Annotated in this window: 51 protein-coding genes (1 of these 51 running past the window's edge); 18 read left to right on the top strand and 33 right to left on the bottom strand. The window is 37.9% G+C overall.

From position 1 onward, the window contains the following. Positions 1–880: the 3' portion of a porphobilinogen synthase gene (gene hemB / locus ABH942_RS13470; protein ID WP_370032810.1), read on the top strand. 113 nt of this gene lie to the left of the window's left edge; only the last 880 of its 993 coding nucleotides appear in the window; its start codon lies beyond the left edge, outside the window; its stop codon occupies positions 878–880. Between the two features lie 64 nt (positions 881–944). Continuing rightward, positions 945–1,337: a c-type cytochrome gene (locus ABH942_RS13465; RefSeq protein ID WP_370032808.1), complete on the top strand. Its 393-nt coding sequence runs from the start codon at positions 945–947 to the stop codon at positions 1,335–1,337. Between the two features lie 48 nt (positions 1,338–1,385). On the opposite strand, the gene ABH942_RS13460 is transcribed toward ABH942_RS13465, so the two are convergent. Beyond that, positions 1,386–1,829 carry a DUF1573 domain-containing protein gene (locus ABH942_RS13460; RefSeq protein ID WP_370032806.1) on the bottom strand — a complete coding sequence of 148 codons (444 nt, stop codon included), beginning with the start codon at positions 1,827–1,829 and terminating at the stop codon, positions 1,386–1,388. Positions 1,830–2,012: 183 nt separating this feature from the next. Between ABH942_RS13460 and ABH942_RS13455 the strand changes: the two genes are divergently transcribed. The 5 genes from ABH942_RS13455 to ABH942_RS13435 all read left to right on the top strand — a co-directional run bounded on the left by ABH942_RS13455 (position 2,013) and on the right by ABH942_RS13435 (position 6,382). Then, entirely contained in the window at positions 2,013–3,272 is a 1,260-nt protein-coding gene (locus ABH942_RS13455) for a sensor histidine kinase (RefSeq protein WP_370032804.1), read from the top strand. Positions 3,273–3,277: 5 nt separating this feature from the next. Next, positions 3,278–3,961, top strand: coding sequence for a response regulator transcription factor (locus ABH942_RS13450; RefSeq protein ID WP_370032802.1), 684 nt, complete (start codon positions 3,278–3,280; stop codon positions 3,959–3,961). A 71-nt stretch (positions 3,962–4,032) separates the two neighbouring features. Beyond that, positions 4,033–4,506: a methylated-DNA--[protein]-cysteine S-methyltransferase gene (locus ABH942_RS13445; RefSeq protein ID WP_370032800.1), complete on the top strand. Its 474-nt coding sequence runs from the start codon at positions 4,033–4,035 to the stop codon at positions 4,504–4,506. 18 nt (positions 4,507–4,524) lie between these two features. Continuing rightward, positions 4,525–5,685 carry a serine hydrolase domain-containing protein gene (locus ABH942_RS13440; RefSeq protein WP_370032798.1) on the top strand — a complete coding sequence of 387 codons (1,161 nt, stop codon included), beginning with the start codon at positions 4,525–4,527 and terminating at the stop codon, positions 5,683–5,685. Further along, a complete protein-coding gene (locus tag ABH942_RS13435; RefSeq protein WP_370032796.1) occupies positions 5,669–6,382 on the top strand; it encodes a 3'-5' exonuclease in 714 nt (237 codons plus the stop codon). The genes ABH942_RS13440 and ABH942_RS13435 overlap by 17 nt, the downstream gene beginning before the upstream one ends. A 47-nt stretch (positions 6,383–6,429) precedes the next feature. Here the strand turns inward: ABH942_RS13435 and ABH942_RS13430 are convergent, their stop codons facing one another. Together ABH942_RS13430 and ABH942_RS13425 are read right to left on the bottom strand one after the other, a co-directional pair. After that, entirely contained in the window at positions 6,430–7,050 is a 621-nt protein-coding gene (locus tag ABH942_RS13430) for a hypothetical protein (RefSeq protein ID WP_370032794.1), read from the bottom strand. 193 nt (positions 7,051–7,243) lie between these two features. Then, positions 7,244–10,189: a S8 family serine peptidase gene (locus tag ABH942_RS13425; protein ID WP_370032792.1), complete on the bottom strand. Its 2,946-nt coding sequence runs from the start codon at positions 10,187–10,189 to the stop codon at positions 7,244–7,246. A 221-nt stretch (positions 10,190–10,410) separates the two neighbouring features. Here ABH942_RS13425 and ABH942_RS13420 point away from each other — a divergent pair, with 221 nt between their 5' ends. Both ABH942_RS13420 and ABH942_RS13415 read left to right on the top strand, forming a co-directional pair. Further along, complete coding sequence (locus ABH942_RS13420) at positions 10,411–12,102, top strand: ABC transporter ATP-binding protein (RefSeq protein ID WP_370032790.1); 1,692 nt, start codon at positions 10,411–10,413, stop codon at positions 12,100–12,102. Positions 12,103–12,110: 8 nt separating this feature from the next. Further along, a complete protein-coding gene (locus tag ABH942_RS13415; protein ID WP_370032788.1) occupies positions 12,111–12,848 on the top strand; it encodes a hypothetical protein in 738 nt (245 codons plus the stop codon). Positions 12,849–12,890: 42 nt separating this feature from the next. On the opposite strand, the gene ABH942_RS13410 is transcribed toward ABH942_RS13415, so the two are convergent. The 10 genes from ABH942_RS13410 to ABH942_RS13365 all read right to left on the bottom strand — a co-directional run bounded on the left by ABH942_RS13410 (position 12,891) and on the right by ABH942_RS13365 (position 24,563). Next, positions 12,891–13,550, bottom strand: a complete 660-nt coding sequence (locus ABH942_RS13410) for a 3-oxoacid CoA-transferase subunit B (protein ID WP_139999058.1) — start codon at positions 13,548–13,550, stop codon at positions 12,891–12,893. A 2-nt stretch (positions 13,551–13,552) separates the two neighbouring features. Then, positions 13,553–14,254: a CoA transferase subunit A gene (locus ABH942_RS13405; protein WP_139999060.1), complete on the bottom strand. Its 702-nt coding sequence runs from the start codon at positions 14,252–14,254 to the stop codon at positions 13,553–13,555. A 62-nt stretch (positions 14,255–14,316) separates the two neighbouring features. Beyond that, positions 14,317–16,632, bottom strand: coding sequence for a penicillin-binding protein 1A (locus tag ABH942_RS13400; protein WP_370032786.1), 2,316 nt, complete (start codon positions 16,630–16,632; stop codon positions 14,317–14,319). A 5-nt stretch (positions 16,633–16,637) separates the two neighbouring features. Further along, positions 16,638–17,123 carry a gliding motility lipoprotein GldH gene (locus tag ABH942_RS13395; protein WP_370032784.1) on the bottom strand — a complete coding sequence of 162 codons (486 nt, stop codon included), beginning with the start codon at positions 17,121–17,123 and terminating at the stop codon, positions 16,638–16,640. Next, positions 17,107–18,423, bottom strand: coding sequence for a stage 0 sporulation family protein (locus ABH942_RS13390; protein WP_370032782.1), 1,317 nt, complete (start codon positions 18,421–18,423; stop codon positions 17,107–17,109). Before ABH942_RS13390 ends, ABH942_RS13395 begins: the two co-directional genes overlap by 17 nt. A 179-nt stretch (positions 18,424–18,602) precedes the next feature. Then, on the bottom strand, positions 18,603–19,982 hold the full coding sequence (locus ABH942_RS13385; protein WP_370032780.1) for a rhodanese-related sulfurtransferase: 1,380 nt from the start codon (positions 19,980–19,982) through the stop codon (positions 18,603–18,605). Positions 19,983–20,165: 183 nt separating this feature from the next. Continuing rightward, entirely contained in the window at positions 20,166–20,576 is a 411-nt protein-coding gene (locus ABH942_RS13380) for a BrxA/BrxB family bacilliredoxin (RefSeq protein WP_370032778.1), read from the bottom strand. Between the two features lie 100 nt (positions 20,577–20,676). Next, on the bottom strand, positions 20,677–21,819 hold the full coding sequence (locus tag ABH942_RS13375) for a lycopene cyclase family protein (RefSeq protein WP_370032776.1): 1,143 nt from the start codon (positions 21,817–21,819) through the stop codon (positions 20,677–20,679). Between the two features lie 21 nt (positions 21,820–21,840). Next, a complete protein-coding gene (locus ABH942_RS13370; RefSeq protein ID WP_370032774.1) occupies positions 21,841–22,299 on the bottom strand; it encodes a thioredoxin family protein in 459 nt (152 codons plus the stop codon). Between the two features lie 2 nt (positions 22,300–22,301). Continuing rightward, entirely contained in the window at positions 22,302–24,563 is a 2,262-nt protein-coding gene (locus ABH942_RS13365; protein WP_370032772.1) for a TonB-dependent receptor domain-containing protein, read from the bottom strand. An 86-nt stretch (positions 24,564–24,649) separates the two neighbouring features. Between ABH942_RS13365 and ABH942_RS13360 the strand changes: the two genes are divergently transcribed. Both ABH942_RS13360 and ABH942_RS13355 read left to right on the top strand, forming a co-directional pair. Then, positions 24,650–26,521, top strand: coding sequence for an Nramp family divalent metal transporter (locus ABH942_RS13360; RefSeq protein WP_370032770.1), 1,872 nt, complete (start codon positions 24,650–24,652; stop codon positions 26,519–26,521). A gap of 28 nt (positions 26,522–26,549) precedes the next feature. After that, complete coding sequence (locus ABH942_RS13355) at positions 26,550–27,203, top strand: metal-dependent transcriptional regulator (RefSeq protein ID WP_370032768.1); 654 nt, start codon at positions 26,550–26,552, stop codon at positions 27,201–27,203. On the opposite strand, the gene ABH942_RS13350 is transcribed toward ABH942_RS13355, so the two are convergent. From ABH942_RS13350 to ABH942_RS13340, 3 genes are read right to left on the bottom strand one after another with little or no spacing between them, the layout of a single operon-like run. Beyond that, the gene (locus tag ABH942_RS13350; protein WP_370032766.1) at positions 27,200–27,325 is read right to left on the bottom strand and encodes a FeoB-associated Cys-rich membrane protein; all 126 of its coding nucleotides are present in this window, start codon (positions 27,323–27,325) and stop codon (positions 27,200–27,202) included. The genes ABH942_RS13355 and ABH942_RS13350 overlap by 4 nt on opposite strands. 58 nt (positions 27,326–27,383) lie before the next feature. Further along, the gene (gene feoB, locus ABH942_RS13345) at positions 27,384–29,621 is read right to left on the bottom strand and encodes a ferrous iron transport protein B (RefSeq protein WP_370032764.1); all 2,238 of its coding nucleotides are present in this window, start codon (positions 29,619–29,621) and stop codon (positions 27,384–27,386) included. Further along, positions 29,618–29,854 carry a FeoA family protein gene (locus tag ABH942_RS13340; RefSeq protein ID WP_139999084.1) on the bottom strand — a complete coding sequence of 79 codons (237 nt, stop codon included), beginning with the start codon at positions 29,852–29,854 and terminating at the stop codon, positions 29,618–29,620. The genes feoB and ABH942_RS13340 overlap by 4 nt, the downstream gene beginning before the upstream one ends. Before the next feature lie 226 nt (positions 29,855–30,080). Here ABH942_RS13340 and ABH942_RS13335 point away from each other — a divergent pair, with 226 nt between their 5' ends. Further along, positions 30,081–30,518 carry a YMGG-like glycine zipper-containing protein gene (locus tag ABH942_RS13335; RefSeq protein WP_370032762.1) on the top strand — a complete coding sequence of 146 codons (438 nt, stop codon included), beginning with the start codon at positions 30,081–30,083 and terminating at the stop codon, positions 30,516–30,518. A 43-nt stretch (positions 30,519–30,561) separates the two neighbouring features. Here ABH942_RS13335 and ABH942_RS13330 read toward each other — a convergent pair whose 3' ends face one another. After that, positions 30,562–31,236, bottom strand: a complete 675-nt coding sequence (locus tag ABH942_RS13330) for an SCO family protein (protein ID WP_370032760.1) — start codon at positions 31,234–31,236, stop codon at positions 30,562–30,564. Between the two features lie 120 nt (positions 31,237–31,356). Here ABH942_RS13330 and ABH942_RS13325 point away from each other — a divergent pair, with 120 nt between their 5' ends. Then, complete coding sequence (locus tag ABH942_RS13325; RefSeq protein WP_370032758.1) at positions 31,357–33,414, top strand: M13 family metallopeptidase; 2,058 nt, start codon at positions 31,357–31,359, stop codon at positions 33,412–33,414. 37 nt (positions 33,415–33,451) lie between these two features. Here ABH942_RS13325 and ABH942_RS13320 read toward each other — a convergent pair whose 3' ends face one another. The 5 genes from ABH942_RS13320 to ABH942_RS13300 form a co-directional block, all read right to left on the bottom strand. Further along, positions 33,452–34,069 carry a hypothetical protein gene (locus ABH942_RS13320; protein ID WP_370032756.1) on the bottom strand — a complete coding sequence of 206 codons (618 nt, stop codon included), beginning with the start codon at positions 34,067–34,069 and terminating at the stop codon, positions 33,452–33,454. Beyond that, the gene (locus ABH942_RS13315) at positions 34,066–34,869 is read right to left on the bottom strand and encodes an SDR family oxidoreductase (protein WP_370032754.1); all 804 of its coding nucleotides are present in this window, start codon (positions 34,867–34,869) and stop codon (positions 34,066–34,068) included. Before ABH942_RS13315 ends, ABH942_RS13320 begins: the two co-directional genes overlap by 4 nt. Continuing rightward, positions 34,856–37,243: a M28 family peptidase gene (locus ABH942_RS13310; protein ID WP_370032752.1), complete on the bottom strand. Its 2,388-nt coding sequence runs from the start codon at positions 37,241–37,243 to the stop codon at positions 34,856–34,858. Before ABH942_RS13310 ends, ABH942_RS13315 begins: the two co-directional genes overlap by 14 nt. A 10-nt stretch (positions 37,244–37,253) precedes the next feature. Then, positions 37,254–37,619, bottom strand: a complete 366-nt coding sequence (locus tag ABH942_RS13305; RefSeq protein ID WP_370032750.1) for a hypothetical protein — start codon at positions 37,617–37,619, stop codon at positions 37,254–37,256. A 119-nt stretch (positions 37,620–37,738) separates the two neighbouring features. Beyond that, the gene (locus ABH942_RS13300) at positions 37,739–39,265 is read right to left on the bottom strand and encodes a GNAT family N-acetyltransferase (RefSeq protein ID WP_370032748.1); all 1,527 of its coding nucleotides are present in this window, start codon (positions 39,263–39,265) and stop codon (positions 37,739–37,741) included. A gap of 166 nt (positions 39,266–39,431) precedes the next feature. On the opposite strand from ABH942_RS13300, the gene ABH942_RS13295 reads away from it, so the two are divergent. Then, positions 39,432–39,764 carry a single-stranded DNA-binding protein gene (locus tag ABH942_RS13295; RefSeq protein WP_370032746.1) on the top strand — a complete coding sequence of 111 codons (333 nt, stop codon included), beginning with the start codon at positions 39,432–39,434 and terminating at the stop codon, positions 39,762–39,764. A 117-nt stretch (positions 39,765–39,881) separates the two neighbouring features. Here ABH942_RS13295 and ABH942_RS13290 read toward each other — a convergent pair whose 3' ends face one another. From ABH942_RS13290 to metG, 5 genes are all read right to left on the bottom strand, one after another. After that, on the bottom strand, positions 39,882–40,784 hold the full coding sequence (locus tag ABH942_RS13290; RefSeq protein WP_370032744.1) for a histone deacetylase: 903 nt from the start codon (positions 40,782–40,784) through the stop codon (positions 39,882–39,884). A 9-nt stretch (positions 40,785–40,793) separates the two neighbouring features. Then, positions 40,794–42,197, bottom strand: coding sequence for a hypothetical protein (locus ABH942_RS13285; protein WP_370032742.1), 1,404 nt, complete (start codon positions 42,195–42,197; stop codon positions 40,794–40,796). 45 nt (positions 42,198–42,242) lie between these two features. Then, positions 42,243–42,872 (bottom strand): CatA-like O-acetyltransferase, encoded by a 630-nt coding sequence (locus tag ABH942_RS13280; RefSeq protein ID WP_370032740.1) that lies wholly within the window; start codon positions 42,870–42,872, stop codon positions 42,243–42,245. Positions 42,873–42,907: 35 nt separating this feature from the next. Then, positions 42,908–43,594 (bottom strand): HAD family hydrolase, encoded by a 687-nt coding sequence (locus ABH942_RS13275; RefSeq protein ID WP_370033075.1) that lies wholly within the window; start codon positions 43,592–43,594, stop codon positions 42,908–42,910. Positions 43,595–43,659: 65 nt separating this feature from the next. Next, positions 43,660–45,717, bottom strand: coding sequence for a methionine--tRNA ligase (metG, locus tag ABH942_RS13270; protein WP_370032738.1), 2,058 nt, complete (start codon positions 45,715–45,717; stop codon positions 43,660–43,662). Positions 45,718–45,959: 242 nt separating this feature from the next. Here metG and ABH942_RS13265 point away from each other — a divergent pair, with 242 nt between their 5' ends. The 3 genes from ABH942_RS13265 to ABH942_RS13255 all read left to right on the top strand — a co-directional run bounded on the left by ABH942_RS13265 (position 45,960) and on the right by ABH942_RS13255 (position 47,942). Then, positions 45,960–46,850 carry an LD-carboxypeptidase gene (locus ABH942_RS13265; RefSeq protein WP_370032736.1) on the top strand — a complete coding sequence of 297 codons (891 nt, stop codon included), beginning with the start codon at positions 45,960–45,962 and terminating at the stop codon, positions 46,848–46,850. A 3-nt stretch (positions 46,851–46,853) separates the two neighbouring features. Beyond that, on the top strand, positions 46,854–47,213 hold the full coding sequence (locus ABH942_RS13260) for a YraN family protein (protein WP_370032734.1): 360 nt from the start codon (positions 46,854–46,856) through the stop codon (positions 47,211–47,213). A 69-nt stretch (positions 47,214–47,282) separates the two neighbouring features. Further along, a complete protein-coding gene (locus ABH942_RS13255; RefSeq protein WP_056067355.1) occupies positions 47,283–47,942 on the top strand; it encodes an aspartate kinase in 660 nt (219 codons plus the stop codon). A 36-nt stretch (positions 47,943–47,978) separates the two neighbouring features. Here ABH942_RS13255 and mfd read toward each other — a convergent pair whose 3' ends face one another. Both mfd and ABH942_RS13245 read right to left on the bottom strand, forming a co-directional pair. Beyond that, complete coding sequence (mfd, locus tag ABH942_RS13250) at positions 47,979–51,290, bottom strand: transcription-repair coupling factor (RefSeq protein WP_370033073.1); 3,312 nt, start codon at positions 51,288–51,290, stop codon at positions 47,979–47,981. A gap of 48 nt (positions 51,291–51,338) precedes the next feature. Continuing rightward, a complete protein-coding gene (locus ABH942_RS13245) occupies positions 51,339–51,998 on the bottom strand; it encodes a hypothetical protein (protein ID WP_370032732.1) in 660 nt (219 codons plus the stop codon). Positions 51,999–52,269: 271 nt separating this feature from the next. Between ABH942_RS13245 and ABH942_RS13240 the strand changes: the two genes are divergently transcribed. Beyond that, positions 52,270–53,208: an L-threonine 3-dehydrogenase gene (locus ABH942_RS13240; RefSeq protein ID WP_370032731.1), complete on the top strand. Its 939-nt coding sequence runs from the start codon at positions 52,270–52,272 to the stop codon at positions 53,206–53,208. Between the two features lie 54 nt (positions 53,209–53,262). Here the strand turns inward: ABH942_RS13240 and ABH942_RS13235 are convergent, their stop codons facing one another. The 4 genes from ABH942_RS13235 to ABH942_RS13220 all read right to left on the bottom strand — a co-directional run. Further along, entirely contained in the window at positions 53,263–53,772 is a 510-nt protein-coding gene (locus ABH942_RS13235; RefSeq protein ID WP_370032729.1) for a nuclear transport factor 2 family protein, read from the bottom strand. 41 nt (positions 53,773–53,813) lie between these two features. Then, complete coding sequence (locus ABH942_RS13230) at positions 53,814–54,266, bottom strand: very short patch repair endonuclease (protein ID WP_370032727.1); 453 nt, start codon at positions 54,264–54,266, stop codon at positions 53,814–53,816. A gap of 145 nt (positions 54,267–54,411) precedes the next feature. After that, on the bottom strand, positions 54,412–55,356 hold the full coding sequence (locus ABH942_RS13225; protein WP_370032725.1) for a type IX secretion system membrane protein PorP/SprF: 945 nt from the start codon (positions 55,354–55,356) through the stop codon (positions 54,412–54,414). Positions 55,357–55,427: 71 nt separating this feature from the next. After that, positions 55,428–57,671 (bottom strand): T9SS type B sorting domain-containing protein (locus ABH942_RS13220; protein ID WP_370032723.1); only part of this gene is annotated, 2,244 nt, incomplete at its 5' end.

Genomic DNA, 57,671 nt, shown 5'->3' with positions numbered 1-57,671 from the left:
AGGAAAAGACTATAAAGTTGAAATTCCATCTATGCCGGGTATTTACCGTCGTTCGTTGGATTTGACGGTCAAAGAGGTAAAAGAACTTTGGGATTTGGGAATCAAGGCGGTCAATATTTATGTAAAAGTAGACGATAAGCTAAAGGACAATACAGGAAAAGAAGCCTGGAATAAAAACGGTCTGATGCAGGAAACCATCCGCGCTATCAAAGATGCTGTTCCGGGAATGATCGTAATGCCGGATGTGGCCCTTGATCCATATTCTATTTATGGACATGACGGGATTATCGAAAAAGGACAGGTAATCAATGATGCTACTGTCGATGCCTTGACGCTGATGAGTTTGAGTCATGCAGAAGCCGGAGCTGATTTTGTAGCGCCAAGCGATATGATGGACGGACGTGTGCTCGCCATACGTAAAGCCTTAGAAGAAAACGGACACCATAATGTTGGGATTATGAGTTATAGTGCCAAATATGCGTCCTCTTTTTATGGACCGTTTCGTGAAGCATTAGACAGCGCGCCTGTAGATAATATGGATGTTCCAAAAGATAAAAAGACCTATCAGATGGATTATGCAAACCGGATTGAAGCCATCAAAGAAGCCTTGCATGATGTGGAAGAAGGCGCTGATATTGTTATGGTCAAACCAGGAATTGCTTATCTTGATATTGTAAGAGAAGTAAAAAATGCGGTAAACGTTCCAGTTTCAGTATATCAGGTTTCCGGCGAATACGCTATGGTAAAAGCCGCTGCAGAAAGAGGATGGTTGGATCATGATAAAATCATGATTGAACAATTACACTGTATCAAAAGAGCAGGAGCAGATATTATTTCTACTTATTTTGCTAAAGAAGCAGCAATCATTTTGAATAAATAATTAAATTCAACCCAACCTCGCCAGGGTTTCAAACCCTGGCGAGGTTTAAGGTTTTATACTAAACATGAAAAATCTATTTTTTATCCTTCCGGCCTTATTCTTTATTTCCTGTCAAAAAGAAACAAAAAAAGAATCGCTTTATCCGGAGAAAACACTTTCTGCTGAAGAAAAACAGTTGGAATTGGGACGTGAAATTTTTGATGGAAAAGGAATGTGTTATTCTTGCCATAAGCCGGACCAGAAAGTGATAGGGCCTAGTATTGTTGAAATTGCGAAAATCTACAAGGAAAAGAATGGCGATATCAAATTATTCCTGAAAGAAAAGAGCGAGCCTATTGTCGACCCGAAGCAATATTCTGTGATGAAGACCAACTTTGCCATCACCAAGACATTTTCTGATGAAGAGCTGAAAGCTGTTGAAGCCTATTTTTATAGCCATTTGAAAAACGAAAAATAAAAAAAGCCATCTCTTGAGATGGCTTTCTTATTTTAGAATCGGTCACAATTATGATTGTGGCTCGATAACTTTTCCTTTGATAGTCAAAATCTTTGGAGTTTCAGTATCGTTAGTTGTTACTGTAACAGATTTTGAGAATGCACCTGGTGTAGCTGCATTGTAAGTAGCAGTAATGCTAGCAGTTTCTCCTGGTTTGATTGGAGTTTTTGTGTAATTTGTTGCTGTACAACCACAAGAAGCCTTTACATTCGTAATCAAAACAGTTTGTTTTGTAGTGTTTTTGAAAGTAAAATCAAAAGAAGCTGGTTTTCCTTTTTGGATATCTCCAAAATCGTGAACATCAGATGTCCAAGTTACGCCAGCTGCTGCTTTTGTAGCTTGTTTTGCAGGAGCAGCTTGCACTTTTGGAGCAGCAGCCGTTTGAGCAAATGAAGAAGCACTTAATAATAAAGCTCCAGCTAAAGCAAAAAATGATAATTTTAATGTTTTCATAAATCAGATAAATTTTAAATTAATTTAGATTTTCGTGATTGGTGTTTCAAATGAACAATACAAATGTATTTAGTTTTTTTAAGAAAGATGTTAAGCATTTCGCAACTCTTGTTAATGACTTGTTAATGGGTTGTTTTGCAGTCTAATTTATAGTAATATCGTGCTCTGTTTATACCTCATGTATTGAAATTCAACAAATTAAATATAATTATCTTCATTGGGCTTTTGGCAATCATAGGCGTTTTGTTTATGCAATTGCTGACCCTGTCACAAGCCTACGCGTTTGAGAAAAAAGAATTTAGCGAGAAGATCCATTTTGCCTTGCAGGATGTGGTCGCTAAAATTCATAAAGACAATAAGACAGAAGTCCCGATAACCAGTCAGATAAAAAAGATTACAGACGATTATTATATCGTAAATGTCGATGATGTTTTTGAAGCTTCAGTGCTGGAGTATTATCTAAAGACGGAATTTCAGAAAGTAAAGCTGAATATCGATTACGAATATGCCATCTACGATTGCAGTTCAGATGAAATGATGTATGGAAAATATGTTTCCTCATCAGACAAGAAAGCACCACGATGTGAAAAATGCTTTACCAAAAAGGAAGGACTTGTTTATTATTTTGCCATTCGTTTTCCACAGTTGAAATACAATTATATTACTTCACTCCAACAATATTGGGTGTATACTGGTGTGCTTGTTCTGGTCCTTGTAATATATGTTTATTCGGTATTGCTCCTGATCAAGCAGAAAAAATATACAGAACTCCAAACCGATTTTATCAATAACATGACGCATGAATTCAAGACGCCCATATCTTCAATTCTTATAGCGTCTAACTATGCCAAAAACCAGGAAGAGATTACCAAAAACCCAAAGCTTTCCAAGTACGTTCAGATTATAATCGAACAAAGCAATAAGCTCAACCAGCATATTGAAAAAATCCTGCATATTGCCAAAAGCGATTCACACATGTTGGAATTAGAAAAAACCACATTTAATATACTTGATGTGATAGGCTTGGCTAAAGAGACCATATTGCTTAAATATGGCAAGGAGATTTCGATTGAAATCCAAAGTGGAAAGACGGAATATCTAATCGTTGCAGATGAATTTCACTTTTCAAATGTCGTATACAATATTTTGGACAATGCTATAAAATACAACGACTCCGTTCCCAAAATACGTATTACGATTACAGAAACTCAAAAAGAAGTCCGACTTGAATTTATGGACAATGGGATTGGTATTGAAACTCCCGAATTAAATGCTATTTTTGATAAATTTTATCGTATTTCAAGTGCAAAACGAAACGAAGTAGGTGGCTTTGGATTAGGACTGTTCTACGTAAAGAAAATCTGCACCTTGCACCGATGGAAGATAAATGTTAAAAACAATCCGGATAACGGGATAACAGTAACAATCAGCATTCCGAAATAGTATATATGGCAAAAAGCAAAATTTTTTATGTAGAAGACGATGCTACATTGGCGTTTCTGACTATAGATTATTTAGAGCAGTTTTATGATATCACTCATTTTTCGGATGGAGCTGAAGCTGTAAAGAATTTTCATAAAGGCAATTACGACCTATGTATCCTGGATGTCATGCTTCCTAAAAAAGACGGTTTTGAAATTGCCCAGGAAATCAGAAATTCCAATATTGAAATACCTATACTTTTTCTTTCTGCAAAATCGTTAAAAGAAGATCGGATCAAAGGATTGAAACTAGGAGCCGATGATTTTTTAGTCAAGCCTTTTAGTCTTGAAGAATTAAGTCTCAAAATAGAAGTTTTCCTGAAAAGAAGTTCTAAAGCTCCAATCATTGTTCAGAAGAGCTATGAAATAGGACGCTTTCAGTTTTTCCCAAACGATTATTGCTTAACAAGAGATGCTGAAAAAGTCAACCTGACGGAACGCGAATCTGCCCTGCTGAAGCTATTTTTAGACAATAAGAATGAAATACTAAAACGCGAAAAAATCCTTACAGCCTTGTGGGGAGATGATGATTACTTTATGGGCAGAAGCCTCGATGTATTTATCTCGCGCCTTCGCAAAATTTTCAAAGAAGAAAATACGGTAAGGATTGAAAACATTCCAAGAATAGGCTTCAAGTTGGTAATGGAATAACAATCGGCTTTCACAGCTTATTTTAAATCCAAAAGTTTTTTTTCATAACTTTAGATTTTAAATAATCCTCCATGTTACAAGCCTACATCAATACGCCATTGGGCATTGCTGAAATTAGCGGTGATGAAAACGGAATATCCAGTATTTTGGCATTTGACGAAGGAAAGCCTGTTTCTGCAACGATTCCTTCAGAACTTCAAGATGCCGTAATCCAACTGCAAGATTATTTTGATGGGAAAAGAAAAGATTTTACTTTCAAAATGAACCCTTCGGGAACAGAATTCCAGAAAAAAGTATGGAATGGATTGCTCGAAATTCCTTTTGGAAAAACATTGTCTTATCAGGAATTCTCTATCCGATTAGGGGATGTCAAGGCGATACGTGCCGTAGCTTCTGCTAATGGTAGAAATCCGCTTTGGATTGTAGTTCCCTGTCACCGCGTTATTGGTTCTGATGGTTCACTAACAGGATATGCGGGAGGATTATGGAGAAAAAAATGGCTTTTGGATCATGAAAATCCTGTAAAGCAGCAAAGTTTATTCTAGAACCAATAACTAAATAGTATGAGATTTCTGAAAAAATTCCTTTTGTGGTTTGCGATCGTATTGGCAACAATTATCCTGTTGCTGTATATTTTTAATTTGGACTATCTCTTACGTGCCATTAGAATTACATATCTGAATGGAGAGAAGACTGCTTTTCTTGAAGATTATACTGAATTTCCAAATCGTGAAATTAAAAAAGGAGCAGGACAACCTTGGGCTGTTAGCAAAGAGTATAACAAGGCTAAACCAACTGATGTACTCGAAGAAACCAATAAAAAATTCGAGACAGTTGCTTTTTTAATTATCAAAAACGATAGTATTTGGTATGAAAGCTACTATGATGGTTACAATAAAGACAGCAAGTCCAATTCATTTTCTATGGCAAAAAGTATTGTCACGGCTGCTTTAGGAAAAGCAATTATGCAAGGGAAAATCAAAAGCCTGGATCAAAAAGTGACCGATTTTTTCCCTGAATTTGCAGGTAAATACGGTGATAAGATGACTGTAGGCGATTTGTCATCAATGTCATCAGGACTGGATTGGGACGAATCGTATTATAGCCCTTTTTCAATTACAACCCGAGCCTATTTTGACGATAATCTTACCGATTTGATGCTCGGGCTGAAAGTTACTGGTGAACCGGGTAAAGAATTCAAATATTTGAGCGGGAACACACAGCTATTGTCTATGGTAATAGAAAAGGCAACGGGCGAACATCTTGCAGATTATGTTTCGGAACATTTTTGGAAACCTTTGGGAGCAGAACACGAAGCGCTTTGGCAGATTGACCGTCCAGATGGAATCGAAAAAGCCTATTGCTGTATTGCCAGTAATGCCAGAGATTTTGCACGTTTCGGGAAACTATACAAACAACAAGGGAAATGGAACGGCAAGCAGATTCTGGATTCTGCCTTTGTAGAAAAGTGTGTTACGCCTAGATTTGCAGATGCGCCAATGTATGGATATGGCTGGTGGTTAAGCGATTATATGGATAAGCAGATTTATTATATGCAGGGACATTTAGGACAATATGTTATTGTAATTCCGAAAGATGACCTGATAATAGTGCGATTAGGCCGCAACAGAGATGAAAGAGCCGATGGTAATTCCCATAGAAATGATTTTTATGTATATATTGACGAGACATACGAAATGCTAAGCCATGATAGAAAAGATTAACCTGGAGCACATCCTTTTTTTGGATATTGAGACTGTTCCGGAAGAAGAAACATTTAACGCCTTAGATGAAGAAAAGAAGGAATTATTTGATTTAAAAACACAGTACCAGAGAAAAGAGCAATTTACACCGGAAGAGTTTTATGACCGTGCTGGAATCTGGGCCGAGTTTGGTAAAATAATATGCATTTCTGTTGGATATTTTACTTTCAAGGGCGATATCCGACATTTCAGAGTTACCTCTTTTTTTGGTGACGAAAAGAAAATACTCCGGGATTTTAGTAATCTTTTGGATAATCATTTTAGCCAGCCGCAGCATATCTTATGCGGGCACAATGCCAAAGAATTTGATTTTCCTTTTATTGCAAGACGAATGATTATCAATCAGATAAAGATTCCGAGTAAATTGAATCTTTTTGGAAAGAAACCTTGGGAAATACCTCACCTTGATACTATGGAATTATGGAAGTTTGGCGATTTCAAACATTATACTTCCCTGAAATTAATGGCTAAAATTTTAAACATTCCATCTCCTAAAGATGATATCAGCGGAAGCGATGTTGGTCATGTCTATTATGTTGAAAAAGACATTGATAGAATCATTACCTATTGTGAAAAAGATGTAATTGCTGTAGCGCAGATTTTATTGCGTTTTAGACGTGAAGATCTGTTGATTGAAGATGAGATAATACACATATAAATAAAAAAAGCCTTGGATTTCCAAGGCTTTTTCTTTTTCAGAGCATTTTATTTATTCTTTTCAGGCGTTTTATCTGTTCTGTAATAATACTGGTCATTAGTATTGTTATTTCCATATTGGCTGCCGCTTCCGTAATAATAAGTGTTCCCGTAATTTCCAGCATAATCATTATCTTTTACACTTCCCATCATGTCAACGATTTCACCGCGACGGTTGTAAATAAGTTGCAGTCCGCCTATCTGAGATAGGGCATAACGGTTATAAGTCATATAAACGGTACCAATTCTTTTAATTCTGTTATAGGCATCGTAGTTTACAAATACGTTTCCAATTCTTCTGATTCTGCCTTGTCCGTCATGTTCAATTTTTACGCCTTGTCCGTTTCGCACGCCAGGAGCACCATAGGTTGTATTTACATTAGCACTTGAGCTTCTTCTGCCGTTTCTATAATAAATCGCATCATTAGTAGTAACGGTTGGCTCTGTATTAAAATCAAATTGCCCGTCAGGAAAAACATAAAATGTAATTCCTCTTTCTACGAAGGCAATCGGTTCATCCATATCAAAGTTTGCAATGAAATTCTTTTCACCCAAATAATGAGTTGTTTCCGCATTTGCTATGTTTCCAACGAATAAAATGCTAGCCACTAAGAGAGTAATTTTTTTCATGATCAAAAGAATTAAAATTTTGCCTACTCTTTCGATTTTCAGCTTTTTCGAACCTTAAAAAATCAAGGTTATTTATAGCTATCCAATTTACATGCCAAAACTTTTCCGAATTAGTAACTAAAAAAGAAAAATCCCGATAGTTTTTTGCTATCGGGATTAATATCAGTGATTTATGTTTTGAAATAAAATTTGATTATCGGTTCAAAATAATCTTTTTTGTTGTTTTCAAGGCTCCGTTTTCGATAGTAAGTATATAAACTCCATCTGAAAAATTATCAATATTGAGTACTTCGTTTGTATTTGATGTTTCTTTCGTAAGTATTCTTCTTCCCTGAATATCGTTCAGATATAAAGTAGTCTTTCCAGAGTTGGCAGGCAGGTTTACATTTAAGATTCCTTTCGATGGATTTGGATAGACAGAAATGTTCGCCAATTGGCTGTCTGCAATGCTAAGGCTGGAAGGAGTAACATTACAGAAACTCAGGTTGAAATCATTGATAAAGCCACCGTCGCCATTATATTTATCGATAGCATATAATGTCCACACACCGTCAGCAGGAAGATTGTTGAAATTGCTTAAAGGCTCTAAAGGGCGTACGGTTCCAGAAATTGAAGGAGTAGTTGATCTGCATGTAAATGGATTACCTGCGTCGCTCAGTGTGGCAACAATATCATCGTTGTCTCCGCAAGGTTCTTCAAATAATTTGATGAAAGGCGCACCAATAGCTTCCGGTCCTTCCAGATAAATAGTCATGTCTTCAATATAGGTATGGGCAATGTTTATTGTTGCAGTAAGGTTTCCAACGGTCATACCGCCTGTGACAACAATAGGAACAGAGCCTACTGCATTTGCGGTAGAGGCTATTGTTGCATCAGAGAAATCTGTCGCATAAAAAACCTGTCCACAATTCAAAGTTCCGGTTTGGAAATTATATATGGTGCTTGAGGTGGCAGTTGCGCATCTGTTTTTTGGCAGAACTCTCCAATAATAGTTGTACTCTGGTGTAAGATTATTTAAAAAATAAGACGTTTCGGTTACTTCCTGATTTACGATTAAATTTCCAAAACCAGTATCGGTTGCTACCTGAATAATATAGGACTCTGCATTTACGGAAGATGCCCAATCTAATCGCAACGAAGGAGCCACGCCTGTTTTATTGTTTACAGGACTTAAAAGTGTGCTGTTTTGGAAAGTCGTGTTATAGATTTTCAGATTTACATATTTCGTTTCTATATCGGTTCCACGTGCTCCTCTAAGACCAATAGTATAATCACCAGCAGGGACATTATTCAGGTTCGAAATCATCATTGACAGGGCTTCATTTGTTGATGAAGAGGTATTGCTTAAACTACCGGAAGCTCCCGCAGGAAGACCTATTATTGAAAAATTAGTATTTTCTGCCGTAGTAGTAGTATGTTGGAAGTTATATATGGCAACGCTATTGCTACACACTGTTTGGTCTTCAGAAAGTGATGCCAATGCAAAAGTTGAATTTACGCCGGTAACAATAAGAGAAAAATTTTGAGGGCCTAGAGCCAAAGTTCCCTTGTGTGTTACAGTTATAGTATAAGTTCCTGATGCAGCTGGAATATTTATTTTTTCAATATTGTCTACATTATTATCACCATTATTTACCGCATTGGCATTAGGATTATTGGTCAATTTCCACGGAAAATAAGTGGAAGTTCCTTTTGTGATTCGGATATCCAGATCGTTTACCAAAGCAGGAGTTGAATTATTTAGAGAGCCATTATTTATTGTTCCCGGAACATCTGTCCATGCAATTGTTGCCTGTAGCGGTTCTGTACCATTTGAATTTACAGTCATTGTAAAAGTCTGTCCCTGTTGGAGGATTTCTTCAGAAATGGATGTTCCCAATCCATCGGCTGTAATGGTTTCAGCTGCTTTTTTAGCATTCAGTAATCCCCATCCAAAAACAGCATCTGGTCCAGGATTTCCGGCATCATCTGCTGTGTGGCAGGCTAACGCCTTTAAGGTTGCCGCTTTCATAAAGCGTTTATTTTTTATCTTATAATATTGCTGCAAAAGCAATAATGTTCCCGTTACGTTTGGAGAAGCCATAGATGTTCCGGAAAGTGTTCCGTAGGCAGAATCTGATGTTTCAAAAGTTGAATATAAGGTCGTGCCATTTCCTGTAATATCAGGCTTTATTCTAAAGTCATCAGTAGGTCCTTGGCTGCTTCCGGAATTAATAGAGACGCCCGTAAGGTTTCCATTGGTTGCAATAAACGCATCTTGCGCATTGGCAACAACCAAATTGTTTTTGGCTGTTTTATTTCCAGTCAATTTATCAAAACCTGCTGCCAGTGGATTTGGGTTTTCATCTTCTCCATTATTTCCGGCTGAAGCCACCATTAGGTAGTAAGGAGCATTGTAAGCGATTTCATCCCATGCTCTTGCGTCTGAAGTATAAGCTCCAATGTACCAAGATGGAACAAATTGCCCATTGTTGACAATTGGCACGCCGTAGGAGTGATTGGAAAGTAACATTCCGGATTGGATTTCAGCTAAAGCTTCGCTCTCATCATCTGTCCAGTTAAAAGTCCTTACCTGAGCCCTTGGTGCCATTCCTTTCGCATTAGGATCAATTCCTGCTGCTGCAATGGTTCCTGTAACGTGAGTGGAGTGAAAGTTATTTCCTGATGAGCTTGCAACGGCATCATTCACAGTAATTCTGCCGCCAAACTCTCTATGGGATGCCCTTACTTTTCCACCATCCCAAACACGGGCAACCATATCCTGTCCATCCAGATTTAATCCTAAAGCACCACCTGTATTTAAAAAGTTGGTTCTTGTTGATTTGGCTGCATTTTTATTATTTACGGAATAATATAGAGGGAATCCATCGGGAGTAAGCTTTATTAATTCATCAACAGTGCCGTTTTCATTTTTAATGAACTCAGGCCAGTTGTTCAATTTGGCAGCTTTTAGGGCTTGCCGCTTTTCAGAAGCGGCTTTTTTCCGATAAACTTCTTGTAATTCTTTTAGTTTTTTTAAATCGTAGTTTTTGGTAATTTGCTCGATATCTTTTTTATTCTGACTGTAACCGGCATAAGGAATTGAAAACAGAAATAGTAATGAAAGTATCTTAAAAACGGAAGTGGAATTTTTTGTCACTGGATATAATTATGTGTTTTTGAAAAATTCTTCCAAATATAGGGAATTGTCTTTTATTCAATAATGTTTTGAAAATTTTATTTCAAATGAAATTATAAACGGGCATATATAGATAAAAATATAATAATTGTCAATGTTTTGTGAAATAATCATAAATGATATACGGCTAAAAAGAAGCTAGGGTTTTATTTTTAGGAAAATCTTTTTGCTATTTTTATGACATGAAAAAACAGCCATTATTAGAAGTCAATACCCTGGAAATTTCTTTTAAGAAAGACGATGGCTACAAACCTATTATCAATTCTATAAGCTATGCACTGCAAAGCAATGAGATTTTGGGAATTGTAGGAGAATCGGGTTCAGGGAAATCTGTTTCTTCTCTGGCAGTTATGGGATTACTTCCTAAAAATATTTCTAAAATCACAAAGGGAGAAATTCTTTTTGAAGGGAGAAATGTAACCCAGTTTTCAAAAAAAGAACTCCAGAATTTAAGAGGGCGTGACATTTCGATGATTTTTCAGGAACCGATGAGTTCGCTGAATCCATCTTTAAAATGTGGATTTCAGGTAGAAGAGATGCTGTTGCAACACACCAAACTTTCCAAGAAAGAGATACACAAAGAAACCCTTGATTTATTTGACAGGGTGAAGCTGCCTAATCCGGAAAAAATTTATGAAAGTTATCCGCACCAGATTTCGGGCGGACAAAAACAGCGTGTTATGATTGCTATGGCTATAGCCTGCAAGCCAAAAATCCTGATAGCCGATGAACCAACAACCGCTCTGGACGTAACTGTACAGAAGGAAATTATCCAATTGCTGAGAGATATCCAACAGGAAACTGGAATGAGCATTATGTTTATTTCGCATGATCTGGCTTTGGTTTCTGAAATTGCAAACCGAGTATTGGTGATGTATAAGGGTGAAATTGTAGAACAAGGCATTGCCTCTGATGTTTTCCACAATCCGCAACATATCTATACAAAAGCATTAGTCAGCTCAAGACCATCACTTGATGTCCGCTTGAAAAGGCTTCCTACCATACAGGATTATCTGCAAAATTCAGTTAGTGAGGAAATTATTACATCGGATGAAAGGAAAAAGCTGCATGAAAAATTATATCATCAAACTCCGATTCTGGAAGTTAAAAATGTAGAAAAGGAATATTTTTCTTCAGCAGGACTTTTTGGAAAAAAAATTGGTTTCAAAGCGGTCAATGATGTCAGTTTTAAAATTTATGAAGGAGAAACTTTAGGTTTGGTTGGTGAATCAGGATGTGGAAAATCGACTTTAGGAAATGCGATTCTGCAATTAGACAAGGCAACGGCAGGCCAGATTTTTTACAGAGGTGTCGATATTATGAAGTTGCCAAAAGATGATATCAGAGCGTTACGAAAAGAAATTCAGATTATTTTTCAGGATCCGTATTCATCGTTGAACCCGAGGATTCCTGTTGGCAAAGCTATTATGGAACCGATGAAAGTCCATAAGTTGTATAAAAATGATGCTGAACGAAAAGCGAGGACAATAGAAATTTTAGAAAGAGTGGGTCTCGGTGCAGAATATTTCAATCGTTATCCGCATGAATTTTCAGGTGGACAAAGACAGCGAATAGGAATTGCCAGAACTATTGCTTTACAGCCCAAACTGATTGTTTGTGATGAATCGGTTTCTGCTTTGGATATTTCTGTTCAGGCACAGGTTTTGAATCTTTTGAATGAACTCAAAGAAAATTTCGGATTTACTTATATTTTTATTTCCCATGACTTGGCAGTTGTAAAATATATGTCGGATCAGGTTTTAGTAATGAACAAAGGCAAGATTGAAGAAATGGCAGATGCGGATGTGTTATATGATGATCCGCAGAAAGAATACACTAAAAAATTAATTGCAGCAATCCCAAAAGGGAATTAATTAAATTTATGAAATATATACTTATCACACTTTTTTTACTATGTGTTTCCTGTACGGATAAAAAAGAAGAAACTGTTGATGTTGCAACATCTTCAGATGTAGAAGTGGTTCCAACAACCGAGCCTAATTTTATACAGAAAGATTCATTATTGCTGGATTCCAAAGGAATCTCTGCCGATAAAGTTGTCATTACAGAAATAAAAAGAAGCTATGACAAAGACAGTATCGGTACTTCTTATTTTGAAATAGGTTTTTTTAAGAATAATAAGGTAATCTATACCTATCCTTCAAAGATTGTTTTTGGAATGGAAGGTGGGGCCGAATGGAATATCAATCAGGAATTCATGTCAGATTCAGAGAATGAAAATACTGACACTAGATTTATCCACTGTAACAATGGTATTGCTGCCTGCGGTTATACGCATACTCATTTCCTGTTCTTTTTAGATGAAAAGGGCGTACAATTGGTAACACAATGGGATTCTATGTGGGATGGAGGTTATGGTGTTGACCAGCGCTTTGAGCCTGATTTTAAAACCAAGCCGATGAAATCATTTTTCGCCAGGACAATTGAAGTGGCTTCTGATGAAACCGCAAATGATTCGATAGAAAGGGTAGTAGTTTCCTATGCGGATTCGGTTCGTTATAATTTTGAAAATGGGAAATGGAAAAAAATCCCGCTTACACAAAAAGGGAAGGTATACCGAAAGGAGAATTTTACTTTTGAGGAATATTACAAGCAATAAAAACAAAAGCCACAAGTTAATTTGTGGCTTTTGTTTTTTATATTAGTTGATAACCATTTCCGGAATAGTTCCTTCGATTATCAAGTTGCCTTCAGTGGCTTTTTTAATGTCTTCTACAGAAACGCCCGGAGCTCTTTCCAAAAGTTTGAATCCTTCAGGAACAATTTCCAGAACGGCCAATTCTGTTACTACTTTTTTCACGCATCCAACACCCGTTAAAGGAAGAGAACATCTTTTTAAAAGTTTTGATTCTCCCGCTTTGTTCACATGCATCATGGCAACGATAATATTTTCAGCAGAAGCTACCAAATCCATAGCGCCGCCCATTCCTTTTACCATTTTTCCAGGAATTTTCCAGTTGGCGATGTCACCGTTTTCAGAAACTTCCATAGCACCAAGAATGGTCAGGTCAACCTTTTGGCTTCGTATCATTCCGAAACTGAATGCGGAATCAAAAAAACTGGCTCCAGGAAGTGTCGTGATGGTTTGTTTTCCTGCGTTGATAACATCAGCATCTTCTTCGCCTTCAAAAGGGAAAGGTCCCATGCCCAATACTCCGTTTTCGCTTTGGAATTCTACCGAAATATCTTCACGAACATAATTGGCAACCAAAGTTGGGATACCGATTCCAAGGTTGACGAAATATTTATCTTTTACTTCTTTGGCGATTCGTTTTGCAATATCTTCTTTAGTAAGTGCCATAATTAGTTTTTTTGTCTGACAGTTCGTTGTTCAATTCTTTTCTCAAATTTTTCGCCTTGGAAAATGCGCTGTACCATGATTCCAGGAATGTGGATCTGGTTCGGATCTAATACTCCGGCCGGAACCAATTCTTCTACTTCTGCAATGGTGATTTTAGCAGCACCAGCCATACAAGCGTTAAAATTCCTTGCTGTTCCTTTAAAGATGAGGTTGCCTGCTTCATCGCCTTTCCATGCTTTCACAATAGAAAAATCAGCTTTGAAGGCTTCTTCCATGATGTGCATTTTTCCGTTGAATTCACGCGCTTCCTTACCTTCTGCGACTTCTGTACCATAACCGGCAGGTGTAAAGAATGCAGGGATTCCTGCTTGTGCAGCACGGCATTTTTCTGCCAACGTTCCTTGCGGTGTCAGTTCTACTTCCAGTTCACCTGAAAGCATCTGGCGTTCAAATTCAGCATTTTCTCCTACATAAGAAGAAATCATTTTTTTTATCTGGCGTTTTTGAAGCAATAAGCCTAATCCGAAATCATCAACTCCGGCATTGTTTGAGATACAGGTCAGATCTGTCACCTCAAGTTTTACTAATTCTGCGATACTGTTTTCTGGAATTCCACACAGACCGAAACCGCCAAGCATTATGGTCTGCCCATTTTGAATATCTTTCAGTGCATCAGAAACAGACGCTACTTTTTTATTAATCATATAATGAATGTTTGTTTTGGAGGATAAATATATAAAAAAACGCCTTAAAAAAGGCGTTTCTATTAAAAACGAAATTCTTCGGAATTTTGATCATCTGTATCGACATTTGTGGTGTCTTTTACGGCTGGTTTCCAACAATCTACTTTTATAGATAGGTTGGCCGGTCTTTCAAACGGTTCTTTGGAAACGTTTAATTCTTTATCAGCATAACATTTTTTCATGAATAGTCCCCATATTGGCAAGGCCATAACAGCTCCTTGACCATAAGTAATGCTCTTGAAGTGTGCAGAACGGTCTTCGTTTCCAACCCATACGCCTGTTGCCAGATTTGGAACCATACCAACAAACCATCCGTCAGATTGGTTCTGGGTTGTTCCCGTTTTTCCGGCAATCGGATTTCTAAGTACATACGGATAACCGGTCATCATTTCATAACCAAAACCGCCACCGTCTGTTCTTAAACGTCCTCCAGATCCTGATTCGGTAACACCTTCAAGGAGCTTGATAACAGCATATGCAATGTCTTTATTCAATACATCATGAGATTCTGGCACTGATTCATACAGAACAACGCCATTTTTATCTTCAATTCTAGTGATTACCTGAGGCTTTATATAAACACCCTGGTTAGCGAAAGTACTATAAGCTGCTACCATATCTTCAACAGTGATTTCTACGGCTCCTAAAGCAATAGAAGGTTGAGAAGGTATGTCTGATTTAACACCTAATTTTTTAACAAGGTCAATTACCGCATCCGGGCCTACCTTGTCAATCAATTTAGCCGAAACAGTATTGATAGATTGTGCTAACGCATATTTCAACGTTACCATTCCTTTATAAGTTCCGTTAGAGTTTCGCGGTGTCCATGTTTCGGTTACATTATGTCTGCCTTTTGGAATGGTATAAGGCGCATCGATGATGGAATCGCATGGAGAATAGCCCTGCTGTTCGATTGCCGCAGCATAAACAAATGGCTTAAAGGTAGAACCTACCTGTCTGGCACCTTGCCCTACGTGGTCGTATTGGAAATGTTTGTAATTGATACCACCAACCCAGGCTTTTACAAAACCTGTTTTCGGTTCCATAGCCATAACTCCGGTTTGAAGGAAGTGCTTGTAATATCGGATAGAATCGTTAGGTGTCATAACAGTATCACGTTCGCCTTTCCATGAAAACACGGTCATGTCTGTTTTGATACCGAATGATTTTATGATTTCGCTTTCGCTTTTTCCCTGATTGCTCATCTGTCTCCAACGCTCTGAAGCTCGTCTGGCGCGATCCATTAATCTTTCAGTTTCTGCATCTGATAATTTAATAAAAGGTGCATTTTTATTGGTTTTGGCCTGTTTGAAAAACTCTTGTTGCAGATTGGTTAAATGCGCATCAACAGCCTCTTCGGCATATTTCTGCATTCTTGAATCGATTGTTGTATAGATTTTCAGACCATCACGGTAAATGTCGTATTCTGTTCCGTCTTTTTTAGGATTGTTTTTTACCCATGTTTTCATGAAATCACGCAGGTATTCTCTGAAATAGGTCGCAATTCCTTCGTTATGGCTTTCAGGATGGTAGTCTAAAACCAACGGTTTTTTGGATAAAGATTCTTTTGCGGCTTCTTCCAAAAAGTTGTTTTTTACCATCTGCCCTAAAACAGTATTTCTTCTTTTAAAGACCAGTTCTTTTCTTTTTTCCTTGATAGGATTAAAAAGAGAAGGGTTTTTAAGCATTCCTACCAATACCGCTGCTTCTTCAATTTTCAGATCACGAGGTTCTTTCCCAAAATATACTTTTGCCGCAGAACGGATTCCAACTGCATTATTGACGAAGTCGGCTTTGTTAAAGTACATGGCAATAATTTCCTGTTTGGTATACTGTCTTTCCAAACGGGTAGCAATAATCCATTCTTTAACTTTCTGGATCATCCTGAAAGGTAGGAAACGGGAACCTTCTTTGTGGAAAAGCATTTTTGCCAATTGCTGTGTAATGGTACTCGCTCCACCGCTTGTTCCTAAGCTTGTCACGGCTCTTAAAGTTCCTCTTGCATCGATTCCTGAGTGTTCGTAAAAACGCTCGTCTTCGGTAGCTACCAACGCATCAACCAAATGTTTTGGAAGATCAGAGTATTTTATAGCAGTTCTGTTTTCGTTATAAAATTTTCCGATAGTTTCTCCATCGGAAGAAATGATTTCAGTAGCCAGATTGGATTCCGGATTTTCAAGATCTTCAAAGGAAGGCATTGAGCCAAAAAGTCCCCATGAGGCAAATAGAAAAATCAGGACAACTCCTACCATAGTGTATAGGAATATTTTCCAGAACTTCTTATTGTAGTAAGCTACGTCCTTAACTTGTTGTGTATTGTTCTTTTTTTTAGTTGCCATAACTGCTAATCTAATTTTTCTATTCTAAAGCCGACTTCTGTTATTCCTGCCAATGACTCTACTCCATTTACTTTTCCTGTCTGGCGGAGTGCCTGCATTATGCCAATTTTATAGTCTCCTAAGGATTTGAATTTGTATTTTTCTTTAAAATAAAGCTTGCTTTCTTTTACATCGGAAAATCCTTCGCCCAATAGGCTTCCGTCCGGATTGGCCATTTGGTATTCGAGCGTATCAACTTTGGTTAATCCGCCCGGCGCTTCCATAGCAACTATTAAAAAGATATTGTTGAAAGGGAAGTCGTTGTTAGAACGCAGATTTATAAACAAGTTATAGGCTTTCGTAGTGTCCTGGCTGTTATAAGTAAATGACGCAATGCTGTCTTTGTGCCATTCTTTTCCAACCGACTTATATTGGTCGAAAACCCTTTTCTTGTCGCAGGAAACCAAAAGTATTGCTGCAAAAACAAATAGTAAGCTATTTTTTAGGCTCATTTTTTGGACGGTTGTTGTTATTGTTGTTTTTGTTATCCGGTTTTTTTTCGTTTGCAGGCTTTTGTGGCCTGTTTTTCTGATTATTCCGGTTGTTATTATTCTTATTCGGATTTGCGTTCGGATTTTTGTTTTCGGTTACCGGTTTTTCTGCAACAGGACTGTCTGCCGTTGCTGTCTGTTTGCGTTTTTTCGGTCTTTTCTTTTTCTTTGGCTGGTCGAAACGCGTCAAGCTTTCCTGTCCTACAGCATTGTTGAAATCCTTTTCTGGCTCCTCAGTTACCTCAAGTACATAATCTTCTAACGAAGAAACTTTCTTTTTCTGTTTGTTTTCCGCAATAATTTCATTGACCTGTTCTACCTTAAGAACATGCCAGTTTGCAAAATTATTGGTATAGGCAAACCACATAAGACCTTTGAAAATGTCTTGTTTTTGGCAAATAGCATCACCTTTTTCGGTTATCAATTTGATGTCGAAATCAGGAAAATGCTGTAAGGCGTCCATATAAGTGTCCAACTCATAATTAAGACAGCATTTTAATTTTCCACACTGTCCCGCCAATTTTTGTGGGTTTAACGACAGTTGCTGGTATCTTGCCGCTGAGGTATTGACACTTCTGAAATCGGTCAGCCATGTCGAACAGCATAGTTCCCTTCCGCAAGATCCGATTCCGCCTAAACGGGCGGCTTCCTGACGAAAACCTACTTGTTTCATTTCAATTCTAGTGCTGAATTCTCTGGCAAAATCTTTAATCAGCTGCCTGAAATCAACACGGTCATTGGCAGTATAGTAAAAGGTAGCTTTTGAACCATCGCCTTGAAATTCGATATCAGAAATTTTCATTTCCAATTTTAGGGCAATAGCTATTTCGCGTGCTCTGACTTTCATCGGTTCTTCCTTGGCACGAGCTTCAGACCAGATGTCGATATCCTTTTGGGTTGCCTTGCGATAAATCTTAAGAATCTCATTGCTCGTAGGGTTTACCGACTTTTTCTTCATTTGTATCTTTACCAATTCTCCGGTCAGGGTTACAATTCCAACATCGTGTCCGGGAGAAGATTCTGTTGCCACAATATCTCCCATACTTAGAGAAAGTTTTTCAGGATTTCTGTAAAATTCCTTCCTCCCATTCTTAAAACGTATTTCTACGCAGTCAAATTGAGTCTCTCCGTTTGGAAGGCTCATGTTTGACAGCCAGTCAAATACGGTTAATTTGTTGCAGCTATCGGTGCCGCAAGTCCCTTTATTTTGACAGCCTTTTGGCGCACTGCCATCAGACGTTGAACAACTGGTACAAGCCATAATTTTATATAGATGTCACGATTAACGCAACTTAAAATTCGTAAAATGATTTTGTGCGTAAAGATAGTATTTTTAGTTTTAATGATACAAAGCCTGTAATTTGTTGCCATTCAGCAGAAAAACAAAAACCTATTGCAGATTCCCGCAATAGGTTTAACGTAAATAAAACAGAAATATTTTTAGTCTAAGACTTTATAAAGCTTATCAGAAAGGCGAATTCTGAAAGGAAGAGATAAGGTTATTTTGTCTCCAGGTTTTGCAGACGTTCCTTCTGCACCATCCACAAACATTTTGGTTATCTGTAATTCCTGGTTTCCGGTTGAAGGACCAGAAATGATAATTTTGTCGCCAATTTTCAATTCGTCCTTTTCAATCAAGAATTGCCCGATTTCAGATTTTACAAAATAGTGTTCTGCTTTTCCAATCAGTGCTTTCTTTATTTTGATTTTTTGTCGGATGTCTTTTGGCTTAACCGCTTCAAGAGTATTGTCGCCGGCTTTTGCTAGAGGCGTATCCGATAATTCTCCAGAATGTTTGAATTTTAATTTTTCAGATTTTCCTTTTCTGAAAATCATGTTTCCATTTTTTACACCGCGACGCAATTTTACTTGATCCGCCAGTGACATATGGATAATTTCCTGACATTCTGTAGAACAGCAGTTTTCCATGACGGCCTTACAGTCATCACATTGGATGAATAATAAATGACAGCCTTCATTTTCGCAATTCGTATGATTGTCACACGGTTTTCCACATTGGTGGCATTGTGAAATGATATCATCAGTAATTCGTTCGCCTAACCTGTGGTCAAAAACGAAATTCTTTCCAATGAATTTGCTTTCTATATTTTCTTCCTTGATTTGCTTGGCATAATTAATAATACCGCCCTCGAGTTGGAAGACATTTTTAAATCCCTGGTGTTTGAAATAGGCAGAAGCTTTTTCACAACGAATTCCTCCGGTACAGTACATGACCAGATTTTTATCTTCTTTATGGTCTTTTAATTGCTCGTTGATTATGGGCAACGATTCGCGGAATGTTTCAACATCAGGTGTGATGGCTCCTTTGAAATGCCCGATTTCACTTTCATAGTGATTTCTAAAATCAACAACAATAGTATTCGGGTCTTCTAAAATCTGATTGAATTCTTTAGCTTTTAGGTGTACACCAATATTAGTTACGTCAAAAGTATCATCATTTAATCCGTCAGCTACAATTTTATCTCGGACTTTAACAGTCAATTTCAAGAAAGAATGGTCGTCGTGCTCCACTGCTACGTTCAGGCGTATATCTTTCATGAAATCATATTTTTCTAATGTTTCACGAAAAGCTTCCAAATTTTCCGCAGGAATAGACATCTGGGCATTGATTCCTTCTTTGGCTACATACGTTCGGCCAAGGGCGTCAAGCTCATTCCAGGCTATAAATAAATCGTCGCGAAATTTTTTCGGGTCTTCAATTTTGGCATACGCATAGAATGACAGCGTGAGTCGCTGTTTGCCGGCCTCGTCAATAAGTGCCGCTCTTTCTTCTGCGCTTAAAGTGTTGTACAGTTGCATGCTATAAACGTTTTAAGTTGAGAGAATTATGTCGATTTTTTTAAATCTGGTGCAAAAATAGGACTTTTATCTAAGAATCGAAAATGACATTTGTCATGTTTCGGGAATCCTTTTTAAAAACAGAACCCTTTCAGCGTTTAAAACGCTGAAAGGGTTGGTTTGATATAAAGATGTTTAAATCTCTTAGCAGAATTCTGTGTAAGCATCTTTTAGGTTCTCAGCAATCATTTCAGCTGGACGACCTTCGATGTGGTGGCGCTCCAACATGTGAACTAATTCACCATCTTTGAAAAGTGCCATACTAGGAGAAGAAGGAGGGAAAGGGAACATAAATCCACGTGCTGCATCTACAGCTTCCTTATCAACTCCAGCAAAAACAGTTACTAAATGGTCTGGTTTTTTAACACCATCCAAGCTCATTTTTGCGCCTGGACGAGCATTTCTTGCAGCACATCCGCAAACTGAATTTACAACAACCAAAGTGGTGCCTGATTTTGCAATTGCGTTTTCAACTGCACCGGCACTATATAATTCTTCAAAACCTGCGTCAGCCAATTCAGCACGCATTGGTTTTACCATTTCTTCTGGATACATAACTTCTGTTAGTTTAAAGTTTAAGAATACAAAGTTACGAAGTTTTGAGGTGCTGTAAAAAAATAGAGTATAAAGATTTGTTATAGTTTCATAAGCGATTTTATATTCTGATTCTTCTGACTAATGCCTGAAGAAAAGGTGTTTTTGGGCATTTGGAAATGACACGAATGTCTTCGGTAAATGAAGTTTCTTCATCCAGAAATTTAAAAATAAGTGCCGGATTTCCTTTTTGAAACATGGAGGAAAAGATGCGGCTTCCGATATGGTTTTTCCGATCCAGGATATCTAATAACAGCAAGTCATAAAACCAAAATCTGGTTTTTTTATGGAATTTTCTGAAATCATTTTCAGTTAATAGAAAAGCAACCAGTTCTTTTGATTTTTTTGAGGCATTCTTAAAAGTATAACCGGTACTGGCTTTTGTCCATCCGCCAGCACTTCCTATATTCACTAGGTTTTTAGTGTTTTTTTGCCAAAAAGGATAACAGGTCATCGGAATTGCACCCTGTTCTTTCTCAATCAATTCGTAATTTGTAATTCCTAATTTTTTGAAATAGTCCCGGATTTCGTTTTCATATTCATTTTCCGGAAGCAGATCTTTTGAAAATAAGGTGTATTCTACCAATGCTTCCGATTTTGAAAAAGGTAATACATACATAAATCGCGTATTTCCTTTTTGGGCTACCGAAAAATCCATGAAAGTAGCTTTTTCGGGATCGAAAAGAGGTTCTTTAGCCTTGATTTTCCATCCAATAAAATGCTGTTGCAAGTAAGGATATTTTTTTTGTGCAGTAATTTCCTGTAGATCTAAGATACTATTGAAAAGCTTATCACAGTAGTATTTTTCTGTTTCCGTTTCTACCAAAACATCGTCATTATCTTCTGTGAAGCGGATAATTTTTTGAGATAAGAATTCAATGTTGTGTTCTTTTGAAATTGCTTCAAAAACATGTTGGTAAAAATCCAACCCTTGTATCATCTTGTATTGATAGGGATTTAGATTTAAATCACGTGTAAAACCCATATCCGAAAAAATAGCGGTATTCCATTTTTTGTATACAAGATGTTCGTAATCTCCATTTGGTTTTTCCCAAAAGCACCAGGTTCGGTCGTTGTTTTTTTTCAAGTCGGTATCCAATAGAAGAATTTTCTTTTCTTTGAATTTTCCTGAAAGTACCATCTGGTAGACAGTCATCAAAGCAGACAGTCCCGATCCCGCAAAAATGTAATGGTACTTTTTCATATTCCAAAAATAGCGAATATTTTATCGGATTTTATTCAGAACCTGAAGCAGATCTTTCGCATTCATATACGATTGAAGCTGTGCGGCTATCGAATAATCCGGATTCAGGATAGCAATTGTCGGATAAGTCGTGTTTCCATTTTTTTCAGCCAAAGCCGTAGCCAATTCATGAATGCCTGAATTGTTTCCTTTTGGCTTGAATTTAAAGACCGTTTTATTAAAAAAGACATCCTTTTTGTTTTCTGCATCAAAAGAAATAAAATAAAAATTCTGGTTCAGGGTTGCTATGATTTCTTTGTTTTTAAAAGTCGTGTTTTCCATCATCTTACAGAATTTGCACCAATCCGTATGTATAAAAATAACATATGGCTTGGGAGTGTCTGAGGCTAGTTTTTCTGCTTCTTCAAAAGTATGCGTGTTGAGTTGGGCAAAAGTTGGGACTGCCGTTAAAAATGCTAGTATGACAAACCACTTTTTCATAATTATTTCAAAGTATATCGCACGCCAAAAAAGCTTCGGATGCCTTGATTTGGGCCATAGACATAACTTGGGTCAAAAGTCAAAGCATACGGATTGTCTGGCGTAGGTAGGACATTTCCTTGCGGACCGTATTGTACATTTTTATCAAAAGGATCGTTCGCTCTTGCAATGATAAAAGGATTCCCTTTGTTTGGTGTCCAGTTCAATAAGTTCTTGATGCCCATATAAATTTCGACATCTTTTATTTTATTGTAAGTGAATTGGATGTTCTGTATGCTCCATGTAGGCGAATATTCTTTTCTCGGGTCCAGTTCTCCAAGCAGTGGCAATCGCATCGGACCGTAGACGTTTCCGGTATAGTCGATATCGAGAAATAATTTTGGAATACGATAGGAAATAGCCCAGGTTCCTGAAAACTTTTCCGTGAGGATTTGTCTTGTCTTGATGTTGTTTTCGGTTTTAGAAACATCCATATAGGTAGCTCCAAGAATAAGTTTTAATCCGTTTTGGAAAACAATGTCTATGTTAGTGCTAACTCCGGTAGTTACGGCATGACCGTCTAAGTTTTTATAAATAATCTTATTCGGGTCAGTGTCATAATCGGGTAGGATAGAATTTGTGAAATACGTATACCAGGCAGCGGTTTCAAGACCAATATAAGTACCATTTTCAGTATAGATTTTCTTCAGGTAATTGATGTTGGCATTATATGATTTCTCCGGTTTTAGTTCTTCTGCAATAACAACTTCCCTGGATCCGGTCAAAGCGGCGTGTTCTTCTGTAAATAAATTCACTACTCTAAATCCTGTTCCTGCATTCAAGCGGATAATGTCATTATCGGTTGCCTTGAATTTATAGGCAAAACGAGGTGTAAAAATGGAACCGTGGTCGCTGTTATAGTCATATCGAGCGCCAAGTAGGATGCTGTGCTTGTCGTTGAACTTGATTTCGTCCTGTGCAAAAATGCTCGGAATCCAGGTTTTGTCAGCAGTTGAAGTAGCAGGCGTATTGTCGTTGTAAAATTGATAACGGACAGCAGTTCCAAAAAGCAAATCGTGGTTGGAAATTTTCTTATCCCAGGTCAATTGTCCAAAACCGATTCGCTGCTGGGCCATATAGGGCGTGTTACCATAGACGGAATTTTGGTCATGGTCTGTATATGAAAAAGAGAACAGCATTTTTTCTTCAATAGGAAGTTCATAGGCTCCTAATAATTCATATCTTTTGGTGTAAATGATTTCACCATAAACTTCATCACCGCCACGGTATTTTTTCTCCCATTGCATTTCGCCTCCCCAGCGGTCTTCATAAAAATAACGGCCGGCAAGCGAAAATAATTTGTTGCTTTTCCTGCCCAGGTTCCATTTTTGAAAGACAGAAATACGGTGTTGTAGCGTAACATCTGTAAAATTATCATGGTTGTTGTCTATCGGGTTGCTGTAATTGAAATAGTTGACACCTAATAAGACCGAAGAATTTTTGCCTAAGTTTCCTTTAAATCCTGCATCCAGGTTGACTTCGCCCCAGGAGTTGCTGAAGCCGTCTATTGAAAATCGTGGAGCATTGGATGGGCTTTTAGTAATGATGTTGATTAGTCCGCCAACGGCTTCGCTTCCATATAAGGATGATGCCGGACCTTTTACAATTTCAATGCGTTCTAATAGCGAGTTCGGGATTCCGGATAATCCGTAAACTGTTGATAATCCGCTAACGATAGGCATTCCATCAATCAATACCAATGTATAAGGTCCTTCCAGTCCGTTGATGTGGATGTCACCCGTGTTACAGATATTGCAATTCAGCTGAGGGCGTACTCCATTCACATTCTGTAATGCTTCAAAAATATTAGCGGTTGGGTTTTTCTTGAAATAAGAAGGCTTGTATACTTCTACGGGAACCGGACTTTCCAATCGGCTGACGGGTTTTAAAGTACCGCTGACAACGACTTCTTCCAGAGAATTTTTGTCGTTTTCCAATTCCGCATTCCAACTCAGAATTTCGTCTTTTTTAATAGTAATATTTTTTTTCAAGGTTTTGTTGCCCACATAAGCTATTTGGATTTTATAATTCCCGGCAGGAATGTTTTCGATTTTATAATGACCCAAGCTATCTGAGGAAGCGCCAAAGTTTGTTCCCAAGATTTTGATATCAGCATCGGTAATAGCAATTCCATCTGAAGTAATTTTTCCGGAAAGAGTACCTTTTTCTTGTGCGTAAAAGTTTTGAAAAGAAAAGATTAATAATAGTAAAATTATATTTTTCATTTAAGTCAAATTATTTTTAGACAAAACTAAAAATTATATTTTACTAAGCAAATAAAATAATTATATTTGTATTAATAATTGTTTATATGGGTAAATCACTTGAAGAAGTACACGGGTCAGTTGCTACCCAAAACAAAAAATCGGCATTTAGAAGAGTGCTGGCTTTTTTGGGTCCGGCCTATCTGATTAGTGTTGGATATATGGATCCGGGAAACTGGGCGACGGATATAGCAGGAGGAAGCCAGTTTGGTTATACGCTTTTATGGGTGCTTCTGATGAGCAACATCATGGCACTGCTTCTGCAAAGTTTGAGCGCCCGACTTGGAATTGTGACGCAGCGGGATTTGGCTCAGGCGTCTCGAGAAACCTATTCTCCTTTTATCAATTACATTCTTTACTTTTTAGCGGAGATTGCTATTGCGGCCTGCGACCTTGCCGAAGTATTAGGAATGGCAATCGGGATTAACCTGCTATTTGACATTCCTTTGATTGAAGGCGTATTGATTACGGTTCTTGATACTTTTCTTTTATTATTCCTTATCAATAAAGGCATACGGAAAATGGAGGCTTTTATTATTGCTTTGGTAGCGATCATAGGTTTTTCTTTTGTATTTGAAATGGTATTTGCCGAACCGGAACTTGATAAAGTCGTATTAGGACTGATTCCTTCCATACCGAATGAAGCGGCATTATATATCGCCATTGGTATTATTGGTGCGACTGTGATGCCTCATAATTTGTATTTGCATTCTTCACTGGTACAGACAAGAAAGTTTGACAGGACAGATAAAGGAATCAAGCAGGCTTTAAAATACAATCTTATCGATTCAACGATAGCGTTAAACCTGGCTTTTTTCGTGAATGCGGCTATTTTGATTCTGGCAGCGGCAACATTCTATCGCAATGGGATGTTTCATGTGGCAGAGATTCAAGATGCGCATCAGTTTTTACAACCGCTTTTGGGAACAAAATGGGCCCCGATTCTTTTTGCTGTAGCCTTAATTGCGGCAGGACAAAGCTCTACGATTACAGGAACGTTAGCCGGACAGATCGTTATGGAAGGTTACCTGAACTTGAGAATACAGCCGTGGGTGCGCCGAATAATTACAAGATTAATCGCCATTGTTCCTGCTGTTATTGTCATTATGATTTATGGTGAGCAGGTTACTGGAAAACTTTTGATTTTTAGTCAGGTAATTTTGAGCCTCCAATTGGGATTTGCTATTATTCCGCTGATTCATTTTGTAAGCGACAAGACAAAGATGAAAGGTTTCCATATTGGAAAAATTACCCAAATAGCTGCCTGGATTATCGCATCCGTCATTGTTTCGCTTAACGCAAAATTAGTGTATGATGAGATTAGCGGATGGATAGAAAATGCGGAAAATCCTCTGGTTCTTTGGTTAACGGTTGTTCCTTTGGCAATAGGGTTTATGGTTTTGCTTTTATATATTGTTTTCAAGCCTTTTATAGCCAAGTCGAAAGCCAAAAATTACAACCATTCACCGCATAATATGACTCTTACGTTTTCTGAAAAGGCAACTTATAGTAAAAAGAATATTGCTATTTCCGTTGATTTTTCTGAGGCAGATGAAATTGCGATAAACAGTGCTTTTGAACTGGGCGGAATTGAGGCAAAGTACACCTTAATTCATGTGGTGGAAACTGTCGGGGCCATGATGTATGGTGAAAATATCCAGGATCATGAAACGACAATTGATGAAAAACTACTGAACGAATATAGAGACATGCTTATCCAAAAAGGCTTTAATATTGAGATTCAATTAGGATTTGGCAAGCCGGGCAAAGTGATTCCGAAAATCGTAAATGCAGGAAATTTTGATATTTTGGTAATGGGAACGCACGGACATACCGGTTTCAAGGATTTGCTTTTTGGGACTACGGTTAATAAATTGCGCCATCAAATATCGATTCCACTATTTATTGTCAAGAAGTAGGTTACCTTTACATTTTAAATATTTTGCAATGACTTTTTCAGAAGAAAATTACTTAAAAACAATCTACCATCTTACCACAGCTTCAGATTCTGAAGTCAGTACGAATGCTATTGCCGAAAAGATGGAGACGAAAGCCTCTTCGGTTACGGATATGTTGAAAAAGCTTGCTGAAAAAGGCCTGGTCAATTATAAAAAATACCAGGGTGTTTCCTTAACGGAAGAAGGGAAGTTGGCTGCAAAAATGATTGTGAGAAAGCACCGCCTTTGGGAAGTTTTTCTAGTGGAAAAGCTCGGTTTTTCATGGGATGAGGTGCATGATATTGCTGAACAGCTGGAACATATCAAGTCAGAAAAATTGATCAATAAACTGGATGATTTTTTAGATAATCCTACAGAAGACCCGCATGGTGATCCTATACCAGATAGAGAAGGAAGAATTATAAAAATAGAAAAACAGCTGCTTTCGGAATTGTCAGAAAACCAATTTGGAATTTGTGTTGGTGTAAAAGATACATCTTCGGAATTTTTAAAATACCTCGATAAGCAAGAAATCGCTTTGGGATCAAAAATCGAGTTTCTGTCTAAAGAAAGTTTTGATTTGTCTTTACGGATAAAAGTGAATGGGAAAGAACTTACCATTTCCAATAAAATTGCAAGCAATCTTTTTGTCAAGCTGCTTTAGTGGCAGCCACAATCGTCATTACCGCAATTTCCTGACTTTTTCTTTTTCCAAAAGAATTTCTTGACAAGAAAAGCAAAAGCTCCTGCTACAAGTAGGTATGCTATGATTTGCTGAATATTCATATCTCAAAGTTAAAAATTAAATTCTTTGGCTTATGCCAAGAAAATGATAAACAGGACCTTATTTCAAAATTTGATAGACAATTAACGAAACGGTATAGGCAAATGTGCTCATAAAAACCAGCTGTATGATAGGCCATTTCCATGAATTGGTTTCTTTTTTTGTAATTGCCAGCGTACTGATACACTGCATCGCAAAAGCATAAAAAAGTAACAGCGATATTCCCGTAGCAAAATTGAAAATTTTATCGCCTGTAACCGGATTGACTTCGGCTTCCATTCGGCTTTTTATGGTTGCTTCTTCTTCACTGTCTACGCTGTAAATAGAAGCCAGCGTACCAATAAATACTTCTCTTGCTGCAAAGGAAGTAATAACCGCAATGCCAATTTTCCAATCGTAACCCAAAGGTCTGATGACAGGTTCTATGCCTTTTCCTAAAACTCCTATAAAGGATTTTTCGAGCTTAAAGCTGGAAATTTCCTGATTTTCTACTTTTTCAAAAAGTTCCACTTTTTTAACAGCTAAAGAGTCGGCTATATCTTGGTTACTTATCGCATAAATATTTTTGGCAACACTGTCTTGCAGTGCTGTATAATGTTGTGAAAGCGTGTTGTCTATATAATTTTGGTTGAACCGCGTTAGTCCTTGCTTCTGGATTCTTTCTTTGACAATAGTTTCTGCATTTGCATATTCGTGAGACATACCATGAGATCCCAGGAACCAAAGGATTATCGAGATGGCAAGGATGATTTTTCCCGCTCCAACCACAAAAGATTTTGTTTTTTCGATTACGTTGATGGCCACATTTTTAAATAATGGCAGCCTGTAATTAGGCATCTCAATCACGAAATAGGATTTGGATTTTATCTTTAATATTTTGTTTAGGATATACGCAGAAAATATAGCCATGAAAAAACCTAAAAGATACAAGGCCATTAAGGTCAGTCCTTGCAGGTTTAAAATGCCAAGAATTCTTTTATCGGGAATAATCAGGGCAATCAGGATGGCATATACAGGTAGTCTTGCTGAACAGGTTGTGAAAGGAGTAATCAGGATGGTTATCAACCGCTCTTTCCAGTTTTCGATATTTCTCGATGCCATGATAGCCGGAATCGCACAAGCTGTTCCTGAAATCAACGGGACGACGCTCTTGCCGCTAAGTCCAAACCTTCTCATGATTTTATCCATTAGGAAAACCACACGGCTCATATAACCGCTTTCTTCCAATACAGAAATAAAAAGAAACAAAAAGGCAATTTGCGGTATGAAAATTACAACTCCGCCAATTCCCGGTATGATTCCTTCCGAAACAAGATCGGTCAATACGCCAGGCGGAAGATGTTCTTTTGAAAGACTAGCCAGCTTAGCAAAACTTTCGTCAATAAAATCCATCGGAATGCTTGACCATGAAAAGACCGATTGGAAAATAAGCATCAGAATTGCAAAGAAGATAACGTATCCAAAAACTTTGTGCATCAGGATTCTATCCAGCGTTGCTCTTACGCCTTTCGCTTTGGACGAATCTACTGTATATCCAACTTTGAGAACATCATTGATAAACTGGTATCTTTTGATAGTTTCTTTTTGTTGCATTTTTTTCAGTTCGGAATTGGATTTTGCAAAAGATTTTTCAGCAATTTCTTTTCGTTCCAATCCTCCAAAGTTTACGTCTTGTGTAATGACAAGCCATAATTTATAAAGCAGTTCTTTTGGAAAAGCATGGCGGAGCTTATCGAAATAATCAACATCAATGCTTGATGCATTCAGACAAGGTTCGGTAGATAGGGTTTTATAATCGGCTATGAGGTGTTTTAGATTGTCAATGCCTATATTTTTTCGAGAGCTAATTAGCGCTATCTTGGTTTTTAATTGCTCTTCAAGATAAGGAATGTCGAGGCTGATTCCTTTATAATCCATCCGATCCGACATGTTTATAGCCAGAATTGTAGGGATTTCTAAATCTTTTATCTGGGTAAAGAGTAGTAGATTTCGTTTAAGATTTTCTACTTCGGTAACAACAACTGCAACATCGGGATAATTAGCGTCATTTTTGTTGAGCAGCAGTTCAATCACCACATTCTCATCAATAGAACTGGCATTTAAGCTGTAAGTACCCGGCAAGTCAAGAATGGTGGCTTTCAGGTTTTCGGTCAGTTTGCTGTAGCCGATTTTCTTTTCAACAGTTATTCCGGGATAATTACCAACCTGTTGCTTCAATCCAGTAAGCTGATTAAAGACAGAAGTTTTCCCGGTATTTGGATTGCCTATAAGGGCGACTTTAAGATTTTTATGACTCATAGAGCTTCATTCACGACTTCAACAGTTATAGCAAGGGCAGTTTCTTTGCGTATGGCAACATGACTGTCATTGACATCAATATATAACGGGTCGCCAAGAGGAGCAATCTGCAATAGCTCTACAAAATTGCCGGGAAGACATCCCATTTCAAGCAATTTTAAAGGAATCGTATCGATATTAACGTCGAGTATCAGTGCCTTCTGACCGATTTTGAGCTGTGCTAAAGTTTTCAAGCCTTATTTAGATTCAATTTAGATTGCAAAAATAGGAATTATTATTGAAGTAGGCCTGTTAAATAAAAAAATGCCGCAAAACCTCAGTATTTACAAAGTCTTTTTGATTTAAAGGAGGCCTTTTTTAGAAAAAACCGCATTCAAGTTTTATAAAATTATAGTGCAATCCTATAAAATTACTCAGCTTTATAAGATTACTTTTATACCATAATCAAAAATAAAAGTCATGAAAAAGCTAATGTATGCCGCGTTTATAGTTATTATTTTCTCAGCGTGTAAAGATACAGCCAGTGAAAATGCGATGTTAAAGCAACAGCGTGAGATAGATTCTATGAAAGTGGTAATGAAAGAAAAAGAAGAAGCACTGGCCAAACAAAGAACTATCGATTCTATGAATGCCGTGGTAGCCGCAGCTGAGGCTAAGGCCGCTCAGGCTTCAGCGAATAAGACTGCTGCGCCCGTAACTGCAGCACAGAAGAAAAAAGGATGGAGCAATACGGCAAAAGGAGCTGTGATTGGAGCCGGAGCCGGAGCGATTACCGGAGCGGCCGTTTCTAAGAAAAAAGGCGAAGGTGCTATTATTGGCGGTCTAGCTGGAGCTGCTGTAGGTGCCGGAACCGGAGCCATTATTGATGATAGCAAAAAGAAAAAAGAAAAACAATAACCTTTGGGATTACTAAAAAGAGAGGCATTATGCCTCTCTTTTTTTATTCTGATTTTTCAGCGGATAAATAATTAATGTCTTCCAGAAGTCTTTTCACTTCTTCAGGTTTGGTGCCGTCATAAAATCCCCTGATTCGTCTTTTTGCATCTACAAGGACAAAATTTTCGGTATGAACCATATCGTATAATTCGCTGGAATCTGTAGTTTTTACTGCCAGATATGATTTTCGGGCAATATAATAGATGTCTTTTTTATCGCCGGTAACTAGGTTCCACTTGCTGTCGATCACTCCTTTTTTAAGGGCATACGCTTTTAATACTTCAGGCGTATCAATGTCAGGCATTACAGTATGGGAAAGCAACATTACTTTAGGATTGTCCTTGATCTGTTCTTGAAGCCATGCCATATTTTCGCCCATCGGTACGCAGATTGACGGACAAGTCGTAAAGAAGAAGTCGGCAACATAAATCTTTCCCTCATAATCTTTCTGAGTTATCGTTTTGCCGTTCTGATTGGTAAACGAAAAATCATCAATGGTATGGTATTTTTTTACATACTGAACGGTAGTGTCCACCATTTCAGGATTGACATCGGCAGGATTATAAATCTTGAGCATCTTTTTCGGTTTTAATGCGAAATAGAAAAGTGTAATGATAGTCGCTGATAATAAGAAAAGGACAAGAAAGAAAATTCTATATTTTTTAAAAAAGGTAAGCATCGTGAAGAAATTTTTGCGAAATTACAAAAGAAAGCATCATGCAGATTTTATTTTAACAGTTATATAAGTCGATGCAAATAGTTTACTTTTTAAATTTGTGCAACACAAACAGAGTTTTATATGAAAATAATTTCGAATAAGGGTATGCTGTCCTTTACGGCAATGGTTTTAGCCGCAATTTCGGCAAATGCTCAGGAAAAATCACAGCATCCTGGGATTGAAATCCAGTATATGGATTTGTCAGTAAGACCCAATGACGACTTCTTTAAATTTGTTAACGGGAAATGGGTAAAGGATACGGAAATTCCTGCCGACAGAACTCGTTGGGGAAGCTTTGACGAACTTCGCCAAAGAACAGATGAAGATGCGTTAGCTATCCTTAAGAAAGCGGCAGCGGATAAAAAGCTGGACCCTAAATCAGATCAGGCCAAGGCTGTAAATCTTTACAAGTCCATTATGGACACGGTAACAAGAAATAAACAAGGAATTGCTCCTCTGAAACCGTATTTGGCAAAAATCAATGCAGTTAAAAATGTAAAAGACCTTCAGGCCTTGATGATTGAGATGGAGCCGACTGGCGGAGTTGGATTTACAGGAGCCGGAGTAGGAACTGATGCTAAAAACAGTAACAGAAATGTAGTGACTGTTGGTTTAGGAAGCCTAGGTCTTCCGGACAGGGACTATTATGTTTCTGATGAAGCCGATTCTAAAGAAAAGAGAGAAAAATACGAACAGCATGTTGCAAGAATGTTGCAATATCTTGGTGAAAAACCAGAGGAGGCAAAGAAAAACGCAGCGAAGATTTTAGCGTTGGAAATTTCTATGGCGAAGCCAAGATTGGACAGAGTAGAAAGAAGAGACAGAAGAAAGACGTATAATCCGATGTCTATTGCTGATTTGCAAAAACTGACTCCTTCTATTAACTGGAATACGTACCTGACAGGAATCGGACTTCCAAAATTAGATTCTGTTATCGTATCTCAGCCAAAATACATGACTTCTTTGGAAGAAATCTTCAAACAAAATAAGGTTGAGGATTGGAAAGAATATATGAAATGGACGTTGCTGAACAGATCTACCGGAACACTTTCTACAGAAATCGAAACAGCAAACTGGGAATTCTATGGCAAAACTTTGACAGGAGCAATCAAGCAAAGACCTCGTGACGAAAGAGCATTGCAAACTGTAAACGGAACAATTGGTGAAGCATTAGGAAAACTATACGTTGCTGAAAAATTCCCGCCAGAAGCTAAGGCTAAAGCGGAATTGATGATCAAAAACATCTTCCTGGCTTTTGAAAACAGAATCAACAGATTGCCTTGGATGACAAAAGCGACAAAAGCTAGTGCCATTGAAAAACTACACAAGTCAAGAATCAAAATTGGTTATCCTGACAAATGGAAAGATTATTCTACATTGACAATTGTTGCTCCAGAAAAAGGAGGAACTTATTTTGAAAACATGAAAAATGTAGCTCGTTGGAACTATAAAGATGACATCGAGAAATTAAACAAGCCGGTTGATAAAGACGAATGGTTTATGTCTCCTCAGACTGTAAACGCATATTACAACCCTTCATATAATGAAATCGTTTTCCCGGCTGCTATCCTACAACCGCCATTCTATGATTACAAAGCGGATGAAGCTGTTAATTATGGCGGAATCGGAGCAGTAATCGGACATGAGATTTCACACGGATTTGACGATTCAGGATCTCGATATAATGCTGATGGAAACCTGGTAAACTGGTGGTCTGATGAAGACTTGAAGCAGTTTACAGGATTGGGCGGTGCTTTGGCAGACCAATACAGTGCTTTGCAGCCGCTACCTGGAATTTATGTTGACGGTAAATTTACCCTGGGTGAAAATATCGGAGATTTAGGTGGTGTAAATGCAGCTTACGATGGTTTGCAATTGTACTTAAAAGCGAATGGACGTCCTGGATTGATTGACGGATATACGCCGGAACAGCGTTTCTTTATTTCATGGGCGACTATTTGGAGAACCAAAGCTCGTGATGAAGCAATCAAGAATCAGGTAAAAACAGATCCGCATTCACCAGGAATGTACAGAGCTTATGTACCACTTCAAAATGTGGACGCATTCTATGAAGCATTCAAAATCAAAAAAGGAGACGGAATGTATGTAGAACCAGACAAGAGAGTCAAAATCTGGTAATAAACTTAAAAATCCCAAGTGTGAACTTGGGATTTTTTTATTCTTTAAACTTTTCCTGACTTTTCTTTAATATGTTTTTTACGTCTTCTTCCGATTCGAAATTTACACGAGTAGTGTCCCATTCAACTTCATCAGGAAAATAGGGCAAATTGTGGGTTTTATGATAGAGCACAATTTCTTCCTCTAAAGTTGTCCTACGGATAAGAAATTTTGGAAGCCTTTTTTTCGCAAAAGCAGAAAACATTTTTTCTAAAATAGGGGATGTTATAGTATCCGTATAAGAAGCAATAGCAATAGAATTAAACATTTCCTCCCTACTAAAATTTAATACAATAAATTCCCCAATACTTGATGCGGGTAATTGTATTATGTCTCTTGGATCTAAGTCAATGAATGTTGGACGATTGTCTATAGGAGGCATACATCGTGCAAAATGTGAATAATCTCTATAGAAAAAAATTTTGTTAGTATCGGCAAGAATAAAATTGGCACTTGCATAATAAGCATGCTCAAGTTTAAACGATAAATTTTGTATGCTATCTCTTTTTGAAATAATATAGGTTTCTTTCTCATTTTGTTCAAGAGCCAGTTTGTCATTACAACTAATGGTAAAAAAGACTAACCCTGAAGTTAGAAAAGCAAAAGATTTTTTCATATCCCTCCAAATTTATAATCCAAAACTGCTTTTAGTTTACTGCTGTCGATAATCTTTCCAACTGATTTTTTTTCAGCATTGAATTTTGGTAGATCTAAACCAAGACTTTCTGCTTTTTGAGTATAATATTCTTTTCTACTTGGATGAATAGGAGCCACTGCATTGAAAACCGTATTCCAACAATCTTTTTCAATAATTTTTAAAATAACTCCAATACAATCCTTTTGATGGATGAGGTTTATTGGGCCATCTGCATTTTCAATATTTTCTCTGCCTGAAAGAAATTTTACCGGATGGCGGTCTTCACCTATCAATCCTCCAAAACGCAAAATGGTAGTGCTGAATTTAGGATTATTCAATAAGAGATTTTCAGATTCAAAAAGCTGCCTGCCACTTTTGGTATCAGGATTTGGAATATCTTCTTCTGTGATAACGGGAATGTTTTCCGCATCGGTATATACCGATGTTGAACTTATAAAAAGCACTTTTTTGATGGAAGATTTCTCGATTTCCAAAGCCAGATTCTGAATTTTTGCTACAAAATTTTCATTCGTATCACCTTTCAGTTTTGGAGGAATATCAATAATCAGTATTTCAGAATCTTTTAAAAAGTCGTTTAGATTTCCTTGAATTCCCTCGGGGCTTACAGTAACCAAAAAAGGCTTTACTTCGGAACTTTCCAGAATACTGAGCTTATTTTCGGAAGTTGTAGAACCGTTTACTGAAAATCCTTTCTCTAGTAAATCCTTGGCTAAAGGCAGTCCAAGCCATCCGCAACCTAAAATACTAATTTGCGGCATTGGCGTTGATTTCCAAATTTGTTGGCTGTTGCTCTAAACTGTCTAATAACTGTTCGGGAACGATTTCCTTTCTTAAATTAGGTTTTATTTTCTGTTTTATGACTACTGCATCGTTTAGTACAAAAGGAGTCGGCATCATCCAGTTTTCACGTTTTGCAATACTGAACATTTTGTTGCTCATGAGGTCGAAAGAAGACTCCATCAGATCCATATCAAGTACTGCTTTTGAAGCAATACTGAACTGCAATTCTAAAGGTTCGTTATCCGTCACATAATAACTCAAAAGCTTTCTCCCCTTTCTCTTGAAGGCAGAGCCCTTTTGGTTGATGTGTTTTACACCATTGGCTCTCAGATTATGGAAAGTAAGGTTCTCATGTGCAAAAATATCATAACGGTTTACTTTTCGGTTAGGGCTGATTTTTATCTTCAGATGTCTTTGGGTTCCAATTATAGTATCACGTAGGAATTGGATGGTAGGTTCTTCCAATTCTTTAGCCGGAGCCGAATTAGAATAAGTGAATTTTGAATCGTATTTGCTAAATAGGTTATAGGGTTCCAGTTGTTTTGCATCTGAAGGTTTCTCACCTAAATATCCTTTCGTCCAGCTGTCGAGATTTTCGTCATACGTCACCCATAATGCCTTGTTGGTATCGCCATCGTAAACATACAACAGACTGTTTGGTTTTGCCTTTCCGGGCTTATAACCCGATTCCAGATGCGCTTTTATAAAAAAGCCTAGGGCGATCAACAGCATTGCAGTAGCCCAGACACCTTTTTTTGGATAATAACCAAAAACAGGTAATAGGAGTGTGAAAACCAAAACGGTCAGCACTGCGCTTCCGGCCAATAGTTTTAGTCCTAATCCGATTGGGAATGTGGTAATAAACGGGACAAAAATTATAAAAGCCGGAATACTGAGAATAAGGTTCAGTATCCAGCTCTTTTTCTGAGTAATTACAAAATACGCCAACATGATAAGGGAGCAAAAAACAGGAATTATAAAGAATCCTGCTCCCGGAAGGAAAATCGCCAGGGCTATGTTTATCAAGATCCATACAAACATAGGCGCTATAGCAAAGTTCATCGCCTGGTTTTCGAAATAGTATTTTTTATAGAAAGCAAAACTGATAGCTAAGCTGATGAACACGAAAAAGCCAATATAATAGTGGCCGTTATATGTAAATCCGTGTAAAATGTCTTTGTATTGAGGATAAAACTGGTTCAGGACTTTCCATCCCAGAAAAGCGGCAGCGCCAGAAATCAGCAGGGAAGCAAAGAACGGAGCAAAGCCGCGTCCTATTTCTTTGATGGATAAGGTTCTTTTTCCGATACCGATGAAAACAAGGAAAACGAATAATACTCCGGCAATAGTGACTAAGATAAAATTCCAGGAAAAAGGATAGCTTACAAAGTAAAAAGGAGTATTGAAATAAACATAATCTTCGCTGCTATTGAGCGTATTCAAATCGGCATTAGCAAAATAATTGAGTAGCGGAACAATATAAGTGCCTTGGTGTGCTAAAGTTGAGTGGCTCAAATGCTGGATATCATCCTGTTGCGTATGATAATTGAAATGGTCATCAATAAAAGCAAAGTTAAATCCCTGGATTTTTCCCTCTTCCCTAAAAACCGTCAGGTCGGTGTCGTTTGGAAGCATTTTATAAATGCTGTACATCAGGGAGTTTGAAACAGGAAAACCAGGATTCGCCTTTGTAAATTCTCTAACCATAGATGCATTTCCTTTGTTGGTTTCCATCAGCATATAGGATGGTCCTGCGCTTCCTCTTGCTTCAAGATTCAGGACAAGTCCAACTTCTTTAGCCCAGGGATGTCCCGTTACGAAAAGAGCGGCTCCGTTTAAGCCTAACTCTTCTGCATCAGAAAACAAAATGATGATATCGTTTTTATTGGCTGCTTTATTGGCGAGAAAAGCTCTGACACTTTCTAAGATGGTAGCAATTCCGGAAGCATCGTCACCTGCACCGAGGGAAGAAGAATGCGGGGCACTGTCGTAATGCGATAAGAGCATCAATGCTTTGGAGTTGTTTGAACCTTTAATCCGGGCAAGAATATTTTTTGATTTTGCCAGGTTCCCCCATTCTGTTAAGGTATATCCTTCCTGGGTTACCGTTTCCAGTCCCATTTTTTGAAGTTCTTTTTCAAGAAGCGAGGCAACGGTTTTATGATTTTCAGAGCCAACATAGTGTGGTGATTTAGCTATAGTGGCAACCTGCTCAAGAGCTCTTTTAGTAGAAAATTCCGTCAGTGGGACTTCTCCTTCGGCAACGTTTTGGGGCATCATTGCAAAGAAAACCCCATAGATGATTCCTGCGACAAGCAAAGCAGAAATAAGGGAATTATATCTTTTTTTCATTCAGTTGAGATTATTTAGGTGGTGTTAAATATTCTTTCTTTACTACCATATAGGAATCATTTTCTATAGGCAGATATGCTTGGTCATATAGGAAATAGTAGGTATTTCCGGTTTCTGTTGGCAACGCACTTGTGAAAAACTCAAAGTCAAAACCCTTAATCAGTAATCTTGACCGTGAAACCCGCGTTTTGCCGTCAGAATTCATTCCCGATAAAATTCTGTAATTTTTGCGTAACTTGTTGTTAATGTTCCGCATTAAATTATTCGAATCTTTATTTATTTTGTTATTATATGAATTCCTGCATCCATCGCTGCAAAACTTTTTGTCTTCGCGACCCGTAATTCTCTCCCTGCATTCTAAACATGATCTTGGCATAACTTTTTTCTTTTGTGTGAATATTTATAAATAGCATGGAAATCCTATGCTTTAAAGGCTTAAATTTTTTGCGGGAGCTAACTACGTCTTTTTCTTACACAAACATCAGAAATTTTTTTCTATTTCAGCTTTTTAATTTTATATAAATCGTCTCGCCTGTCTTTTAATATCCTGACGCTTCCCTGTTCATGCAGTTTTTTCAGCAGGTCGAGGTCGACATCGGCAATAAGTGTCATTTCTGTATTAGGTGTAGCTTCTGCTTTGATCCCGTTAGAAGGGAAAGCAAAATCAGAAGGTGTGAAAACGGCTGCCTGCGCATATTGGATGTCCATATTGTTCACCTTTGGAAGATTACCTACGCATCCTGCTATGGCCACATAACATTCGTTTTCGATAGCTCTGGCCTGGGCGCAAAATTTTACGCGGGTATAGGCATTTTGCGTATCGGTGAGGAAAGGAACAAAAAGAATTTCCATTCCTTCATCGGCCATTAATCGGGATAATTCAGGGAATTCTACATCATAACAGATCATGATGCCAATTTTACCACAGTCCGTATCAAAAGTCCTGATTTCTGAACCGCCTTTCATTCCCCAATATTGGACTTCATTGGGAGTGATATGTATTTTGGTATACATTTCAGATGTCCCGTCCCTTTTACACAGAAATCCTACATTATAGAGATTTCCATCTTCTATGTACGGCATGCTTCCTGTAATAATGTTGATGTTGTATGAAATGGCAAATTCCTGAAATTTCTTGCGAATCGGTTCGCAAAAATGGGATATTTCCCTAATAGCATCGGCTTCTGAAAGATGGTTGAAATCTGCCATCAAAGGAGCGATGAATAGTTCCGGAAACAATACAAAATCGCTGCTGTAGCCTGAAACGACATCAATAAAAAATTCCGACTGCTCGAAAAGAGCTTCCAGATTAGCCAACGGACGCATCTGCCATTGTACCAGTCCTAGTCTGATAACGCTTTTTTTGACATTAATTAGCTTTGGACTTTTTTCATAATAGATGTTATTCCACTCCAATAACACCGCATATTCTTGTGAGCTGATATCGCCTTCAAGATAATTTTTCATGATTTTCAATACGTGGAAATCATTGCTTAGCTGAAAAGAAAGAACAGGATCATATAATTCACTCATCCGTACTTTGTCAATGTATTCTTTAGGACTCATTTCTTCCGAATATTGAGAATATTTCGGAATCCTTCCTGCAAATATTATGGATTTCAGATTTAAGGTTTCACACAATTCTTTACGGGCATCGTATAACCTTCTGCCTAGCCTAAGTCCACGATAGGCAGGATCGATAAATACATCAATTCCATATAAAACTTCCCCATCAGGATCGTGTGTGGAAAAAGAAAAATTTCCCGTAATCTTTTGGTAAGTATGGTTTGAACTGGCTTTTTTATAGTTCACAAGAATGGAAAGGGCCGAGCCCACCACTTTATCATCAACCAATATGACCAGTTGTCCTTCCGGGAAAAGAGAAAGCAATTTTTCAATTTCCTTTTCTTCCCAATAAGGTTCATCAAATTCATCGTAAGCATGCAACATCGAAGTCTTGAGCTGCTTATAATCTTCTATCTGTAAGTTTCGTAATTCAACTTTATTAATTTCCGCCTGCATAAAAAAATCATTTCACGAAAGTTACGCATATTTTTTTGGTCTACAAACGTTTACATCCGCTTACAATCGAAAGTAAACGGGTACATACCGGATAATTCAAACTAAGTGTTACATATTTGTAATAATAGTTAAGCATTAATGACGTATAATTTAAATTTTAAACGCCATGAGTACATTAAGAAACAGAGTGCAGCTTATAGGGCATGCCGGAAAGGATCCGGAAATCAAAAATTTTGACGGTGGGAAAAAATTAGCCTCATTAACATTGGCAACCAATGAGTCGTATACCAATGACAAGGGAGAGAAAGTCACAGATACCCAATGGCATTCTGTTATAGCCTGGGGGAAGACGGCTGAGATTATTGAAAAATATGTAACAAAAGGAGATCAGATTGCAATTGAAGGCAAGCTAGTCCATAGAAATTATGATGATAAAAACGGAGAAAAACGATATATCACGGAAATCACGATTAATGAAATCATGTTATTGGGTAAATAATATTTAGTTTTTTAGGTTTCGCAGATGTGCAATTAAATTGTTGACAAGCTGAAAAATGTTTATGCGCCATCCAAATTTAATTTGCCTCCAAACCATCTCAGAATCGGGATGGTTTTTTTATGAAAAAATATTCTTTGCAACCCGATATGTGTTTGTATGGGCTTCAATAATAGTTTTTATTTCCGGAGAATAACCTCCACCCATACTGCATTGGACAGGTATTTCCAGCTGATGGCACAGAGAGAAGATAATTTCATCTCTTTTTTTGCAGCCTTCTATTGAACATCCTAATTTTCCTAGCTTATCAGAATCTAATATGTCTACTCCGCTGAGATAAAATATAAAATCTGGTTTCTCACGTTGGATTAATTCAGGAACCGTATCGTTTATGATATGTAGGTATTCCTCATCACCGATTTTGTCAGGCAAAGCAATGTCCAGGTCAGAAGTTTCCTTTTTAAAAGGATAATTGGATTTTCCATGGACTGAAAAAGTAAAAACATTGGGATTGTTATGGAATATTTCTGCAGTTCCATTACCTTGATGGACATCCAAATCGATAATAAGAATCTTTGATACCAGATTTTTATCTAAGATATATTGTGCGCCAATAGCCTGATCGTTCAAAAGGCAGAAGGCTTCGCCTCGATTAGAATAGGCATGGTGTGTGCCTCCTGCTATATTAAAGGCTATTCCTGTCTGTAGCGCTTTTTCACAGCCTAAGATTGTGCCCTGCGCAATACGGAGTTCACGTTCAATCAATTCGGTTGAAAGTGGAAATCCTATTTTGCGTGCCGCTCTTGCTTCTAATGTCAGATTAATTAGCTCGTCAACATATTTTTTGTCATGAACTGCCAGAATGTATTGTAAGTCCGGAATTCCCGGCGTGAAAAAATCACTTTCAATAACAATTCCCTCATGAAGCAATTGTTGCGGAAGCAGTTCGTACTTCAGCATAGGGAAACGATGACTTTCCGGCAAAGGATGCTTGTATATAGGATGAAAAGCTATGGGTAGCATCAAATACGATCAGTCATTAGAATCTTCGAATTTTCTCAACGCATATTCCTTCTTCTTAGAATCATAATATCCCATGATAAAATAATCCTTATATGGGAAAACGGAAACGAGAGAAACATTGTTTTCATACAGGAACTGTGAAATATAATCTACAGCCAATCCCTGCTGCGGGCCTTTTTTATGTTCGAATTTATCATCAAAAAGTCCCTCGAAATATACTGTTTGCATATTTTGGCTGTCAAACATATCGTCTGGAGCATAATAGCTTCCAGAAACGGCCATTGCTACGGTGGTTGATAATCCTAAAAGAATCCCTCCGGTTGAGCTTACGTCTCGTATGCCTCCGGCAGTAACCATGATAGATGCAGGAGTTTTATATACGGTAATTCCTAAATAGGAATTGTTTAACCTTTGGAAGAATTTTTTAGTGGTTTTTAATTCCTGTCCTCTTTGATTTCCTGTTTGGGAATAGAGTGGGGAATTTCTAAACGAAATGGAATCTTTTGGAGTGGCAGTATAGTTTTTCAACTGTTCTCCGGTTGCTACATCAGCTGCTGCTATTGCCAATTCTTCTCCGTTAGCCTTAATCTGGTATAATTTATTGTTATGTAAATAAGAGTTGGATTGGGCGCCGCTTCCTTTTATGGTTAGTGATGGAATTGTTTTTTCGCTTATGGCAAACGTAGTAAGGTCGATATCGAAAAGTTGTGTCCTGCTTGTTGCATCAAAAGTGAGCACCATTTGTTTTCCGGTAACATAGAATTTTATCTTCGAAACACTTTGGAAAAGAGGATTTGATGATCGGGTGTCGATTTTTTCGATTGCATTTTCTTTGATTAGTTTAGAAAAGGTTGACGATTTTCCGTTTTCATCAATGAATTTAAAGGACGAGAAATCAACGGTTTTTTCTTCTAATTGCCCTTTATTAAAGCAATAAAATTTCAGTTTGTCTTCTTTTTGGATCAGCGATAGGATGTAGAAGGAATTGTTTTCGCTAAAGACAGAAAGGATATCCTCATTTTTAAAGGAAACCTGATAGGAAGCAGTTGATGATGTACGATTGTTGAAATCAAAATACAGCGATTGAATTTTAGTATAATCTTCTGAAGACCAATACAGGTATGGATTTCCATTGTCTTCGAAACTAAATCCTACCATAGCCTCATAGCTTTTGTCAGGACGGCTTACGGATAGGCTGTCTTTAAAAAACAAGGCATTGCTGAATTTCAGGACTTTTAGTTTTTCTTTGTCCGATGCAAATGCAAACACCTGATTTTGGTTGTTTACAGCATTGATGATTTGGTGGTAGCTCGTTGCTTTTTTTAGCTCCAAAGGATGCGAGGCAAGTAGTGTCTGGCCAAAAGAAAGATTGATGCAGCAAAGAGTAAAAAGCGTAAGGAGTATTTTTTTCATAAGCTGTTGTTTTTTAGTTTCTTTCTGCTCAAAAACAATACCAGTTTAAGAATCCATAAATTCTTGAAACCTGTTGAAGAATTCTCCAACATGCAAACCATCCATCAATCCATGATGTACATGGACGGAAACTGACATCGTTCTTTTTCCATTGTCATGGGTAACCATTTTCCCTATTGAAATTTTAGGACAGCTGTCGGGAAAAGTAAAGCTGCGGGCATGCGACAAAGAAGTGAAATCAACCCAAGGAATAGCAGAAAAATGAATCAGGTTGTCAACCTCAAAGTTTCTTGTAAATAGGCCAGGCGTATTCCTTACTCTTTCGATTTCTTCTTTAGCCTTGGCTTCAAAAATTTCAAATTCAGGAAAAAATTCGACCAATGAAAAACCAAAAGTATTATCATCTCGTGTTAATGTAGGTGAAGCATCGATTTTGTCATAACGGTATACTTCTCCTTCAGAAATTCTGTAATGAAAACTCTCAACAGAATTTACTGCTGCTAGTGTTTTGTGCAGGTAGTACAAAAAGAAAGAAGTGCCTTTTTTCTTAGCAGTTTCGTATGCTTTTGTACAGTCTATAGTGGCGGTTATTCCAAAAAATGGTTCTTCAAATTTGCTAAAGAATTCAAAGTGTTCTTTTCTTGGCCAGGTGTTCAGGTCTAATTTGGTTTTCATTCTATTTTTCAGCAACTAGTGCTGTCGTATTTTAATTATAGCAAAAGCGGCAAGACTTCTGCAATCTTCTCTAAAGCCTTAAAGTTTTTGTGTTCTACTTTATGGTCTATTTTTTCATGTGCCCAGGTCGTATGGAAAGGAATGTGTACGGCATGGCCGCCTATTCCCAATACAGGCAGTACATCTGATTTTAAGGAATTTCCAATCATGAAAAATTCTTGCGGTTGTATTTCCAATCGGTTAAGCAAATCATGATAGTCTTTTTCCTGTTTGTCTGACATTACTTCGATATGGTGAAAATAATGCCCCAGACCTGAATTGTGCAATTTACGGCGTTGGTCTAGCAGGTCACCTTTAGTGGCAACGACTAATTTGTATTTTCCGTGCAACGCTTCCAAAGTTTCTTCAACACCATCTAACAATTCTATTGGTCTTTGAAGTAATTCTTTACCGTATTCAATTATTTTTTCAATCACATCAACGCTGATGGTCTTGTTTGAAATTTTCATTGCGGCTTCAATCATGGAAAGGATATATCCTTTAATTCCATAACCATATAGGGAAAGATTCTGGATTTCTACCCGAAACAATTCCTGAGATAATCCCTGGTGTGATAAATAATCCTGCATCAGGGCGCAGAATTTTTCTTCTGTTTCCTGAAAATAGGGTTCGTTTACAAATAAGGTATCGTCTGCGTCGAAAGCAATTACTTTTATATTCATTTTTTTAGGCAATCCTTTTTTTACCATCCCGGTAGGGTTTTAAATCCTGCCAGGGTGGGAATTTATTAATTTATAGTTTCTCCGTTACCAGCTTCAGCATCCGGATTTACAAAGACTAATTTTCCTTCCGGATTAGTCGTCATCAGAATCATTCCCTGGCTTTCAACGCCACGTAGATTTCTTGGAGCCAAATTCGCCAAAACAGTAACTTTTTTTCCAATAATTTCTTCAGGAGAAAAGCTTTCGGCTATACCAGAAACAATAGTCCTAATATCGATTCCGGTGTCTATTTTTAAAACAAGGAGTTTGTTTGCCTTTGGCATTTTTTCTGCTTCAAGAATGGTTCCAACACGCAGATCCATTTTTGCAAAATCCTCATATTGGATCAGGTCTTTTTGAGGTTCTGCTTTTTTGTTTTCTGCTTTGTTGGCTGTTTTTGTAGCTTCTAATTTATCTACTTGTTTTTGTATTTCTTCGTCTTCAATTTTTGCAAAAAGCAATTCGGCCTCGCCAATTTTATGTCCAGCCGGGATTAGGTCAGAATTTTCAGAAATGGTATCCCAAGAAAATTTACTTTCTGTATTTAAGATGCGCGTCAGTTTTTGAGCTGTGAAAGGCAAGAAAGGTTCTGCCAATACGCTCAATGCACCTGCAATCTGTAAGGCAACATACATTTGGGTTTTTACTCTTTCCGGATTGTCTTTGATGACTTTCCAAGGCTCTTCATCAGCCAGATATTTGTTTCCAAGACGGGCAACATTCATCAACTCGCCTAATGCTTCTCTGAAACGGTAGCGTTCAACAGAACTTGCAATTACTGCCGGATAGGCTTTTAATTCTGTCAAGGTAGCTTCGTCAATTTCTGAAAAATCATTTGGTTGAGGTACGATTCCGTCATAATATTTGTTGGTCAGTACCACGACACGATTGATAAAGTTCCCAAAAATGGCAACCAATTCATTGTTGTTTCTCGCCTGGAAGTCTTTCCAGGTAAAGTCATTGTCTTTTGTTTCCGGAGCATTGGATGTCAGCGCGTAACGCAATACATCTTGTTTCTCCGGGAAATCTTCCAAATATTCATGCAACCAGACAGCCCAGTTTTTTGATGTTGAAAGTTTATTTCCTTCCAAATTCAGGAATTCGTTTGCAGGAACATTATCCGGAAGAATATAGCTTCCTTCAGCCTTTAACATTGCAGGGAAAATCACGCAGTGGAATACGATATTATCTTTTCCGATAAAATGCACCAGTTTTGTATCCTCTGATTTCCAATACGGTTCCCAGTCTTTTCCTTCGCGCTGTGCCCATTCTTTTGTAGATGAGATATAGCCGATTGGCGCATCAAACCATACATATAAAACTTTGCCTTCTGCACCTTCAACCGGAACAGGAATTCCCCAGTCTAAGTCTCGTGTAACAGCACGAGGCTTTAGGCCATCTTCCAACCATGATTTAACCTGGCCGTAAACGTTAGGTTTCCAATCGTTTTTGTGTCCTACTAAAATCCATTCTCTTAAAAAGGCATCATATCTGTCTAAAGGCAGAAACCAGTGTTTTGTCGATTTCAGGATTGGTGTTTCCCCGGTAATTGTCGACTTCGGATTGATAAGGTCTGTAGCGTTCAACGACGAACCGCATCTTTCGCACTGGTCACCATAAGCCTCTTCATTGCCGCATTTTGGACAGGTTCCTATAACGAAACGGTCGGCCAAAAACTGATTGGCTTTGGCATCATATAATTGCTCCGTTACTTCTTCAATAAAATCGCCTTTGTCATATAAAGTCCTGAAAAACTGGGAAGCCGTATCATGATGAATTTTTGCCGATGTTCTGGAGTAGTTGTCAAAAGAAATTCCGAAATCTTCAAAAGATTTCTTAATCAAGGTATGATATTTGTCGATTACTTCTTGTGGCGTGATTCCTTCTTTTTTTGCTTTCATTGAAATAGCAACTCCGTGTTCGTCGCTTCCACAAATAAAAGCAACATCTCGCCCTTGCATACGCAGAAAACGAGCATAGATGTCTGAAGGAACATATACTCCTGCCAGGTGGCCAATGTGTATAGGTCCGTTAGTGTATGGCAAAGCTGCCGTAATCGTATATCTTTTTGGATCTTGTATCATGGATTTTCTTTAATAAGTATGCAAAAATAATCTATTGGCGCTGAAATACCTAAAATGGTATTACAAATCTAAAGGAGAAGGCAATAGGTTTCAAAGTATCTGACTTGCAGATTACCTCGTTTATTTGTTTATTTGTTTAACAGAAATCAGACATTATGCAAAGGCCAAATCGATTAAAGTTATTTTTTACTGCTCTAACATTGTTGAATTTCTTAACCTTTCATGCGCAAAACAAAGTCATCATGCCAGAATATTTAAAAAAAGGAGATACGGTGGGCATTTTAGCCACAGCCAGAAAAATTGATTTAGCTACTATTGAACCGGGAATTAAGTTGTTGGAAAGTTGGGGACTCAAAGTGGTGATAGGCAAAACGATTGGCAAAGAGCAGAATCAATTAGCCGGAGCCGACTGGCAGCGTGCAACCGATTTTCAGGAAATGCTGGATAATCCAACTATCAAAGCCATTTGGGCTGCAAAAGGCGGTTATGGAACCGTGAGGATCGTTGACAGAATTAATTTTACTAATTTCAAGAAAAAACCAAAATGGGTTATAGGATTTAGTGATATTACGGTACTACACAGCCATATCAATAATATGGATATAGGTACGCTGCACGCTATTATGGCTATAAGTGCCAAAACTGCAACACCTGAAGCGATTGAATCTTTGCGAAAAGCGTTGTTTGGAGAAAAGTTGGAATATCATATTCCGGCTCATCCATTCAATAAAAAAGGGAAAGCTCAAGGTGAACTCGTAGGCGGAAACCTTTCCGTTTTATATAGCATTCAGGGTTCTAAATCTGCGGTTGATATGAAAGGCAAAATCCTTTTCATAGAAGATTTAGACGAATATCTCTACCATATCGATAGGATGATGATGAATCTGAAAAGGAATGGTTCGCTTGACGGGCTAAAAGGTATTATCATTGGCGGAATGACTTCTATGAATGACAACGATATTCCTTGGGGAAAAGACGCTCTTGAAATCATAGAAGATGTTGTAAAAGATCTCAAAATACCAATCGCTTATAATTTTCCGGCAGGCCATATCAAAGACAATCGTGCTTTGATTTTAGGGAAAAATGTAACATTGGAAGTCAATGACAAAGAAACGGTTTTGAAATTTGAATAGATCATGGCTGTCCATAATGAACTCGGAAAGCATGGTGAACAACTTGCAGTGGAGTACCTGCAAAAAGAAGGTTATGAAATTTTAGAAACGAATTGGGTTTTCCAAAAAGCAGAAGTCGATATTATAGCCCTTAAAGGAGATGTGCTTGCAATTGTTGAAGTCAAGACAAGATCCAGTATTGAATTTGGGTTGCCACAGGAATTTGTAAAGCCCAAAAAAATACAGCTTTTAGTAAAAGCCGTCAATGAATACGTTATTGTTAAAAATTTAGATGTCAATGTTCGCTTTGACATCATCTCAATTCATAAAAACGCAGAAAATTTCACAATTAAGCATCTGATTGATGCTTTTTTACATTTTTAACGGTTATGCTTTTAACAAATTGTTTTTAAATTGTATGTTTGTAAAACTATTACCACCAATTTACCCATTATGAAAACAATATCGTCTGTTGTAGAGCACTACATCAAGACAAAGCCTTTCCTCTTGAGCGCTTTGTCTCAAGGAATCATAAACCTGACTTCGCTGTCTAGAAATATGCTTCCCGATTTAAAACAAGAATTAGGAAAAGAGGTAAAACAAGGAGCTGTTGTTATGGCTCTAAAACGTCTTTCGGAAGATTTAGATTTTAGGTTAAACCATAAAATCCTAAAAGTTCTAAAAGGCATCGGCGAAATTACGGTACGTTCATCGCTTACCGATTTTACTTTCGCTGTTTCTGATAAGATTTTGGACAAACAGGCTAGCCTGATTTCTGAGATTAACACCTATTCGGATATTTTTTACACTTCTTCAAGAGGTGTAAGCGAAACCAATATTGTGGTCAGTGAAAGCGTGAGCCATTTAGTCGACAAACATTTTGTTGGCGAAAAAATGCTTCACAAATGGGAAAATTTGGCATCGATTACTGTCAAACTTCCTAAAGATAACGTTTCGACACCGGGCGTTTATTATTTTATTTTCCAGCGTCTTGCCTGGGAAGGAATCATTGTCAATGAAGTAATTTCTACATCTTATGAATTTACAATCCTTGTAAGCGAAGATGAAGTAGATGTTGCTTTCAAAGTTATCAAGGACCTGAAAAGCCTATAAACAAAAAGCCGCTTAATAATAAGCGGCTTTTTGTTTTTAAATCATTTCCATCAATTCCAGAGCTTTCTTAACCGACTTGACATTCTCAAAAGTCAGTAAAAGGCGCAGGCCGTTTTTGGTTTCTTTCTCTTTCATCTTGCATAGGTTTCCGTTGCGTTGCACGAACTGCAATACTTTATGGAACTGGTTTGATGTGTAATATTCTGACTGCTGGTCTGACACAAAATAGGCTACCATTTTGCCTTGTTTCAGAACCAGTTTTTCTATTCCTAAACGGGTTGCAATCCATTTGATGCGGATGCTGTTTAGCAAGGCGACGGCTTGTTTTGGCAAAGCTCCGAATCTGTCGACTAACTTTTTTTCGTAAGCCAAAAGCTCTTCTTCATTTTTCACATTGCTCAGCTCATTATAGAGGTTGAGCCTTTCGGAAACGTTATTGATGTATTCGTCAGGGAATAGGAGTTCAAAATCAGAATCAATCTGGATTTCTTTTACATATTCTTTTTCAGTGCCTTTGTTATCTTCTTCGTATAAATCTTTGAACTCGTTTTCCTTCAATTCTTCAATGGCTTCGTTCATGATTTTTTGGTAGGTTTCAAAACCAATTTCGTTAATGAAACCGCTTTGTTCTCCACCTAATAAATCTCCTGCACCTCTGATTTCCAAATCTTTCATGGCAATATTGAATCCACTTCCCAGCTCACTGAATTGTTCCAGAGCCTGAATTCTCTTTCGGGCATCGTCTGTCATTGAAGAGTAAGGAGGCGTGATAAAATAACAGAATGCTTTTTTATTGCTTCGTCCTACACGACCACGCATTTGGTGAAGGTCTGATAATCCGAAATTGTTAGCATTGTTGATGAATATCGTATTGGCATTTGGAACGTCAAGCCCACTTTCAATAATGGTCGTAGCAACCAGAACGTCAAATTCTCCATTCATAAAGGCAAGCATCAATTCTTCCAGTTTTTTGCCATCCATTTGGCCATGACCTACGCCAACTCTTGCTCCGGGAACAAGGCGTTGGATCATTCCGGCAATTTCCTTGATGTTTTCAATACGGTTATTGATAAAGAAAACTTGCCCGTTTCTTTGTATTTCATAAGAAATAGCATCACGGATTAGCTCTTCTCCAAATCGCACAACCTGTGTTTCTATAGGATAGCGGTTTGGTGGAGGTGTTGTGATAACCGATAAATCTCGGGCTGCCATCAGCGAAAACTGCAAGGTTCTCGGTATTGGAGTTGCTGTAAGCGTGAGCGTATCGATATTGGTACCGATTGTTTTTAGTTTGTCTTTTACGTTGACACCAAATTTTTGCTCTTCATCGACTATGAGTAGTCCCAAATCTTTGAATACGACATTTTTATTGACAAGTTGGTGCGTACCGATGATGATATCCAATTTACCATCCGCTAATTGTTTTAAAGTCTCGGTCTTTTGTTTTGCTGTACGGAATCGATTCAGGTATCCAACAGTAACCGGCATGTCTTTCAAACGTTCAGAAAAAGTCTTGAAATGTTGGAAAGCCAGAATTGTAGTCGGGACTAAAATAGCAACCTGCTTACTATTGTCTACCGCTTTAAATGCTGCACGGATAGCGACTTCTGTTTTTCCAAAACCTACGTCACCACAAACCAATCGGTCCATAGGACGTTCGTTTTCCATATCGGCTTTGACCTCTTGGGTTGCTTTAACCTGATCTGGCGTGTCTTCATATATAAACGACGATTCTAATTCGGCTTGAAGATAACTGTCCGGAGCATATTGATATCCTTTTTCTAATCTTCTTTTTGCATATAATTGGATAAGATTGAATGCAATGTGCTTGACTCTGGCCTTGGTTTTCTGCTTGAGTATTTTCCATGCATTAGAACCCAGCTTGTATATTTTTGGCGGAGTTCCGTCTTTTCCATTAAATTTCGAAATCTTATGTAGAGAATGGATACTTACATATACGATGTCATTATCAGCATAGACCAATTTAATAGCTTCCTGCGTTTTTCCTTCGACCTGAATTTTTTGCAAACCTCCAAATTTCCCGATTCCGTGGTCGATATGTGTTACATAATCGCCAACGGAAAGAGTATTCAGTTCTTTTAAGGTAATGGTCTGTTTTTTAGAATAGCCATTTTTGATGCTGAACTTATGGTAACGCTCAAAAATCTGGTGGTCTGTATAACAGGCTATCTGGTTTTCTTCATCGATGAATCCCTGGTATAGAGGAAAAACGATTGTATGATACTGTTTTCGTATGTTTTCGCTATTGGCTTCATCCAACGATTCAAAAATATCATGGAAGCGTTTTGCCTGCTGTTCATTGGAACAGAAAATAAAGTTTTTGTATCCGTTAAAATGATTATCGTTGAGGTTGTTCAGTAATAAATCAAACTGTTTGTTGAAAGAAGGTTGTGGAAGAATATGGAACTCAAAAGTTTTTTGCGTTTTAAAAATAGCCCGCGAACTTACTTCTGCAATCGTAAAATCCAGCGCTTTTCTGATAAAGGCTTCTTGGTTTAGGAATAATTCTTCGGGAGCGATATGGTTTACTGTTGACTGCATTGAGCCAAAGATTTCTTTTGCTTTTCCAAAAAGTTGATCCAATTTTGAAAAAAGCAGTTCTGTATTTTGGATAAAAAGAACTGTTTTTTCATTGATGTAATTCAAAAAGCTCTCGCGATTTTCCTGAAAGAATTTGTTTTCGACATTTGGGATAATCGTAATTTTTTTCTGCTTTTCGATAGACAATTGTGTTTCGACATCGAAAGTTCGGATACTGTCGACTTCGTTTCCAAAAAATTCAATACGGAAAGGATCTTCATTCGAAAACGAGAATACGTCGAGAATACCTCCACGAACTGAGAATTCTCCTGGCTCTGTTATAAAGTCAACACGTTTGAATTCGTATTCAAATAATACTTCGTTTATAAAATCTATAGAAATCTGGTCACCTACGGCAACTTTCAGCGTGTTTTTGTCTAATTCTTTTCGTGTTACGACCTTTTCAAACAGCGCTTCCGGATAGGTCACAATAACAGCCGGTTTTTTTCTGGAATTGATTCTGTTCAAAACTTCTGCACGAAGAAGAACACTGGCGTTGTCAGTTTCTTCAATCTGGTAGGGACGGCGGTACGATCCTGGATAAAAAAGAACATCTTCTTCACCAATGAGCTGTTCCAGATCGTTCAGATAATAAGCAGCTTCTTCCTTGTCCTGAAGGATAAGTAGGTATGGGAGTTCGCTTTTTTCGAACAATGAGGCTACAACAAAAGAAAGTGAGGACCCGATAAGACCCTTGATCTGAATTTTGTTTTCCCTTACGGCAAGATTTTCAGAAATCTGCTTGATTTTTGGATTGCCGGCGTATGTTTTTAGAATATGCGGTTTCAAATTGTACTATTGGCTTTTTTGTTTTGGATTCAAGGTTGGGACGATGCCTCCTTGTTGTGTTGAGTTGCTCGGTTTTGGAAGATTTTCCGGTTTTGATTGTGGTTTTTGCAATGAATCTTTTGCAATCGAACGCAGCATTTCAGCTTCTCCGTCTTCCAGACGAATCTGACTTTTCCTAACAATCTCATCCATTTGGGATTGCAATGAAGCAATTTCTTCATTGATTTCAGGGATTACCTTTATGACTTTCTGCTCTTGAATCTGGTTTAGATTTATAAACAAATCAAGTGAACGCACTTTTGTAATCAACGTCATGATGCGGCTCTTGATTTCAGGCTTATCGAAAGCAGTAGGAATATGGTTATTTAGATCCATGGCTTTTTGGGACAATGTTCTTGCCTTTTGCTGGAAAGCGCCAATTGAACTTTTAGGTTTTTGTTGCAGTTCTGTCATAAAAAGCCGCCATTCGCTCCAATCTTGAATGATACTTACAACAGTAGGATTCATTGGCTGTGGATTAAAATTCCATGCTTTGTCGATGGAAGCAAAAATTTGCTCGTTTTTCTTGCTGTCTTTTGCATTGGCTTCTAGTCGGGCTGCTTCGTCATCCTTACAGGAAACTAAAAAGCAAAACAGAGCCAGTATGATATAGGAATAGATTTTCATCAGAGTAATTTTTGAAATGCAAAGTTAGCAAACAATTGTGTAAGAAAACGAGAGCCAGATACCGCATATTCATAAAACTTCACTAAAATTTCAGGATTTGCCCAATGAATAATCAGTAGTTAATGAGGTGATTACGAATGGTAAATTGTGAAATCCTGATTTTTGCTATGTAATAATCACAAATCTTTCAGATTTCATTCCGAAATCAAACGAACCAAAGCAAAATTTGTTTTTCGAAATCGTTATATTTGTCCAACAAAAAACAGGTGAAATGCATGCAAAAATCTTAATTATTGGGGCTTGTGGCCAAATAGGAACAGAATTGACAAAAAAGCTTCGTAGCCAATATGGCAAGGACGCTGTTATCGCATCAGATGTGCGAAAAGGAAGTCCTGAATTTGTAAATTCCGGTCCGTTTGAGGTTGTAAATGCCTTGGATTTTAATCAGGTTGAAACCGTAATTGAGAAATACCAAATTGAAGATGTTTATCTGATGGCTGCTTTGCTTTCTGCAACAGCAGAAAAGAATCCTGCTTTTGCCTGGGATCTGAACATGAATTCTCTTTTTCACGTGTTGAATCTGGCCAAAGCCGGAAAAATTAAAAAAATATTCTGGCCGTCGAGTATTGCGGTTTTTGGACCAACAACTCCAAAAGACGATACGCCTCAATATACGGTTATGGAACCTTCAACCGTTTATGGAATCAGCAAGCAGTCTGGCGAAAGATGGTGCGAATATTATCATAACATTTTCGGAGTAGATGTTCGAAGCATCCGTTATCCGGGATTAATCAGCTGGTCGACTCCTCCGGGTGGTGGTACGACAGATTATGCTGTTGATATATACTACAAGGCGTTAAGTGATGGAAAATACGAATGTTTTCTATCTGAAAACACAGAATTGCCAATGATGTATATGGATGATGCTATTCGTGCAACAATGAGTATTATGGAAGCGCCGAAAGAAAATATCAAAATCCGTTCTTCTTATAATTTGGCAGGAATCAGTTTTACACCAAAAGAAATTGCAGCCGAAATAAAAAAGCATATTCCTGATTTTTCAATTTCGTATGAACCTGATTTCAGACAGAAGATTGCTGACAGCTGGCCTTCCAGTATTGACGATTCGTATGCACGAAAAGATTGGGGATGGAAACATGAATTTGATTTGGAAAGCATGACCAAAGATATGCTGGAACATTTATCATAATCCCATATAGCAAATAAAAAACCCGTTGAATTTCAACGGGTTTTTTATTTGTTTTTATTTCTTCTTTAGTCTTTCAATCAGCTTGTCTTCAATTGGTGTTTTAACTTTGATGACTTCGTCTATAACATCATTCGGAACAGTTGTAGACAATACATAGTGTCTAATCATCCATTTGCCATTTATCTTTTCCAAAACACCTGAACCACGGCATATTTTCATTTGGGTATCGAGAAGTTCGTCAAACCAGGCTGTTTTTTTGTCATCGCTCAAAAAGATATTTCTTTCAAGTGCTTTGAAATTCCAAACGGTTCCTTCTTGAAAGTAAGGCTTGGCAAACGCTTCAAATTCTTTTTTATTCCAGTTTTCGGTTGCATCAGTTCCTATAAAAATAGAGTTTTCGGTGAGTTTGCCAAAATAACCATCAAAATCGGTATTGGCGGCAGCAGCATGCCATTCATCCAGAAGTTTTGCGATTTTTTCTTTTTCAACGTTGTCTGCTTGTTTCTTTTGTCCATAGACGGTTATGGTTGCAGTCAGGAAAAGAAGAAGTACTGTTTTTTTCATCTGTTTTTTCTTTAAAGATAGAAAAATTGCTGATTGAGCAATTATTTATTTGGCAGAGTATCTTGAAAATAGATTCTTTTATGAATGTTTTCAATTTCTTTTTCGATAGTCCTGACGATGGTATATAGTTTTCTTTTTACGTCTTTGCTCCAAAACCGAAGAACCAACCAGCCTTTTGAGTTTAGGTATTCATTGACAATTTTGTCGCGGTTCCTGTTTTTTTCAATTTTGGCAAGCCAGAATTCTTTGTTGGTGTCGAGTCGCTGTTGTATAGTGTCCCAGTCTTTGCCATGAAAGAATTCACCATCGACAAAAATGGCTATTCTGTACTTCTTGAACGAAAGATCAGGAGTTCCAAAGATTGTGTGGTCGTGTTTTCTGTATCGGTGTCCGCGACGCCATAATGCTTTGGCCAAAAGTCGTTCTTCTTTGGTATCCTTGCTTTTGATGGCGCGCATAATTTTGCTTCGCTTCTCTTTTGTGAATATGTCCATTCTAAAAACTATTTGTGGCGCTAGTTTTTGAAGGCTTGTATAAAAGGATAAATAGGGTGGGTAAGCGCAGTAAGAGAACAGCTAAATTAGTTAAAAAAGAAACGCGGGTCAATTGACCCGCGTTCTTCAGTATATTATATATTACTTAAAAAGTACAAGGACAGTTGCTGACTCCCTGGAAAATATCAAGGCCAAGTGTAATCATATGTGTACCGCTGTTGTAAGCCAGCAGCTCGTTGGTGGTAAGTTGATAGGAATAGGCAAAATAAAAGTTAGACTTTTTAAGTCCTGCCATAGGCCCTATGTTTATTGGCTCCATCATCTGGTCATTTAGAAAACGGTAGGTTAACCCGGCCCAATAATAATCGTCATTATTATCTTTCCAACGGAGTTTTACGTTCAGGTCTGTTGAGGAACGTCCGTCACTTTCGAAATATTGTACATAAGCAGAAGGCTCTACTTCGAAGGAGCTATTTCTGTTTTCTCTAAAGATATAACCGGTATAAAACTGATAATTTCGAAGCTTTCCAGGTTCATTAATGTTGAACTTGTCCAGGTTTTTATTTAGGAGGTTGCTGGCATTAAAGCTGAAATAAAAATCTTGAAAACGATATAATACAGATACATCAAAGTTGTGGTTGATAACAGCTCGGTCATCTTTTACACCTATATCGGGAACATTGAAATTTTCAATTTCAAGTCGGAATTGGTTTAGGTTATAAGAAATACCTAAAGATAGGAATTGGTCGTAATATTTATCCAAAATAAGGTGGTGTGCAAAAGAAAACTTGCCTCCATATTGCCGAGTATTTCCGTTTTTGTCATTATAAAGAAATATTCCGATTCCTGAATTGTCCGCAATCCTCATGTCGGCTGCCAACGATTGCATATCCGGAGCATCTTTAACTCCAACCCATTGTGTCAGGCCGTTCATTCGAATTTTCACATTGTCGCCTATTCCTGCATATGATGGAGAAATAACAAATGGGTTATCTGCCAGATATTGGGTAAAGGTAGGTATCGACAACTCTTGAGAATGCAATGTCTGTATTGTCAAGAAAATCAACAGAAGGTGATATATTTTTTTCATTTTGTATTTGTTTTTGGGGCACTTTAATTAAAACCGTTCCTACCATTTCCGATAGGAACGGCTTTTCTCATTTATCTGTAAATAGTGAAGTTTCCGACAAATTCTCGGTTGTCATTCGGATTCCCAAGTTTGATGAGGTACCAGTAATCTCCTGAAGGCAATTCAGTACCGTTGTATCGTCCATCCCATGATTGTCCTTGTCTCAACGTCGCAACTTTCCTTCCATATCTGTCGAAAATGTCAGTGGTAATGTTAGGATAGTTTTGCGTGTTACCAGGCGACCAAGTGTCATTGTCACCATCATCATTAGGAGTTGTTACGTTTGGAATCGTGATGTCGACGAAAACTACGTTGATAGTAGCTCGTGCTTCACAGCCATTACTGTCAGTCACTACAACTTCATAAGCACCGGATTGATAGAAAACATATACGTTATTTCTGCCATTATCATGACCGTTGAAAGTATAAGTGTAATTTCCGGTTCCTCCTGAAGCCGTTGCGGTAATTTTGTTAAGTCCGGTTTCGGCCAGAGTAACAGTTACAGGTACCGCATTACTGATGAAAAACGAAACGGTATCTGTACAAGCAGAAGCATGAAAAACTTCAACCGTATGGCGTCCGTTAGTAAGATCCGTGAATATGTTTCCTGTTTGATGCGTACCACCATCTAAGGAGTAGGTTACATTATTAGCAACGCTTGGGTTTACCAATATCGTAACGGTATTTCCATTACAGCTATAGACAATATTTTGATTTGCATCAATATCAATCGGAGCATCTAAGGTTACTTGTACAGAAGTAGTACAGCCTTTCGCATCTTTTACGTAAATGGTATACGTTTGTCCTCCGTCTAAATTCTCGTATAAGAATTCATTTCGGACATAAGTGCCATTTTGTGAAAGACTTGTCGAATAAGGAGCTGTTCCTCCGGTTACCGAAATTTCAATAGCACCGTTATTATCGTCTACACAAATTTCTTGAAGAACATCTATAGCAGTTGCTAGTAACGCATTAGGTTCTGTTACGGCAATGTTTACCTCTTTGTAGCAGCCTTTAGAATCAACAGCTCTAACAATATAGTTTCCTGCCGCAAGGTTTTGGAATATATTGCTTGAAGAAAGATTGAAATCCGGTGAAATTCCATATTGAAGTGATCCAGTTCCTCCTGAAGCTGTTATAGTAATTCGTCCGTTTGACAGGCCGTTGCAAGTAGCATTGACTGCTGTTGCACTTGCTGTAATTGGTGTTACTGCATTTATCCTAACTGATGTTGGTTTAATACAACCGTTAGTATGCTTCACAAAAATGGTGTGTAGACCTACAGGCAAGTTGTTGAAAATATTTGAGTTTACATAATTGATACCATCCAATGAGTATTGCACGTCATTTACGACAGCAGGATTTACAGAAACCGTTACCGTATTACCTGGCGTATTTCCGTTGCAATTAGTGGTTACAACTGCAGTAGGTTGCAGATTTAAACCATCATTTATGCGGAGTGTTACCGGAGTAATCTGACATCCGTTGGCATCTTTTACATAAACAGTGTACTGCCTTCCTCCAATCAAGCCGGTGTAATTAAGTGTCGTTGTAAAGTTGGCAGGGTTATTCGAGTTAAGGCTTGTATAATATGGAGCCGTTCCTCCTGAAGGTACTATTGTTATAGTACCATTGTCTAATCCGTCACAAGTTTCCGGTGTTTCGGTTACTACTGCTGTAAGTGCAGTAGCGGGTTGGGTTACCGTAATATTTGTAAGCGTGATTTCGCAACCATTCACATCTTTTACTTTTACAGAATACGTTCCGGCAGTAAGGTTGTTGAATGTACTTGAAGAAGAGTAGCTGTAAGCAGGAGAAATGGCATATTGATATACTCCTGTTCCTCCTGTAGCTACTACCTGAATACGTCCTGTTGACTGTCCGAAACACAATACGTTAGCCGTCACATTCGCATTAGCTGCAACAGGTAATAGCGTATTGATTGTGAAAGTAACCGGCTTCTCGCATCCGTTCAGGTGTTTCACATAAGCGGTATGGCTTCCAGGCGCTACATTCGTAAATACATTGGAAGCAACATAGTTGATTCCATCCAACGAGTACTGCACCTGTGCCGCTACGGCAGGATTCACGTTTATGGTAACCGTATTTCCTGGAACGTTGCCGGTACAGTTTGGCACTACAGTAGCCGTAGGTCGGATGTCAACACCACGATTTATCGTAAAGGTCAGAGGCGTGATCTGGCAACCGTTGGCATCTTTTACATAGATGGTATAGGTCTGTCCGCCGTTCAGGTTCGTGTAGTTCAGCTGTCCTAG

This window comes from Flavobacterium sp. 28YEA47A (assembly GCF_041262125.1).
Classification (GTDB): Bacteria; Bacteroidota; Bacteroidia; order Flavobacteriales; family Flavobacteriaceae; genus Flavobacterium.
This window is presented reverse-complemented; position numbering and strand designations above follow the sequence as displayed.

Excerpts from the sequence above, each read along its gene's own strand:
- ABH942_RS13410 (WP_139999058.1), bottom strand. The coding sequence starts at position 13,550 with ATGGCACTTACTAAAGAAGATATTGCAAAACGAATCGCCAAAGAAGTA.
- ABH942_RS13395 (WP_370032784.1), bottom strand. The coding sequence starts at position 17,123 with ATGAGCCTAAAAAATAGCTTACTATTTGTTTTTGCAGCAATACTTTTG.
- ABH942_RS13465 (WP_370032808.1), top strand. The coding sequence starts at position 945 with ATGAAAAATCTATTTTTTATCCTTCCGGCCTTATTCTTTATTTCCTGT.
- ABH942_RS13310 (WP_370032752.1), bottom strand. The coding sequence starts at position 37,243 with ATGAAAAAAAGATATAATTCCCTTATTTCTGCTTTGCTTGTCGCAGGA.
- ABH942_RS13405 (WP_139999060.1), bottom strand. The coding sequence starts at position 14,254 with ATGATTAATAAAAAAGTAGCGTCTGTTTCTGATGCACTGAAAGATATT.
- ABH942_RS13230 (WP_370032727.1), bottom strand. The coding sequence starts at position 54,266 with ATGGACATATTCACAAAAGAGAAGCGAAGCAAAATTATGCGCGCCATC.
- ABH942_RS13320 (WP_370032756.1), bottom strand. The coding sequence starts at position 34,069 with ATGAAAAAATCTTTTGCTTTTCTAACTTCAGGGTTAGTCTTTTTTACC.
- ABH942_RS13295 (WP_370032746.1), top strand. The coding sequence starts at position 39,432 with ATGAGTACATTAAGAAACAGAGTGCAGCTTATAGGGCATGCCGGAAAG.
- ABH942_RS13235 (WP_370032729.1), bottom strand. The coding sequence starts at position 53,772 with ATGAAAAAAACAGTACTTCTTCTTTTCCTGACTGCAACCATAACCGTC.
- ABH942_RS13380 (WP_370032778.1), bottom strand. The coding sequence starts at position 20,576 with ATGTATCCAGAAGAAATGGTAAAACCAATGCGTGCTGAATTGGCTGAC.
- ABH942_RS13350 (WP_370032766.1), bottom strand. The coding sequence starts at position 27,325 with ATGAATATTCAGCAAATCATAGCATACCTACTTGTAGCAGGAGCTTTT.
- ABH942_RS13290 (WP_370032744.1), bottom strand. The coding sequence starts at position 40,784 with ATGCTACCCATAGCTTTTCATCCTATATACAAGCATCCTTTGCCGGAA.
- ABH942_RS13445 (WP_370032800.1), top strand. The coding sequence starts at position 4,033 with ATGTTACAAGCCTACATCAATACGCCATTGGGCATTGCTGAAATTAGC.
- ABH942_RS13440 (WP_370032798.1), top strand. The coding sequence starts at position 4,525 with ATGAGATTTCTGAAAAAATTCCTTTTGTGGTTTGCGATCGTATTGGCA.
- feoB (WP_370032764.1), bottom strand. The coding sequence starts at position 29,621 with ATGAGTCATAAAAATCTTAAAGTCGCCCTTATAGGCAATCCAAATACC.
- ABH942_RS13255 (WP_056067355.1), top strand. The coding sequence starts at position 47,283 with ATGAAAACAATATCGTCTGTTGTAGAGCACTACATCAAGACAAAGCCT.
- ABH942_RS13260 (WP_370032734.1), top strand. The coding sequence starts at position 46,854 with ATGGCTGTCCATAATGAACTCGGAAAGCATGGTGAACAACTTGCAGTG.
- ABH942_RS13355 (WP_370032768.1), top strand. The coding sequence starts at position 26,550 with ATGACTTTTTCAGAAGAAAATTACTTAAAAACAATCTACCATCTTACC.
- ABH942_RS13280 (WP_370032740.1), bottom strand. The coding sequence starts at position 42,872 with ATGAAAACCAAATTAGACCTGAACACCTGGCCAAGAAAAGAACACTTT.
- ABH942_RS13245 (WP_370032732.1), bottom strand. The coding sequence starts at position 51,998 with ATGAAAATCTATTCCTATATCATACTGGCTCTGTTTTGCTTTTTAGTT.
- ABH942_RS13450 (WP_370032802.1), top strand. The coding sequence starts at position 3,278 with ATGGCAAAAAGCAAAATTTTTTATGTAGAAGACGATGCTACATTGGCG.
- ABH942_RS13225 (WP_370032725.1), bottom strand. The coding sequence starts at position 55,356 with ATGAAAAAAATATATCACCTTCTGTTGATTTTCTTGACAATACAGACA.
- metG (WP_370032738.1), bottom strand. The coding sequence starts at position 45,717 with ATGATACAAGATCCAAAAAGATATACGATTACGGCAGCTTTGCCATAC.
- ABH942_RS13335 (WP_370032762.1), top strand. The coding sequence starts at position 30,081 with ATGAAAAAGCTAATGTATGCCGCGTTTATAGTTATTATTTTCTCAGCG.
- ABH942_RS13370 (WP_370032774.1), bottom strand. The coding sequence starts at position 22,299 with ATGAAAAAGTGGTTTGTCATACTAGCATTTTTAACGGCAGTCCCAACT.
- ABH942_RS13400 (WP_370032786.1), bottom strand. The coding sequence starts at position 16,632 with ATGGCAACTAAAAAAAAGAACAATACACAACAAGTTAAGGACGTAGCT.
- ABH942_RS13275 (WP_370033075.1), bottom strand. The coding sequence starts at position 43,594 with ATGAATATAAAAGTAATTGCTTTCGACGCAGACGATACCTTATTTGTA.
- ABH942_RS13300 (WP_370032748.1), bottom strand. The coding sequence starts at position 39,265 with ATGCAGGCGGAAATTAATAAAGTTGAATTACGAAACTTACAGATAGAA.
- ABH942_RS13385 (WP_370032780.1), bottom strand. The coding sequence starts at position 19,982 with ATGCAACTGTACAACACTTTAAGCGCAGAAGAAAGAGCGGCACTTATT.
- ABH942_RS13325 (WP_370032758.1), top strand. The coding sequence starts at position 31,357 with ATGAAAATAATTTCGAATAAGGGTATGCTGTCCTTTACGGCAATGGTT.
- ABH942_RS13460 (WP_370032806.1), bottom strand. The coding sequence starts at position 1,829 with ATGAAAACATTAAAATTATCATTTTTTGCTTTAGCTGGAGCTTTATTA.
- ABH942_RS13415 (WP_370032788.1), top strand. The coding sequence starts at position 12,111 with ATGAAATATATACTTATCACACTTTTTTTACTATGTGTTTCCTGTACG.
- ABH942_RS13390 (WP_370032782.1), bottom strand. The coding sequence starts at position 18,423 with ATGGCTTGTACCAGTTGTTCAACGTCTGATGGCAGTGCGCCAAAAGGC.
- ABH942_RS13360 (WP_370032770.1), top strand. The coding sequence starts at position 24,650 with ATGGGTAAATCACTTGAAGAAGTACACGGGTCAGTTGCTACCCAAAAC.
- ABH942_RS13305 (WP_370032750.1), bottom strand. The coding sequence starts at position 37,619 with ATGCCAAGATCATGTTTAGAATGCAGGGAGAGAATTACGGGTCGCGAA.
- ABH942_RS13285 (WP_370032742.1), bottom strand. The coding sequence starts at position 42,197 with ATGAAAAAAATACTCCTTACGCTTTTTACTCTTTGCTGCATCAATCTT.
- ABH942_RS13240 (WP_370032731.1), top strand. The coding sequence starts at position 52,270 with ATGCATGCAAAAATCTTAATTATTGGGGCTTGTGGCCAAATAGGAACA.
- ABH942_RS13420 (WP_370032790.1), top strand. The coding sequence starts at position 10,411 with ATGAAAAAACAGCCATTATTAGAAGTCAATACCCTGGAAATTTCTTTT.
- ABH942_RS13315 (WP_370032754.1), bottom strand. The coding sequence starts at position 34,869 with ATGCCGCAAATTAGTATTTTAGGTTGCGGATGGCTTGGACTGCCTTTA.
- ABH942_RS13330 (WP_370032760.1), bottom strand. The coding sequence starts at position 31,236 with ATGCTTACCTTTTTTAAAAAATATAGAATTTTCTTTCTTGTCCTTTTC.
- ABH942_RS13375 (WP_370032776.1), bottom strand. The coding sequence starts at position 21,819 with ATGAAAAAGTACCATTACATTTTTGCGGGATCGGGACTGTCTGCTTTG.
- ABH942_RS13435 (WP_370032796.1), top strand. The coding sequence starts at position 5,669 with ATGATAGAAAAGATTAACCTGGAGCACATCCTTTTTTTGGATATTGAG.
- ABH942_RS13265 (WP_370032736.1), top strand. The coding sequence starts at position 45,960 with ATGCCAGAATATTTAAAAAAAGGAGATACGGTGGGCATTTTAGCCACA.
- ABH942_RS13430 (WP_370032794.1), bottom strand. The coding sequence starts at position 7,050 with ATGAAAAAAATTACTCTCTTAGTGGCTAGCATTTTATTCGTTGGAAAC.
- ABH942_RS13365 (WP_370032772.1), bottom strand. The coding sequence starts at position 24,563 with ATGAAAAATATAATTTTACTATTATTAATCTTTTCTTTTCAAAACTTT.